Annotated in this window: 51 protein-coding genes (1 of these 51 cut by a window edge); 37 read left to right on the top strand and 14 right to left on the bottom strand. The window is 60.8% G+C overall.

From position 1 onward, the window contains the following. The 3 genes in view from WYH_RS03235 to WYH_RS03225 are tightly spaced (at most 11 nt apart) and all read left to right on the top strand, a layout consistent with a single transcriptional unit that may run on beyond the window. A protein-coding gene (locus WYH_RS03235; protein WP_046902693.1) for a TIGR03087 family PEP-CTERM/XrtA system glycosyltransferase crosses the window boundary here: on the top strand, positions 1-932 show its 3' portion. It extends 292 nt beyond the left edge of the window; 932 of the gene's 1,224 nt are visible here — the last part of the coding sequence; its start codon lies beyond the left edge, outside the window; it ends in the stop codon at positions 930-932. Next, a complete protein-coding gene (gene xrtA / locus WYH_RS03230) occupies positions 922-2,478 on the top strand; it encodes an exosortase A (protein WP_082347784.1) in 1,557 nt (518 codons plus the stop codon). Before WYH_RS03235 ends, xrtA begins: the two co-directional genes overlap by 11 nt. An 11-nt stretch (positions 2,479-2,489) precedes the next feature. Beyond that, positions 2,490-4,388, top strand: a complete 1,899-nt coding sequence (locus tag WYH_RS03225; protein WP_046902692.1) for an XrtA/PEP-CTERM system amidotransferase — start codon at positions 2,490-2,492, stop codon at positions 4,386-4,388. A 23-nt stretch (positions 4,389-4,411) separates the two neighbouring features. On the opposite strand, the gene zapE is transcribed toward WYH_RS03225, so the two are convergent. Both zapE and WYH_RS03215 read right to left on the bottom strand, forming a co-directional pair. Next, complete coding sequence (gene zapE, locus WYH_RS03220; RefSeq protein WP_046904759.1) at positions 4,412-5,530, bottom strand: cell division protein ZapE; 1,119 nt, start codon at positions 5,528-5,530, stop codon at positions 4,412-4,414. Next, complete coding sequence (locus WYH_RS03215) at positions 5,527-6,309, bottom strand: succinate dehydrogenase iron-sulfur subunit (RefSeq protein ID WP_046902691.1); 783 nt, start codon at positions 6,307-6,309, stop codon at positions 5,527-5,529. The genes zapE and WYH_RS03215 overlap by 4 nt, the downstream gene beginning before the upstream one ends. 180 nt (positions 6,310-6,489) lie before the next feature. Between WYH_RS03215 and WYH_RS03210 the strand changes: the two genes are divergently transcribed. Then, positions 6,490-7,221 (top strand): SDR family NAD(P)-dependent oxidoreductase, encoded by a 732-nt coding sequence (locus WYH_RS03210; RefSeq protein WP_046902690.1) that lies wholly within the window; start codon positions 6,490-6,492, stop codon positions 7,219-7,221. Between the two features lie 7 nt (positions 7,222-7,228). Here WYH_RS03210 and WYH_RS03205 read toward each other — a convergent pair whose 3' ends face one another. After that, positions 7,229-8,248 carry a D-alanine--D-alanine ligase family protein gene (locus tag WYH_RS03205; protein WP_082347783.1) on the bottom strand — a complete coding sequence of 340 codons (1,020 nt, stop codon included), beginning with the start codon at positions 8,246-8,248 and terminating at the stop codon, positions 7,229-7,231. A 91-nt stretch (positions 8,249-8,339) separates the two neighbouring features. Between WYH_RS03205 and WYH_RS03200 the strand changes: the two genes are divergently transcribed. Next, complete coding sequence (locus tag WYH_RS03200; RefSeq protein ID WP_046902689.1) at positions 8,340-9,782, top strand: PLP-dependent aminotransferase family protein; 1,443 nt, start codon at positions 8,340-8,342, stop codon at positions 9,780-9,782. Between the two features lie 62 nt (positions 9,783-9,844). Beyond that, a complete protein-coding gene (locus WYH_RS03195) occupies positions 9,845-10,480 on the top strand; it encodes a class I SAM-dependent methyltransferase (RefSeq protein ID WP_046902688.1) in 636 nt (211 codons plus the stop codon). A gap of 9 nt (positions 10,481-10,489) precedes the next feature. On the opposite strand, the gene WYH_RS03190 is transcribed toward WYH_RS03195, so the two are convergent. Further along, the gene (locus WYH_RS03190; RefSeq protein ID WP_046902687.1) at positions 10,490-11,326 is read right to left on the bottom strand and encodes an NTP transferase domain-containing protein; all 837 of its coding nucleotides are present in this window, start codon (positions 11,324-11,326) and stop codon (positions 10,490-10,492) included. A 25-nt stretch (positions 11,327-11,351) separates the two neighbouring features. Beyond that, positions 11,352-14,093 (bottom strand): Rne/Rng family ribonuclease, encoded by a 2,742-nt coding sequence (locus WYH_RS03185; RefSeq protein ID WP_046902686.1) that lies wholly within the window; start codon positions 14,091-14,093, stop codon positions 11,352-11,354. 444 nt (positions 14,094-14,537) lie between these two features. Between WYH_RS03185 and WYH_RS03180 the strand changes: the two genes are divergently transcribed. The 7 genes from WYH_RS03180 to WYH_RS03150 all read left to right on the top strand — a co-directional run bounded on the left by WYH_RS03180 (position 14,538) and on the right by WYH_RS03150 (position 22,575). Then, positions 14,538-15,407, top strand: a complete 870-nt coding sequence (locus tag WYH_RS03180) for an N-acetylmuramoyl-L-alanine amidase family protein (protein ID WP_046902685.1) — start codon at positions 14,538-14,540, stop codon at positions 15,405-15,407. A gap of 78 nt (positions 15,408-15,485) precedes the next feature. Beyond that, on the top strand, positions 15,486-17,996 hold the full coding sequence (locus tag WYH_RS03175; RefSeq protein ID WP_046902684.1) for a penicillin-binding protein 1A: 2,511 nt from the start codon (positions 15,486-15,488) through the stop codon (positions 17,994-17,996). Positions 17,997-17,998: 2 nt separating this feature from the next. Beyond that, a complete protein-coding gene (locus WYH_RS03170) occupies positions 17,999-18,586 on the top strand; it encodes a peroxiredoxin (protein ID WP_235979817.1) in 588 nt (195 codons plus the stop codon). Between the two features lie 91 nt (positions 18,587-18,677). Then, entirely contained in the window at positions 18,678-19,805 is a 1,128-nt protein-coding gene (gene prfB / locus WYH_RS03165; protein ID WP_046902683.1) for a peptide chain release factor 2, read from the top strand. A gap of 79 nt (positions 19,806-19,884) precedes the next feature. Continuing rightward, on the top strand, positions 19,885-20,601 hold the full coding sequence (locus tag WYH_RS03160; protein WP_425304760.1) for a class I SAM-dependent methyltransferase: 717 nt from the start codon (positions 19,885-19,887) through the stop codon (positions 20,599-20,601). A gap of 19 nt (positions 20,602-20,620) precedes the next feature. Next, positions 20,621-22,027: an NAD(P)H-dependent flavin oxidoreductase gene (locus tag WYH_RS03155; RefSeq protein ID WP_046902681.1), complete on the top strand. Its 1,407-nt coding sequence runs from the start codon at positions 20,621-20,623 to the stop codon at positions 22,025-22,027. 83 nt (positions 22,028-22,110) lie between these two features. Next, complete coding sequence (locus tag WYH_RS03150) at positions 22,111-22,575, top strand: SH3 domain-containing protein (protein WP_046902680.1); 465 nt, start codon at positions 22,111-22,113, stop codon at positions 22,573-22,575. A 52-nt stretch (positions 22,576-22,627) separates the two neighbouring features. Here WYH_RS03150 and WYH_RS03145 read toward each other — a convergent pair whose 3' ends face one another. Continuing rightward, positions 22,628-23,002 (bottom strand): hypothetical protein, encoded by a 375-nt coding sequence (locus tag WYH_RS03145; protein WP_053833370.1) that lies wholly within the window; start codon positions 23,000-23,002, stop codon positions 22,628-22,630. Positions 23,003-23,053: 51 nt separating this feature from the next. Further along, a complete protein-coding gene (locus WYH_RS03140) occupies positions 23,054-24,250 on the bottom strand; it encodes an acetyl-CoA C-acyltransferase (RefSeq protein ID WP_046902678.1) in 1,197 nt (398 codons plus the stop codon). A 169-nt stretch (positions 24,251-24,419) separates the two neighbouring features. Here WYH_RS03140 and ndhC point away from each other — a divergent pair, with 169 nt between their 5' ends. The 19 genes from ndhC to WYH_RS03045 are packed head-to-tail and all read left to right on the top strand — an operon-like array spanning position 24,420 to position 43,152. Beyond that, complete coding sequence (ndhC, locus tag WYH_RS03135) at positions 24,420-24,794, top strand: NADH-quinone oxidoreductase subunit A (RefSeq protein WP_046902677.1); 375 nt, start codon at positions 24,420-24,422, stop codon at positions 24,792-24,794. Then, on the top strand, positions 24,785-25,399 hold the full coding sequence (locus WYH_RS03130; RefSeq protein WP_235979814.1) for a NuoB/complex I 20 kDa subunit family protein: 615 nt from the start codon (positions 24,785-24,787) through the stop codon (positions 25,397-25,399). Before ndhC ends, WYH_RS03130 begins: the two co-directional genes overlap by 10 nt. Then, positions 25,399-26,256, top strand: coding sequence for an NADH-quinone oxidoreductase subunit C (locus tag WYH_RS03125; RefSeq protein ID WP_046902676.1), 858 nt, complete (start codon positions 25,399-25,401; stop codon positions 26,254-26,256). The genes WYH_RS03130 and WYH_RS03125 overlap by 1 nt, the downstream gene beginning before the upstream one ends. After that, positions 26,253-27,467, top strand: coding sequence for an NADH-quinone oxidoreductase subunit D (locus tag WYH_RS03120; RefSeq protein ID WP_046902675.1), 1,215 nt, complete (start codon positions 26,253-26,255; stop codon positions 27,465-27,467). The genes WYH_RS03125 and WYH_RS03120 overlap by 4 nt, the downstream gene beginning before the upstream one ends. Next, positions 27,467-28,135 (top strand): complex I 24 kDa subunit family protein, encoded by a 669-nt coding sequence (locus WYH_RS03115; protein WP_046902674.1) that lies wholly within the window; start codon positions 27,467-27,469, stop codon positions 28,133-28,135. The genes WYH_RS03120 and WYH_RS03115 overlap by 1 nt, the downstream gene beginning before the upstream one ends. Further along, complete coding sequence (nuoF, locus tag WYH_RS03110) at positions 28,135-29,442, top strand: NADH-quinone oxidoreductase subunit NuoF (RefSeq protein ID WP_046902673.1); 1,308 nt, start codon at positions 28,135-28,137, stop codon at positions 29,440-29,442. Before WYH_RS03115 ends, nuoF begins: the two co-directional genes overlap by 1 nt. Beyond that, positions 29,439-30,146, top strand: coding sequence for a hypothetical protein (locus tag WYH_RS03105; protein WP_156320055.1), 708 nt, complete (start codon positions 29,439-29,441; stop codon positions 30,144-30,146). The genes nuoF and WYH_RS03105 overlap by 4 nt, the downstream gene beginning before the upstream one ends. Further along, a complete protein-coding gene (gene nuoG, locus WYH_RS03100) occupies positions 30,146-32,152 on the top strand; it encodes an NADH-quinone oxidoreductase subunit NuoG (protein WP_046902671.1) in 2,007 nt (668 codons plus the stop codon). Before WYH_RS03105 ends, nuoG begins: the two co-directional genes overlap by 1 nt. Then, a complete protein-coding gene (gene nuoH / locus WYH_RS03095) occupies positions 32,149-33,195 on the top strand; it encodes an NADH-quinone oxidoreductase subunit NuoH (protein ID WP_046902670.1) in 1,047 nt (348 codons plus the stop codon). Before nuoG ends, nuoH begins: the two co-directional genes overlap by 4 nt. Further along, entirely contained in the window at positions 33,192-33,677 is a 486-nt protein-coding gene (gene nuoI / locus WYH_RS03090) for an NADH-quinone oxidoreductase subunit NuoI (RefSeq protein ID WP_046902669.1), read from the top strand. Before nuoH ends, nuoI begins: the two co-directional genes overlap by 4 nt. 27 nt (positions 33,678-33,704) lie before the next feature. After that, positions 33,705-34,325: an NADH-quinone oxidoreductase subunit J gene (locus WYH_RS03085; RefSeq protein WP_046902668.1), complete on the top strand. Its 621-nt coding sequence runs from the start codon at positions 33,705-33,707 to the stop codon at positions 34,323-34,325. Beyond that, a complete protein-coding gene (gene nuoK, locus WYH_RS03080; RefSeq protein WP_046902667.1) occupies positions 34,322-34,627 on the top strand; it encodes an NADH-quinone oxidoreductase subunit NuoK in 306 nt (101 codons plus the stop codon). The genes WYH_RS03085 and nuoK overlap by 4 nt, the downstream gene beginning before the upstream one ends. Before the next feature lie 3 nt (positions 34,628-34,630). Next, positions 34,631-36,694 (top strand): NADH-quinone oxidoreductase subunit L, encoded by a 2,064-nt coding sequence (gene nuoL, locus WYH_RS03075; RefSeq protein WP_046902666.1) that lies wholly within the window; start codon positions 34,631-34,633, stop codon positions 36,692-36,694. Then, a complete protein-coding gene (locus tag WYH_RS03070) occupies positions 36,694-38,226 on the top strand; it encodes an NADH-quinone oxidoreductase subunit M (RefSeq protein WP_046902665.1) in 1,533 nt (510 codons plus the stop codon). Before nuoL ends, WYH_RS03070 begins: the two co-directional genes overlap by 1 nt. Then, positions 38,226-39,689: an NADH-quinone oxidoreductase subunit NuoN gene (nuoN, locus tag WYH_RS03065; protein ID WP_046902664.1), complete on the top strand. Its 1,464-nt coding sequence runs from the start codon at positions 38,226-38,228 to the stop codon at positions 39,687-39,689. Before WYH_RS03070 ends, nuoN begins: the two co-directional genes overlap by 1 nt. A 1-nt stretch (position 39,690) precedes the next feature. Further along, positions 39,691-40,416 carry a biotin--[acetyl-CoA-carboxylase] ligase gene (locus tag WYH_RS03060; protein WP_046902663.1) on the top strand — a complete coding sequence of 242 codons (726 nt, stop codon included), beginning with the start codon at positions 39,691-39,693 and terminating at the stop codon, positions 40,414-40,416. Positions 40,417-40,419: 3 nt separating this feature from the next. Beyond that, entirely contained in the window at positions 40,420-41,199 is a 780-nt protein-coding gene (locus tag WYH_RS03055; protein ID WP_046902662.1) for a type III pantothenate kinase, read from the top strand. Then, positions 41,196-42,851, top strand: coding sequence for a ribonuclease J (locus WYH_RS03050; RefSeq protein ID WP_244877951.1), 1,656 nt, complete (start codon positions 41,196-41,198; stop codon positions 42,849-42,851). The genes WYH_RS03055 and WYH_RS03050 overlap by 4 nt, the downstream gene beginning before the upstream one ends. Before the next feature lie 4 nt (positions 42,852-42,855). Further along, entirely contained in the window at positions 42,856-43,152 is a 297-nt protein-coding gene (locus WYH_RS03045; protein WP_046902661.1) for a DUF1467 family protein, read from the top strand. A gap of 6 nt (positions 43,153-43,158) precedes the next feature. Here the strand turns inward: WYH_RS03045 and WYH_RS03040 are convergent, their stop codons facing one another. Further along, positions 43,159-45,900 carry a coiled-coil domain-containing protein gene (locus tag WYH_RS03040; RefSeq protein WP_046902660.1) on the bottom strand — a complete coding sequence of 914 codons (2,742 nt, stop codon included), beginning with the start codon at positions 45,898-45,900 and terminating at the stop codon, positions 43,159-43,161. A 69-nt stretch (positions 45,901-45,969) separates the two neighbouring features. On the opposite strand from WYH_RS03040, the gene WYH_RS03035 reads away from it, so the two are divergent. From WYH_RS03035 to WYH_RS03020, 4 genes are all read left to right on the top strand, one after another. Continuing rightward, positions 45,970-46,281 carry a hypothetical protein gene (locus WYH_RS03035; RefSeq protein ID WP_046902659.1) on the top strand — a complete coding sequence of 104 codons (312 nt, stop codon included), beginning with the start codon at positions 45,970-45,972 and terminating at the stop codon, positions 46,279-46,281. 68 nt (positions 46,282-46,349) lie between these two features. Then, entirely contained in the window at positions 46,350-47,528 is a 1,179-nt protein-coding gene (locus tag WYH_RS03030) for a hypothetical protein (RefSeq protein ID WP_053833369.1), read from the top strand. 34 nt (positions 47,529-47,562) lie between these two features. Further along, the gene (locus tag WYH_RS03025) at positions 47,563-48,528 is read left to right on the top strand and encodes a hypothetical protein (RefSeq protein WP_046902658.1); all 966 of its coding nucleotides are present in this window, start codon (positions 47,563-47,565) and stop codon (positions 48,526-48,528) included. Positions 48,529-48,531: 3 nt separating this feature from the next. Further along, positions 48,532-49,920 carry a sensor histidine kinase gene (locus WYH_RS03020; RefSeq protein WP_046902657.1) on the top strand — a complete coding sequence of 463 codons (1,389 nt, stop codon included), beginning with the start codon at positions 48,532-48,534 and terminating at the stop codon, positions 49,918-49,920. A 1-nt stretch (position 49,921) separates the two neighbouring features. On the opposite strand, the gene WYH_RS03015 is transcribed toward WYH_RS03020, so the two are convergent. Genes WYH_RS03015 through gltX form a run of 3 tightly spaced genes read right to left on the bottom strand, consistent with a single transcriptional unit; the run spans position 49,922 to position 52,886 of the window. Continuing rightward, positions 49,922-50,128 carry a hypothetical protein gene (locus WYH_RS03015; protein ID WP_046902656.1) on the bottom strand — a complete coding sequence of 69 codons (207 nt, stop codon included), beginning with the start codon at positions 50,126-50,128 and terminating at the stop codon, positions 49,922-49,924. Positions 50,129-50,131: 3 nt separating this feature from the next. Continuing rightward, on the bottom strand, positions 50,132-51,418 hold the full coding sequence (locus WYH_RS03010; RefSeq protein ID WP_179945426.1) for a citrate synthase: 1,287 nt from the start codon (positions 51,416-51,418) through the stop codon (positions 50,132-50,134). A 25-nt stretch (positions 51,419-51,443) separates the two neighbouring features. Beyond that, entirely contained in the window at positions 51,444-52,886 is a 1,443-nt protein-coding gene (gene gltX, locus WYH_RS03005; protein WP_046902655.1) for a glutamate--tRNA ligase, read from the bottom strand. A gap of 107 nt (positions 52,887-52,993) precedes the next feature. Here gltX and WYH_RS03000 point away from each other — a divergent pair, with 107 nt between their 5' ends. Beyond that, positions 52,994-55,096: a ComEC/Rec2 family competence protein gene (locus tag WYH_RS03000; RefSeq protein ID WP_244877950.1), complete on the top strand. Its 2,103-nt coding sequence runs from the start codon at positions 52,994-52,996 to the stop codon at positions 55,094-55,096. A 20-nt stretch (positions 55,097-55,116) separates the two neighbouring features. On the opposite strand, the gene lexA is transcribed toward WYH_RS03000, so the two are convergent. From lexA to moaC, 3 genes are all read right to left on the bottom strand, one after another. After that, positions 55,117-55,800, bottom strand: coding sequence for a transcriptional repressor LexA (gene lexA, locus WYH_RS02995; protein ID WP_046902653.1), 684 nt, complete (start codon positions 55,798-55,800; stop codon positions 55,117-55,119). 69 nt (positions 55,801-55,869) lie between these two features. After that, on the bottom strand, positions 55,870-57,075 hold the full coding sequence (locus WYH_RS02990) for a molybdopterin molybdotransferase MoeA (RefSeq protein WP_046902652.1): 1,206 nt from the start codon (positions 57,073-57,075) through the stop codon (positions 55,870-55,872). Beyond that, complete coding sequence (gene moaC / locus WYH_RS02985; protein WP_046904752.1) at positions 57,072-57,542, bottom strand: cyclic pyranopterin monophosphate synthase MoaC; 471 nt, start codon at positions 57,540-57,542, stop codon at positions 57,072-57,074. Before moaC ends, WYH_RS02990 begins: the two co-directional genes overlap by 4 nt. Between the last annotated feature and the right edge of the window lie 129 nt (positions 57,543-57,671).

Here is a 57,671-nt window from a genome sequence, read left to right as displayed (position 1 = left end):
TGCGCGATGTTTTGCGGCGGGAGGAGATCGACACGATCTACGTCTTTTCCGGGCAGATGGGACAATATGTTCCGCGCGACTGGGATGGGCAGCTCGTAGTCGATCTGGTCGATGTCGATTCCGCCAAGTTCGATGCCTATGCCAGGGCAAAGCCTGTGCCGATGCGGTGGGTGGATGCCCGCGAAGGCCGCCTGCTCCGGGTGGAGGAAGAGCGGCTTGCCGTCATGGCCGATCACACATTGCTGGTCAGCGAAGCGGAAGCGGAATTGATGCGTTCCCGCCTTACCCCCGGCGTGACCGCGGATATTCGCGCATTGGGCAACGGGATCGATGCGGATCATTTCGATCCGGCGGTGGTGCCGCCACAAGTCGACCTGGCGATTGCAGAGGGGCCGCAACTGGTCTTCACCGGGCAGATGGATTACGCGCCGAATGTCTCGGCGGCGTTACGGGTGATGGATCATGTCCTTCCCGAAATCCGCAGGGTCCATCCTCAGGCCCAGTTCCATGTCGTCGGCCGCGCGCCGGTTCATGAATTGCGGGCGCGGGATGGAAAGGGCGGTTGCCGTGTCTGGGGGGAAGTGCCCGATGTGCGGCCATTCCTGGCTGCGGCCGATCTGGTGATCGCGCCATTGCAGATTGCCCGCGGGGTGCAGAACAAGGTGCTGGAAGCAATGGCCATGGCCCGGCCGGTCCTGCTGACCAGTGATGCCGCCACCGGCATACCGGCATCAGATGGGCTCCACTTCGCAGTCGAAGATGAAGACGCGCATCTTGTCTTCCGCGCTCTCGGCCTGATTGCCGACACGGAAACGGCCGCAGCAATGGGGTCGGCTGCGAGGAAGTTCGTAGTCGAACGCATGAGTTGGCCGGCAATGCTTGCCGCGCTGCCGGATCTCGTCGAAAACAGGAAGATCCGCGATGCCGCGTGACCTTGCCATGCCCCGCACATTTGCACCGCTGGAACATGTGCCATCCGCATGGCGCGTGCCCCTGTTGCATCTGGCATTCGCCTGGCTGGGTTCGATCCTGCTGTTTCTTCAGGATTGGGCGGACATGGCCCATCAATGGTGGGATTCTTCGACCTATAACCACATCCTGCTGATACCTTTCGTGCTGGCATGGCTGGTGAAATTGCGCGCGCCGGAACTGGCCTTGCTGAAGCCGCAGGCGTGGTGGCCGGGGCTATTGCCGGTCGCTTGCGCCCTGTTCCTCTGGCTGCTCGGCCGCGTCTCCGGCCTCAACTTCGCCAGCCAGCTTGGCGCGGTCGCATTCCTGCCCGCAAGCCTGCTGGCCCTGATGGGACCACGCATTGTCGCAGCGCTGCTTTTCCCGCTTTTCTACAGCCTTCTTCTGGTGCCGTTCGGAGATGTGCTGGTTCCATCGCTGCAGATGATCACGGCGGAGCTGACCATCGCGCTCACGCATTGGAGCGGGATTCCGGCTCGTATCGAAGGTGTCTTCATCGATACACCCGCCGGATTGTTCGAGGTTGCGGAAGCCTGTTCCGGAGTGAAATTCCTCATCGCGATGATCGCGCTGGGCGCGCTGGTGGCCCATGTCTGTTTCCGCAGCTGGTGGCGCAGGCTTGCGTTCATGACAGCCGCGGTGGCGTTGCCGATCCTTGCCAATGGCGTTCGGGCCTGGGGGACAATCTATATCGCCCAGTCACAGGGGATCGAATTCGCAGCAGGTTTCGATCACATATTCTATGGTTGGGTGTTCTTCGCACTGGTCATGCTGACACTGCTGGCCGCGGGCTGGCCGTTTTTCGATCGTGCCCCGGAAGAACCCTTCGTTGATGTTCCCGCGATCCAGCATTCGCCGCTGCTCAGGACCCTGGATCGTTTCTCTTTCAGTGGATGGCAGGCGCTGGCGGCGATTGGCCTCCTGGCCCTGGCCATCACGGGGTGGAGCGCCGCTGCGCAGCGTCTCGAAGCCGAACTGCCCGCGCAAATCGCACTGCCCGATGTGGGCGGATGGCAACGCATGGAATATCGCCCCACCGTCCGCTGGGAACCGCGGGCTGCCGGCGCGGATCATCGCTTGCTCGGGCGGTTCGAGGATGAAGCGGGTCACCGCGTCGATGTCTTCTACGCACTCTATCGCGCACAGGATGAAGGGCGGGATGCAGGGGGCTTCGGTGAAGGTGCGCTGATGCCCGACACTGCCTGGCGCTGGCTGGAGGACGGGGCACCGATCTCCGCCGGAAAGGCCGAATGGTTGCAGGCCCATGGCAACCATAAACGCCTTGCCGTCACCTGGTATCGCACGGGCGATCTGCTCACCGGGGAGGTCGTGCGGCTGAAACTGGCCAATATGGCAGACCGCATTACCATGCGCCCGAATGCGACGGCCACCCTGATCCTCTCCGCCGAGCAGGTGAATGGGCAGGACCCGGAAGAGGCGATCCGCGCATTTCTTTCTTCCGTGGGCGATCCGGGACGATGGATGGACCGCGTGGGGCAAAGGCCCTAACGGCACCAAATATGTGCGGCATCGCTGGCATCTTTCATTGCGGCACGATCAAGCCCGTCGATCCCCAGCGGGTCGAACGCATGTGCGATGCGCTGGTCCATCGCGGGCCGGATGGCGCGGGCGTGTGGACGGCGCCCGGCGTGGGGCTGGGGCATAGGCGGCTGTCGATCATCGACGTCGAAGGCTCGCCGCAGCCCATGCATTCCACCGATGGCCGCGCCGTCATCGTGTTCAATGGCGAAATCTACAATTTCCGGGAGCTACGGCGGGAATTGGAAGGGGAGGGCGCCCGCTTCCATACGGATGGCGATACAGAGGTCATCCTTGCCGCATGGCAGCGCTGGGGGCCGGATTGCCTGCAACGGCTGAACGGCATGTTTGCTTTCGCCCTGTATGATCGCACAGAACGGACATTGTTCCTGGCCCGCGACCGTTTCGGGGTGAAGCCGCTCTTCATGGCGCATCTCAGCGATGGCAGCGTGGCTTTTGCGTCTGAATTGAAAGGCTTGCTGGCACATCCCCTGCTGCGGCGCGAAGCCGATCCGCTGGCGGTCGAAGACTATCTCACCTGGGGCTATGTTCCCGATCACCGCTCCATATTGAAAGGCGTCGAAAAGCTTCCGGCCGGGCATTTCCGCGTGTTGAAGCATGATACGCCGCCTGCCGCGCCGCGCCGCTGGTGGGAGATTTCCTTCGCTGATCGGCGCAAGGGATCGGAACGCGATCTGGAAGCGGAATTGCTGCATCACCTGCGGGAAGCGGTGACGAGCCGCATGGTCGCCGATGTGCCGCTGGGCGCTTTCCTTTCCGGCGGTGTCGATTCCTCAAGCGTTGTCGCGCTGATGTCGGAAGCGAGCCGCGATCCCGTGCGCACCTGTTCGATCGGCTTCGATGTCGCTTCACTGGACGAGACATCCTACGCCTCCCAGGTCGCAGAGCTGTTCGGCACCGATCACGAGGCGCGGCAAGTCAGCGCGGACCAGTTCGATTCCATCGATAGTCTGGCAGCCATGTTCGACGAACCATTCGCCGATGCATCCGCCCTGCCGACCTGGCGGGTTTGCCAGCTCGCGCGTGAAAGCGTGACAGTCGCCCTGTCAGGCGATGGCGCGGATGAAGCCATGGCCGGTTATCGGCGCCAGGTATTCTTCGCGCATGAGGAGCGCGTGCGCCGCCTCCTGCCTGAATCCTTCAGGCGGAATGTTCTGGGGCCGCTCGGCCGGATCTATCCCAAGGCGGACTGGGCGCCGCGCCCGCTACGCGCCAAAAGCACATTGCTCGCCCTGGCCGAGAATGGCGCGAAGGGTTATGCGCGCGGCCTTTCGGTGGTTCCGCCGGAACTGCGCGAATTGCTCTATTCATCGGCCATGCGGCGGAAAATCGGGGATTATCGCGCAGAAGATCCGCTGGTCGAAGCGATGATGAAGGCGCCGGCGCGTTCAGGGCTGGACCGGGCGCAATATGCGGATCTGACGTTCTGGCTGCCCGGGGACATTCTGACCAAGGTGGACCGCACCAGCATGGCTGTGAGTCTTGAGGCGCGCGAACCGCTGCTCGATCACAGGCTGGTGGAATTCGCCGCCACCTTGCCGGAACGGATGCGCGTGCGCGGAACGCAGGGCAAATATCTGCTGAAACATGCCATGCGGCGCTATCTTCCCGATGACATTTTGTATCGGCCGAAACAGGGTTTCGTCACACCGATCGCGGATTGGCTGCGCGGTCCGCTGGCGCAGCAGGCGCGGGGCATAGCCGGCAGTGCCGCCCTTGCGCGCACAGGCTGGTTCGATACGGTGCGGATCAGCCATATGGCCGATGCCCATATCTCCGGCCGCGCCGATAATTCGCGCATATTATGGCAATTGCTGATGCTTGACCGTACGCTGGCCAAACTCGGTATCTCGGCCTGAGATCGGCCCCCGGTCAGGCTGGTTCAGGCGTCCTCACCATGGCCTGCGGCCATGTAATCATCGCTCTGCATCTCGTTCAGCCTGCTGGCCGTCCGTTCGAATTCGAAACTGCCGTCCCCCGCACGATATAGCTCGTCCGGCACGGCATCGGCGGCGGCGAACAGCTTCACCTTGTTTTCGTAAAGCGCATCCACCAGCGTGACGAAACGCGCCGCTTCATTGCGCATGTCCGGCCCCATTACCGGAATGCCGACGATGATGACCGTGTGATATGTGCGGGCGATGGCCAGATAATCCGCCGCGCCGCGCGGTTCGCCGCACAGCCTTTTGAAACTGAAGACGGCCACGCCTTTCAGGCTCTTGGGAACATGCAGCCTGCGGTTGCCGCTGACTTCGATTTCTGCGGTCGGGACATGGGCTGCATCTTCCACCGGATAGTCGGTCAGGCGGAAGAAGACTTCGCGCAATGCCTCGGTCGCCACCTCCCCGTTGGGAACATACCAGCTGTCCATCCCGCCAATGCGGTCGAGCCGGTAATCGGTCGGGCCGTTCAGCTCCACCACGTCAAGCTCGGCGCGGATCAGGTCGATGAAGGGCAGGAAATGTTCGCGGTTCAGCCCATCCTTGTAGAGATCATGGGGAGGGCGGTTGGAAGTGGTGACCACCGTCACCCCTTCATCGCAGATCAGGGCGCGGAACAGCCGGCTCATGATCATCGCATCGGCAGAATTATTGACCACCATCTCGTCAAAAGCGAGGCATCGCAAATCCTGTGCGATTGCGGATGCGACCCGCGGAATCGGGTCACCGCTTTCGGATTTGCGGGCTTCCCGCAGCCGGGCATGCACTTCCTGCATGAAGGCATGGAAGTGGACCCGGCGCTTTTGCGGAATGGCAAGCGTATCGTGGAACAGGTCCATCAGCATGGATTTGCCGCGACCCACGCCGCCCCACATATACACGCCCTGGACGCGGCGCGGCCCGGCCTTGCCGAACAGGCGCGCCAAGAACCCGCCCCCCTGTTCCCGCTCCAGCTCCGCCTGAAGCCGGGAAAGCCGCTGGGCGGCTTCTTCCTGTTGGGGGTCGGGCTTTAATTCACCGGCACTGACAAGCGCGCGGTAACGATCGAGCAGTCCGCTCAGACCTGACGCTCCGCCTGCATCTTCTTGATCTCGGCAATGGCCCGGGCCGGGCTGAGCCCCTTGGGGCAGACATTGGCGCAATTCATGATCGTGTGGCAGCGATAGAGGCGGAAGGGATCTTCCAGATCGTCCAGCCGTTCGCCGGTCATTTCGTCACGGCTGTCCGCCAGCCAGCGATAAGCCTGCAACAGGATCGCCGGGCCAAGGAACTTGTCGGAATTCCACCAGTATGACGGGCAGGCGGTGGAACAGCAGGCGCAGAGAATGCACTCATACAAGCCATCCAGCTTGTCCCGCTGTTCAGGGCTCTGCAGCCTTTCCTTACCGCTGGGCGTGGTGGAAACGGTCTGCAACCAGGGGCGGATCGAGGCATATTGCGCGTAGAAATGGGTGAAGTCCGGCACCAGGTCCTTGACCACTTCCATATGCGGCAATGGCGTGATGCGGATCTCACCCTTCAAATCTTCCATCGCGGTCGTGCAGGCCAGGCCGTTCGCGCCATTCATGTTCATGGCGCATGATCCGCAGATCCCTTCGCGGCAGGAACGGCGGAAGGTCAGCGTCGGATCGACTTCGTTCTTGATCTTGATCAGCGCGTCCAGAACCATCGGGCCGCAATCGTCGAGATCGATCTCGAACGTGTCATAGCGCGGATTCTCCCCGCTATCCGGGTCCCAGCGATAGATCTTGAACTTCTGCAACCGGCTCGCGCCTTCGGCCTTGTGGGTCCGGCCTGGCGCGTTGATCTTGCTGTTCTTCGGAAGGGTGAAGGTGGCCATGAAAAATCCTCGCTGGTCTGCGGGCCTATCTAGCGATTGTAGCTGTATGAGCAAGCTGGTGGAGACGTTTGCGGGCCGATCTGTTGGAAAAGCGCCAAATTCCAGCGTGAATGTGGCAGAACCGGCGCATCTCAGGCGGTTTGATCGGACAAATACGGCCGGCAGAAGGAGGCAGGCATCATGGCGGATCATGGCACATGGCCACAGCGGGCCGCGATCTTCGGCGCGAGCGGCGGAATTGGCGGCGCCTTGTGTCGCCTGCTGGCGCAGGACGGGTGCCGGGTCGCCGCCGGAAGCCGATCGGGGGCAGCTCCGGAACATGCCAATATCGTGCCCTTCCGGTTTGATCTGCTGGACGAGCAATCAATCCGTGAAGCCGGGCGGAATCTGGCCGATGATCCACCAGAGCTGGTGGTGGTGGCGACTGGCTTGCTGACCCATCCGGACGGCACCGGGCCGGAAAAGACCTATAAGGCACTTGAAGGAGATGCCATGGCCGAAGCATTCGCCATCAATACGATCGGCCCGGCATTGATCGCGAAACATGTGCTGCCGCTTTTCCGGCGGGAGCGGCGCTGCGTCTTCGCCGCGCTTTCCGCCCGTGTCGGGTCTATCGCCGATAATGGCCGGGGCGGCTGGCATTCCTATCGGGCCAGCAAGGCGGCGTTGAACATGCTGCTGCGCAATTTCGCGATCGAAATGCGCAGAACGCACGATCAGGCGATTATCGCGGGCCTCCATCCGGGAACGGTGGATACCAGCCTGTCAGCACCCTTTCAGAAAAATCTGCCGGAAGGACAGCTCAAGACTGCGGAGGAGTCCGCCGCGCACCTGCTGGAGGTGATCGGCGGACTGACCCCGGATGATAGCGGCCATGTGTATGACTGGCGCGGAGAGCGCCTGCCGGAATAGGCCGATTTCAGGCCATCAGCCCGTTGCGGCGCAGACTGTCCGCCAGGATCGTTTCGATAAGCTGTTCCTGGGTCATCCCCGCCAGCAGGGCGGCGCGCCCGAAGACCTTCTCCGACCAGAGATTGCAGTTGAGATTGACTTCGAGGAAGTTCACCTCACCTGTTTCCTCGTTCACGCGGAATTCGAACCGGCCGTAATCGAAGGGGCGATATTCTTCCCACAATTTGCGGGTGTAGCCCGAAATCTTCTCGGAGATCGCGGCGTCCTCATAGGCGTCGAGCGAGTATTTCGCGCTCCGGTCCACCAGATCGCGCTTTTCATAGTAAGTGCGCAGATGGGCCGGATCCGCCTGACGGAAGATCATCTTGGGCATGATCACCGGATCGCCCTTGGTAATCACCGGCACTTCAACGTCGCTGCCGACGATGAAGGGCTCTACGATCGCATCATGACCTTCGGCATGGATATGTTCCACGCCTTCGCGAATGCCGTTCCAGTCCGTCGCGTCGCGCACACCCCAACTGGCGGAAGAGGCATTGGGCTTGATGACATAGCGTTCGGCCTTCGGATGCTTGTCCGGCGTAACAGGCGCACCGCGGCGATAGATCGCCCAGGGGGCGGTGGGGACACCGGCAACCACTGCCGCACGTTTTGCCAGGTGCTTGTCGTCCGACAAGCCGCGCAGAATCGGGCTGGCGCCGAGAAAGGGAATGCCATGGCGCGTGCAGAGCAGCGGACCGAGCATTTCGGAATTGAAGAATCCGGCCCTGTTGAGCAAGGGAAAGACGAAATCGACATCCGGCTTTTCCCACAGCGCGTCAAAGCTGTTGGCCAGCGTCAGGTTAAGGCCCAGACCTTCCAGGATAGTACGCACTTCGTGGTGATAGACGGCGTGATTGCCGTCTTCCGGGTGCAGGCTTCCACCCCAAAGAGCATGTTTCGCAATGAACATGATCCGGGTTTCCTGGCGGGTCTTATCGTCAATGGTGAGGGGGGTGATGATATCGGACAAGCGGAAAACCTTCATTTTGAGATGGTCGCGCCCTTAGTTCCGCTCTAACAGGGTTCCAAGGAAATTCGGGATGGACGTTATTCGGGTCGTGTCATTTTCTGATTGTATGAGCAGCCTGGAGCTGGACGAAAATGCACGCGAAACCATCGCCTTGCTGGCGAGTGGTGGGGATGCGCGCATCACGCTTGACCCGGAAACCGGGCTCAATCGCTACATGTCCGCGCCCTATCCGCGCGACCTGATCGCCTATGCCTCTTCGACGGCGAACGACATTTCCGCACCTGCATTCGATCACGTTGCAAAGCTCGTGCAGGGCGAACGGGGCAGTTATGCCGAACGGCTCGAATCGCTGAGGGCGCGCATTCGTTCCGCTTATGCGATTCCCGGCGATACCGAAGTGGTCTTCGCACCGTCAGGAACGGATCTGGAATATGTGGCGCTGGCCGCAGTTCTCGGCAAGGCGGGCGAGGGGATCCATAACGTACTGCTCGGCGCGGATGAAGTGGGCAGCGGTTGCATTCATTCTGCCCATGGCCGGTTCTTCGCCGGCGAAACAGCTCGCGGCATAGCGACGGAATCTGGCGTCCCGGTGCGCGGAATCGGCCCGGTCAGCCTGGCGGACATTGCCGTGCGCTGCGACCGCGGGCTTGCACGGGACAGCCAGGATATCGCCGCCGCGGTTGATGCGGAACTGGCACAGGCTGCGTCGCTTGGTCGCCACGCCCTTATCCATGTCGTGCATGGATCGAAGACCGGGCTGATCCTTCCCGAATTGAAAGAAATCGACGATCTGATCGCTCGCTATGGTGACAGCATTTCCTTCGTCGTCGATGCCTGCCAGGCGCGGATCACGACAGAGGCGATCAACGCCTATCTCTCGCGCGGTGCGATTGTCTTCCTGACCGGCTCGAAATTCATGGGCGGCCCGCCTTTCAGTGGTTTTGCCCTGCTTCCAGCGCGGTGGAAACGGGCTGCGGCACAATTGCCGTCGGGCTTTGTCGATATCTTTCGCCGCGCCGAATGGCCGGAAGGCTGGGCAGGGCGCGAAACACTTGCCGATGAAGACAATCCCGGCCTGTGGCTGCGGCTGGAAGCATCGGTATTCGAGCTTGAACGGTTTCAAAGCCTGCCTTTCCCGCAAGTGCGGCGGATCATTCGCGCATTCAACGATGCGTTGCAGTCCGAGATAGTCGGGCCGCTCGGCCTCGATCTGGTAAAGCCGCATGCCCCGGAAGAAGCGGGGGAAGCGCGCGAACATCCAATCGAAATGCGTACGCTGGCGACGCTGGATGTCAGTTCATTACCTTGTGCGCGAACATTCGACGATGCGCGCAAGCTGCATAGCGACCTGGCAGATGGCGGCTTGCGGCTTGGCCAGCCTGTGCGGGCAGTGCGTAGAGATGGCGAATGGGGCGGAACATTGCGGATCGGGCTGTCCATGCCGCAATTTTCCCGCTGGGCGCCTCTGACGGATGGAGATCTGGCGATGCAGATCAAGTCGGACATGAACAGGATCGCGACCCGCCTGCGCGAAGCCTGCCGGGGGTGAAAGCCTGTTCCCCATTCGTAAATTTCGGATAAGCTGCCGAAAAACGAGGGGGAGAGACAGCCATGGGTATTCGCAACTGGTACGATGAAAAGATCCTGCCGCGGGTGATTACCTCGGCATGCGGCCAGGAAGAAGTATCGGAACTGCGCGCGAAGGTCGTCCCGCTCGCCGAAGGCAGAGTGTTTGAACTTGGCTGTGGCGGCGGACTCAACCAGATACATTACGACAGGGAACGGGTGACGGGTTTCTCCGGCATCGATCCCAATGCATCCCTGCTGGAAGGCGCGCGTGCCCGCGCCCGGGAGCAGGGTTGGGAAGCCGATATAAGACACGGTTTTGGCGAGAATATCCCGTTCGAAGATGGCGCTTTCGATACGGTGGTCTGCACCTATACATTATGTTCGGTGGAAGATCCGGGCCAGGTGATGGCGGAAATGCGCCGTATATTGAAGCCCGGCGGCAGGCTTCTGTTTTTGGAACACGGCAAGGCACCGGATCCCGGCCCGGCGAGGTGGCAGAAACGGATAGAGCCGGTTTGGAAACGGGTGATGGGCAATTGCCACCTGACCCGCGAAATCGGTTCTGCCTTCAGAGGAGCCGGCTTCGACGTAGAGCCGATCGGCCAGGAATATTTCCCGAAAATGCCGCGCTGGGCGGGCTGGATGGAATGGGGCTCCGCCCGCCGATCCGGTGTCTGACTGGATTCTTCAGCTGTTCGGCACGATTTCGTCAGGCTTGCGCTTGCGAAGCAATTCCTCGCACACATTGTAGGTCCGCTCATTATCGACATCGATTGCAAGCGCGCCGTCTTCAAATATCACCGCGTGCACGGCAAGGCCGAAACGCTTGCCCAGCCTGCGCATCGCGCCGTGAATGCCGATCAGCTTGAAGCGCATGAGCAGGATATTGACGAGGCCGACAGCGCGAACGAGACGGCCCGGATTCTTCATGAACTGGCCGCCTTCGCGGAAGAACTCCGCCGCGGTAAAGGCCTTGCGATTAGCCAGCCCATAGAGATTGCAGTTGGCGTAACCATTATCCTTGAATTCGTAGAAGCCGCGCTGTCCTTCCGGATGGGCCGCCCGCACGCGGTCCTTGCCGGCGAGGCAGATGACCGCATCTGCATCCTGCATTGCCGCGATGACTTCAGCCACCGCTTCCCGCGTGAGGAGGACATTGTCCGCAGTGGTCACGATGAACGGGCCATCGCCTTCTCCTGCCGCGTCGGCAACGCTGTCGACGATATTCGGCTTGTTCGCGACGAGGTCGATCGGGATGCCCCGATTGGCGAAATCCGCGACAATATCCTGCACGTCCCCATGCGCATCCGGTTCCAGCGAAACGCGGATGCGGGAAACTTCCGGGATCCGCGTCGCGGTTTCCAGAACGTAGGAAATCAGTGGTTTACCACAGATGGGCACCAGGCATTTATGTGAAACTCCCGCCCGTTTGGCGAGAGGGTTCATCACGCCAAAGCGCTGTCCGGCGAGAATGATAAGGGTAACCGGCGCCTGATCGGCGCCGGTCGTTGTTCCCTGCGGCATTGTATGTCTTCCTAACGAGCAGGTTTTACTGGCCGAAAGTCCGCTGCCACCATCCGCGCCGCGGCGGTTCGGAAGATGCGCTCTCTTCGGTGGAGGCGCCTTCCGGGGCAGGTGCTTCAGCCTCGGCTTCGGCGTTCTGCGCAGGAGCAGCTTCCGGAGCATTGCCGGTGGCTTCCTCCACAGGGGCTTCGACCTTTTTCCGGCGCGTGCGCTTCGGCTTGGCGGGCTTGGCTTCCGCCTCTTCCGAATCCGGTTTGGCGGTTTCGGTTTCGGCTGCCGGTTCCACGGCCTTCTTGCGGCGCGTGCGCGGCTTGGGCTTGGGCTTTTCTTCCGCTTCGGCTTCTTCCACCGCTTCTTCGCTCTTCACTTCAGCGGCGGGGGCGGCGGCGGGAGCCTCCTCAGCCTTCTTCTTGCGACGTGTGCGCTTGGGCTTCGGAGCTTCTTCCTCGCTCGGCGCTTCAGCCTCGGCCGGGGCTTCGGTCGGCGCTTCGCTTACGGCCTCGGTAGTCGCGGGAACTTCCGGCTCCGCCTCGTCCGACTGGGAGGTTTCGCTCGAATCCTCTTCGCCGGCAGTTTCCTCGCTTACTTCCTCGCCCTCATCCCGACGGCGCCTGCGGCGACCACCACGGCGGCGACGCTTGCGGGGAGCTTCCCCTTCGTCATCGTCCTTCGCTTCAGCGTCCCTGTCCGTATCCGCAGACTGATCGTCTTCCTCGCTATCATCCGAGGAGGAATCGGAACCATCATCCTGCTGCGAATCTTCGCCGCGCTGCTTGTTACGGCCACGGCCTCCACGGCGCCGGCGCCGGCGCTTCTTGCGCGGCTCGCCGTCCTGATCCTCGTCATTATCCTCCGAGCTTTCGGACATATCGTCCTCATCCTCGTCCTCATCGACGATCGGCTCGAATTTAGGGGTATCGGTCGGACGCGGGCCGGAACTGGTAACGCGCATCTTCGCGCCTTCATCCTCACCTTCAGGCACGACTTCCACCGTCACGCCATAGCGATGCTCGATCTCGGCAAGGTCGGCACGCTTGGCATTCAGCAGATAAATAGCCGCTTCGGTCGAAGCATACAGGGTGATCGTGGTTCCCTTGCCCTTGGCAGCTTCATCCTCGATCAGGCGCAGCGCTGAAAGCCCGGCGCTGGAGGCGGTGCGGACGAGGCCGGTGCCATCGCAATGCGGACATTCGCGCGTCGTGGCTTCCAGCACGCCGGTGCGCAGGCGCTGGCGGCTCATTTCCATCAGGCCGAAACCGGAAATCCTGCCAACCTGGATCCGGGCGCGGTCGTGCTTCAGCGCGTCCTTCATCGCGCGCTCGACTTTCCGGACGTTGGAATTGTTCTCCATGTCGATGAAGTCGATCACGACCAGCCCGGCCATGTCGCGCAGCCGCAGCTGGCGCGAGATCTCCTTCGCTGCTTCCAGATTGGTGTGCAGCGCGGTCTGTTCGATTCCGTGTTCCTTGGTCGAACGGCCGGAGTTGATGTCGATGGAAACCAGCGCTTCCGTCGGGTTGATCACCAGATAACCGCCCGATTTCAGCTGCACGACAGGTTCGTACATGGCCGAAAGCTGGTCCTCCGCGCCGAAACGCTGGAACAATGGCACCGGATCGGAATAGGCTTTCACGCGCCGTGCATGGCTGGGCATCAGCAGCTTCATGAACTGCTTGGCCGCCTTGTAGCCTTCTGCGCCTTCGACGATCACTTCTTCGATTTCGCGATTATATATGTCGCGAATGGCGCGCTTGATCAGGTCCGAATCGGAATGGATCATGGCTGGCGCACTGGACGACAGGGTGCCTTCGCGTATCTCGTCCCACAACCGGGCGAGATAGTCGAAATCGCGCTTGATCTCTGTCTTGGTGCGCTGAAGCCCGGCGGTGCGGACGATCAGGCCCATGGAGCGCGGCAGGCTTAGTTCGTTGACGATCTGCTTCAGGCGCTTGCGATCACCGGCGGAGCTGATCTTGCGGCTGATGCCGCCGCCATGGCTCGAATTCGGCATCAGGACGCAATAACGGCCGGCCAGGCTCAGATAGGTGGTAAGGGCAGCACCCTTGTTGCCACGCTCTTCCTTGACGACCTGCACCAGCAGCACCTGACGGCGCTGGATGACATCCTGGATCTTGTAGCGACGGCGAAGAGCCTGACGCTTGGCGCGCAGCTCGTCCATTTCCTTGGCGCGCGCGCGTTCACCGCCGCGACCCTGGCGGTTTCCACGGCCCCGGCGCCCCCGGCGGCCGCGTGACTGGTCTTCGCCGGAAGACTGGTTGTCATCACCGTCCTCGTCGGAATTCTCGTCCTCGCCATTGTCGACAAGGCCATCCTCGATCGTGGCTACGTCGTCTTTTTCGCTGGTGTCGATTTCCTCGACCCCGGCATCGTCGTCGCCATCCTCGTCATCGGATTCATCGAAGCCTTCGGCGCCTTCATCCTCTTCCTCAGCGGCTCGCAATGCGGCTTCTTCTTCCGCATGGGCCTGTTCCTCAGCCAGCAGAGCCTCTCGGTCTTCCTGGGGGATCTGATAATAGTCGGGATGAATTTCGCTGAAAGCGAGAAAACCGTGCCGGTTGCCGCCGAAATCGACGAAGGCCGCCTGCAGCGAGGGTTCTACACGAGTAACCTTGGCGAGATATATATTGCCTTTGATCTGCTTGTGTTCGGCAGATTCAAAGTCGAACTCCTCAATCCTGTTTCCCTTGAGCACCGCCACCCGCGTTTCTTCCGGGTGGCGCGCATCGATCAACATGCGCGTTGCCATTAAATAGTCTCCGGGCGCGGGCGGTGCCCATGGTTGTTCCATGGTCCGAAGCGCGCCGATTTGTGTGTGAAATTCCACCGCGCGTCACCGGGGATCGGTGAAAGCGCGAAAACTGATTGTTCCGTCCTGACGCATATGGGCTGCAGGCGGTACGGAATGTGTCTGTCGCAAAGGGAAGGCGCAGGATTTCGCTCTGCGCGCGAGCACTTGCCGCCGTGGCGCAACCCGTTGGTTGCGGATTGGCGGTCTGGCTCTTGCTTCTCATTACGGCATCAACCTGTATGCATGTTCCGGGTTTGCGGAAAGCAGGCCCGGAAGGGTCGGGTTCCCAATTACCCGAACGCCGATTTGCTAGCATCAGGGACAAGTCTCGGCAACCTTATTGCGCGACACTGTAAATTTCCCTTGGTTCACGGCCGAACAGAAAGCTAACCGGGGCAGGCGATGCCACTTCGCTTTCATATTACCTTGGCCGTGTTGCTGCCGATCATCCTTGTCATGGGTATGGTTACTGCGGGGTTAAAGCTGCCCTTGCCGCATCTGGGGCGGGCCTATGTCGTCCGCATCGAATTGCCGGAAGCAGGTGCGCCCGTGGACCTGCCGACAATACAGGGGCCGCAGGATAGCTCTCGCCCGCTGGTGGTGATCGATGCCGGCCATGGCGGGCACGATCCCGGCGCCAGCGGCGCGGATTTCAAGGAAAAATCCATTGTTCTGGGCCTGGCGCGTGCCTTGCGGAACCAATTGCTGGATGAAGGCGGCATTCGCGTGGCCATGACGCGGGACGAGGACCGGTTCCTAGTCCTTGATGAAAGGGCCGAAATCGCTCGCAAGCTGGGGGCTGACCTGTTCCTGTCGATCCATGCGGATTCAGCGGGCGAGCTGTCGGGCGTCAGCGGGGCGAGTGTATACACTCTGTCCGGCAAGGCATCGAGCCAGGCGGCCGAACGCTATGCCGCGAGGGAAAACAGCGCGGACCTTCTCAACGGACAATTGCTGACCGACCGGAGCGACGATGTCAGCGCGATCCTGGTGGAATTGTCTCAGCGCCGCACGCAGGAGAAATCCGCCGAATTTGCGTCCTTGATCCTGCGGGAAGGGGAAGGGCAGCTGGTCTTCCATCCCCAGCCAAAGCGATCCGCTTCGCTGGTGGTACTGCGCGCCCCGGATGTGCCATCGGTCCTCTATGAATCGGGTTTCGTCACCAACCCCGAAGATGCGCAACGGCTCGCATCACCAGAAGGGCAGGCGTGTTTCGCCGATGTGATGGCGCGGGCAATCCGTATCTATTTCGCCCGCCAGAACGGCGTTTGACGGAGCGCGTGCTTCTCCACGGCGGGTGCCGTTGGTTCTGGTGCTAGTCAGTTTCTGCGTGCTAAGGGCGGCGGCGAAATGTCCGAAACAGATCAGACTGCCGAAGGCTTCCGCTATCGTATCCGCCGCGAAGCGAGCGGCGCCCTTGCCTGGCTGCGCGAGGCGTGGAGCGACAAGCGCTGGTTTCGCTGGCTCTCCATCGCCGTGCTTGCCGTCCTCGTCGCGTTTTTCGTGGGCTGGACAGTGCTGACCCGGAATCTTCCGGATGCCGAAACACTGCTCGATTACGAACCGCCATTGCCTTCCATGGTGCGGGGCATCGATGGCGAGATTGTCCATTCCTATGCGCGTGAAAGGCGTGTCCAGCTGCAGTTCAAGGATTTGCCGACCCAGCTGATCAATGCCTACACCTCGGCCGAGGACAAGACATTCTGGACTCATGGCGGCATCGACCTGGGCGGTTTTGCCAGTGCCGTGATCGATTACGCCAGCAAGCTGGGCACGGGCGAACGCGCCGTGGGTGGATCCACCATCACGCAGCAGGTGGCAAAGAACATCCTCGTCGGGAACGAATATTCCGTGACCCGCAAGCTGAAGGAAATGGTGCTCGCCCGGCGCATCGAGGATGTTCTGAGCAAGCGCGAGATCATAACGCTCTATCTGAACGAAATCCCGCTCGGTCGTCGCAGCTTTGGCGTGCAAGCTGCGGCCCGCGCCTATTTCGACAAGGATGTGGGTGATCTGAACCTGCCGGAAATGGCCTATCTGGCGATTCTGCCGAAGGCGCCGGAAACCTACAGCCGGTCGCAGCATTTCGATCTCGCCTTGCAACGCCGCAATTTCGTGCTCGATCAGATGGCGGATAATGGCCACATCACCGCGGCCGAGGCTGCGCAGGCGAAATCCGCACCGCTCGGCATTGTCGACCAGCGACCGGAAACGCGCTCTGCCGATGCCGGCTATTTCCTCGAGGAAGTGCGGCGGGAACTCATGTCCCGCTATGGCGAAAATGCCGAGGATGGGCCGGATAGTGTCTATGCCGGCGGCCTGTGGGTTCGGACGTCGCTCGACACTGATATGCAGACCGCGGCGCAGAATTCGCTGCGGGCCGGGCTTATGCGTTATCACGGCAATCGTGGCTGGACCGGCCCCGTGGCGACGATCGACCCGTCCAAGGGCGATCTGAAGCGCCAGCTCGCCAGTTCCTATCTCTCGATCAATTATCAGGACTGGAAAATCGGTGTCGTGACGCAGCGGAACGGAAATTCCGCGCAGATCGGCTTTTCGGACGGCAAGGAAGCGCCCTTATCGAACCTGCCGGACCGTCTGAAAGTGGGTGACGTGATCGCCGCATCGCCCTCCGGCAATGGCTGGCGCGTGCGCACCGTGCCGGAAGTATCCGGAGGTTTCCTGGCCCAGGATCCAAACACCGGCCGTATCCTTGCCATGCAGGGCGGATTCGATCCGCGGCTCGACAGTTTCAACCGCGCGACGCAGGCCAATCGCCAGCCCGGTTCGACCATCAAGCCATTCGTTTATGCAACGGGCCTGGACAGCGGCATGACCCCGGCGACCATGGTGCCGGACAAGACCTATTGCTATTATCAGGGCGCCAATCTGGGCGAGAAATGCTTCCGCAATTTCAGCGGCCAGGGTGGCGGCGAACACACGATGCGCTGGGGGCTGGAACAGTCGCGCAACCTGATGACTGTCCATATCGCCATGGATTCGGGCATGGAGAATGTGGTCAAGACATTCGACCGCGCGGGTATAGGCAAATATGATCCCTTTCCCGCTTTCGCGCTGGGCGCTGGGGAAACCACCGTCGAAAAGATGGTTGCGGCCTATTCCGGCCTGTTCAACCATGGCCTGAAACATGAACCGACAGTAATCGACTATGTGCAGGACCGGAATGGCAAGGTCATCTGGCGCGCCGACGATCGCGATTGCAGCGGCTGCAATATGGATGAATGGGACGGCCGCCCCATGCCGCGCCTGCCCGAACGCGGGAACCAGATACTCGATCCCCGCACGGCCTATCAGGTAGTGCATATGATGGAAGGTGTGGTCCAGCGTGGCACTGCCGTGGCGCTGCGTGATCTCGGCATGCCGCTTGCCGGCAAGACGGGTACGACCAGCGGCCCCACCAATGTCTGGTTCATCGGCGGATCGCCGGATATTGTCGCAGGCGTCTATATGGGCTTCGACCGGCCCCGCAACATGGGTGGTTACGCCCAGGGCGGCACCCTGGCGGCGCCGATCTTCAAGCAATTCGTCAGGGAAACGCGCAGCAAGTGGAGCGAGCGGCCATTCCTGGCACCTGAAGGTGTCCGGATGGTGCGGATCGACCGCCGGACGGGCCGCCGCGTGTTCGACGCCTGGCCCAGCGGGGAACCACTGGCCGGCGTGATCTGGGAAGCGTTCAAGCCGGACACGGAACCGACCCGCAAGGGCCGCAGGGACGAGATCGACGAAATGCGCGAACTGGTCCTGGCGCAATTGCGACGGAGGGAAGCCGCCGCTGCCGCCGCCGCGAATGCGGAGCGTGAGCCTGCGGACTTCGTGGAAGAGCAAGGCGGGCTCTATTGATCATGCGTGTGGACTTTGCCGCCGTGCAGGTTCATTATTCGCGCATGATCAAACGCGCAGTCACGCTCGCTGCGGCCATGTCGGCCGTTCTGGTAACTTCGCCCCTGATGGCCGCGCTGCCCAAGGGCGCGAAAGCGCCGGCCATCACCACCAGCGGGGCTCTGGCGGGCAAGACCTTCACCTTCACTCTCGGTAAAGCGCTGGAGAAGGGGCCGGTCGTGCTCTATTTCTTCCCCAAGGCCTTTACCCAGGGCTGCACGCTGGAGGCGCGGGCCTTTGCCGAAGCCATGCCCGAATTCAGGGCCGCCGGCGCGCAGGTGGTCGGCCTTTCGGCGGATGACATGGAAACGCTGAAGAAATTCTCGACCGAGGAATGCCGCGATGCTTTCCCTGTCGCCATGGCCGATTCCCGAACGATCGAAGCCTATGACGTGGCATTCGAACGGGACGGCAAGGACACTGGCATGTCCGACCGGACATCCTATGTCATTGCGCCGGACGGAACGATCACCATGGTCCATTCCGAACTGGATTGGCGCAATCACGTCAGGATGACGCTCGACGCGGTGAAAGCGCTCAAGAAGTCCTGATGCGGCAGCCGGGGCCATTGGCTCCGTTCCCTGAACCACTTTCCGATTCCGGCGGCCTGCGCTAGGGGGCCGCTCCCAAGGAGATTTTGCCATGCGTGCCGAAGGGCAGGCCCATATTGACCGGATCGAAGCCGCGCTGGCGCTGGTGCGCAAGTCGCTCGACTGGGAGCGCGCATTGCGCAGGCTGGACGAGCTGAATGCGCGGGTGGAAGACCCGACCCTGTGGGATGATCCCAAGGGCGCGGAACAGGTCATGCGCGAAAGGCGGCGGCTTGAAAGCGCGATTGGCACCGTGCGCGAGATCGAAAGCGAAATGGGCGATGCGATCGAATTCGTCGAACTGGGCGAGGCCGAGGGTGACGATGCCGTGGTCGAAGAAGGCATTGCCTCGCTTGAACGGCTGAGCGCTCGCGCCGATGCCGACAAGGTGCATGCGCTGCTTTCAGGCGAAGCCGACAGCAACGACACCTATCTGGAAATTCACGCGGGTGCTGGCGGCACGGAAAGCCAGGACTGGGCTGAAATGCTGCTGCGCATGTATTCCCGCTGGGCCGAACGCCGGGGTTTCAAGGTGGAAACCGTGGAATATCAGACGGGCGAACAGGCCGGCATCAAATCCGCCACGCTCTTGATCAAGGGCGAAAATGCTTATGGCTATGCCAAGACGGAAAGCGGTGTGCACCGCCTGGTGCGGATCAGCCCCTATGACAGTTCCGCCCGGCGCCATACGAGCTTTTCCAGCGTGTGGGTCTATCCGGTGATCGATGACGATATCGATATCGAGATCAACGAAGGCGATCTGAAGATCGATACCTATCGCGCCAGCGGGGCGGGGGGCCAGCACGTGAACACGACGGATTCCGCCGTCCGCATCACGCACCAACCCACCGGCATCGTGGTGGCAAGCCAGAACGACCGCAGCCAGCACAAGAACCGCGCCACGGCGATGAGCATGCTGAAGGCACGGCTTTACGAAGCCGAACTGGCCAAGCGCGAAGCTGTGGCTGCCGGCGAGTATCAGGAAAAGACCGAGATTGGCTGGGGACACCAGATCCGTTCCTATGTGCTGCAGCCCTACCAGCTGGTGAAGGATCTTCGCACGGGCACCACTTCCACCAGCCCGGATGACGTTCTCGACGGGGCGATAGATGATTTCATTGCCGCCGCCCTGGCGCAGCGGGTGACGGGCGAGACGGTTGAGGTGGAGGATGTCGAGTAGGGATGCCGCGTGCGGCTTTGCCGCCGTCCCCCTCAGACGCTAATACCGGCCCGTGCAACGCTTATTCTGCATAGGATTCTTGGCTGCTTCTGCATCTCTGATGGGGTGCCAGCCTGCGGCTGATGACGATCGTCCGCCCACGGCGCGGGAATTTCCGCGCGCTTATCGGGGCTATTCGCAGCCTTCGGGGAATTCCTTCAGCTCGGAACAGGTCCGTGACGATCGGCGCGAGGCGGAAACGGTGATGGATCTGGCCGATATCCGGCCCGGGATGACCGTGGCGGATATCGGTTCCGGCGAAGGTTATTATACGGTTCGCCTGGCTGAGCGCGTTGGCGAGAATGGGCGCGTGCTGGCCGAGGATATCGACGAAGCAGCCCTGCGCCAGCTGGGGGACCGGGTCGAACGTGAACGGTTGGCCAATGTATCCATCAAGCTCGGCACTGAAGACGATCCGAAACTGCCGGAAGACAGCTTCGATCGAATATTCATGGTTCACATGTATCACGAAGTGTCCGAACCATACGCATTCCTGTGGCGATTACGTCCGGCGCTGCGTGAAGGCGGTCAGGTAATCGTGGTAGATGTTGACCGGCCTGTCGCCCGCCATGGTATTGCGCCAAAATTGTTGTTTTGCGAATTCGATCATGTGGGCTTCCGCCTGGTCGAATTTGTTCGTAAGCCCGAACTCGCAGGTTATTACGCCGAGTTCGTGGCTGACGGGGAGCGGCCCGAGCCGCACGAGATTGAGCCATGCAGTCAGCCGGGCGAAGAAACTGAAGCGGCGCCGCAATAGGCGCCTTATGAGGTTGTAGATGAATTTCAAAGGGTTGAAGCCCATTAATTATGGCGGACGCGAAGTCTGGCCGCTGATCGAAGGCGGCAAGGGTGTCTCCGCGACCAATCATATGAGTTCCGGTGCATGGGCTGCCGCTGGTGGAATCGGTACTGTCAGTGCTGTCAATGCGGATAGCTATGATGCGGAAGGCAAGATCATTCCGCAGGTCTATGACCAGCTGACCCGCAAGGAACGGCATGAACAACTGGTGCGGTATGCCATCGATGGCGCGGTGGAACAGGTGCGCCGTGCCTATGACATCGCCAATGGGCAGGGCGCGATCAATATCAACGTGCTGTGGGAAATGGGCGGGGCGCAGGCCGTGCTCGAAGGCGTGCTGGAAAAGACCCGCGGCCTTGTGACGGGCGTCACCTGCGGTGCGGGCATGCCCTACAAGCTGGCCGAAATCGCCGCTCGCTTCAATGTCAGCTATTTGCCGATCATCAGTTCGGCTCGTGCCTTTCGCGCATTGTGGAAGCGGTCCTATCACAAGGTGTCGGACCTGATGGCGGCCGTGGTCTATGAAGATCCGTGGCTGGCCGGCGGCCATAACGGCCTGTCCAATGCCGAAGATCCGAAAAAGCCGGAAGATCCCTATCCGCGCGTCAAGGCCGTCCGCGATGTCATGCGCAAGGAAGGCATTTCGGATGACGTGCCGATCGTAATGGCCGGCGGTGTGTGGTTCCTGCGCGAATGGAACGACTGGATCGACAATCCGGAACTCGGCACGATCGCATTCCAGTTCGGCACCAGGCCGCTGCTGACGCATGAAAGCCCGATTCCGCAGGGCTGGAAAGATCGCCTGCGCACGCTCGAACCGGGCGATGTCCTGCTTCACCGTTTCAGCCCCACGGGTTTTTACAGCTCGGCCGTGCGCAATCCCTTCCTCCGCGATCTTGAAGCGCGCAGCGAACGGCAGATTCCCTATTCGCGGGTCGAGGCGGGCGAACATACCGTCCAGCTCGATGTCGGCGTGAAGGGCAAGAATTTCTGGGTCGCGCCCAAGGATCTGGAACGGGCGCGGGGCTGGGTGGCCGAAGGCTATACCGAAGCACTGAAAACGCCGGACGATACGGTCGTGTTCGTCACGCCCGAATCCCGCAAGGTGATCCGCGAAGACCAGGCCGCCTGCATGGGCTGCCTGTCGCATTGCGGGTTCTCCTCTTGGAAGGATCACGATGATTACACCACCGGGCGCCTGGCCGACCCGCGCAGTTTCTGCATCCAGAAGACTTTGCAGGACATTGCCCATGGTGACGATGTCGAACAGAACCTGATGTTTGCCGGCCATGCGGCTTTCCGCTTCAAGCAGGACCCGTTCTATTCGAACAATTTCACTCCGACGGTGAAGCAATTGGTCGACAGAATCCTGACCGGCGACTGATCCCGCCATATTTTCCAGGGCGATTGCGTGCTTTCGTCATCGATATCTTGAAGCGACTCTTCGCGACGCTCTAGGAAAGCTTCATGATGCGCATCGCCCTGTTCTTTTTCCTTATGCTCGGCATCGCCATGCCGGCTGCGGCGCAGGATCGTGAAGTACCCTATTGGGCCACGGTCCGCGCGGAAGAGGTGAACATGCGGGTGGGGCCCAGCATCAATTACCCGATTGACTGGGTCTATCGCCGCAAGGGCCTGCCCGTGAAAGTGGTGCGCCTCTATCAGGGGTGGCGTCTGGTACAGGATCCCGACGGCACGCAAGGCTGGATTGTCGCGCGGCTTCTCAGCCCGCAGCGCGGGGCGATCGTCATTGGCGATGGATTGGCTGAAATGCGCGGATCTCCGGAAACGGGTGCGCAATTGCTGTGGAATGTCGAACCCGGCGTGGTCGGCACGCTGGGCGATTGCCGCGATGGCTGGTGCGAATTCCGGGTAAAAGCCCAGGAAGGCTGGGTCCGCGAAGACCGGCTCTGGGGCGCGGGCGAACCCTGATATTTTTATCTCCGCGGCTGCCCGCACAAAATCAGCGGGGGCGGCATTGCGCTCAATCGACTTTCTTCACCGTGATCGGATCGCCTTCATCCGGTGTCGCAGTGAAAGTGCCATCATCGCCGATATCACCTATAGTATAGCACATTGGCGGCTCGTCGGTCGTTGGGTCAAAACAGGTCTTGCCGCCTTCCTCGCGCCATGAACCCATAGAGACGATGTCCCCATCCATGCTTTCGATATAGCTGCCATCCTCGGCCAGAAAGCTTGAGATGGTGCCGTCGTCGGTCACGATCTCATAGGATCCGGCCATGGCGCTCACTGCGGACGGGGCGGCGGATGCATCGCCCTCCGCGTCCGCATCATTCGATTCGGGACTGGAACAGGCCGCCAGGACAGCCAATCCGCATAAAACGGTGATCTTCTTCATCAATGCCTCCCCTGCAATTGCGAACAGGGGAGGCATAGCATGATTTGGCCGTCAGGCGATCTCGACCGCGATCGCGGTTGCTTCGCCGCCGCCAATGCAGAGGCTGGCAATACCCTTCTTGCCACCGCGTGCCTTCAATGCCGCGATGAGTGTTACCAGGATGCGCGCACCGCTGGCGCCGATGGGATGGCCCAGCGCCGTGGCGCCGCCATTCACATTGATCTTTTCATGCGGGATGCCGAGATCGCGCATGGCGAACATGGCAACGCAGGCGAAGGCTTCGTTGATCTCGAACAGGTCGACCTCATCCATGCTCCAGCCCGTCTTCTCCAGCAGGGTATGGATCGCGCCGACAGGTGCGGTGGTGAAGGCCTTCGGTTCCTGCGCATGGGCCGCCGTGCCCACAATCGTGGCGACAGGCGCAAAGCCCTTATCCTTGGCGACACTGGAACGCGTCAGCACCAGTGCGGCGGCACCATCGGAAATAGACGATGAGGTGGCTGCGGTGATCGTGCCATCCTTTGCAAAGGCGGCACGCAATTGCGGGATCTTGTCCGGGCGTCCGCGTCCGGGCTGTTCATCCGTATCCACCGTAACTTCGCCCTTGCGGGTGGAATAGGTGACCGGAACGATCTCGTCCTTGAAGGCGCCGCTTTCGATCGCCGCATTTGCGCGGGAAAGCGATTCGATGGAAAATTCGTCCATCTCCTCGCGCGTCAGCTTGTACTCGTTCGCCGTTTCCTGCGCGAAGGAACCCATTGCGGCCCCCGCATCGTAAGCATCTTCCAGCCCGTCCAGGAACATGTGATCGTAAGCCGTGTCATGGCCAAGCCGCGCGCCTGAACGATGCTTCTTGAGCAGATAGGGCGCATTCGTCATGCTCTCCATACCGCCGGCGACGATGAAATCGGCGGCGCCGGATGCCAGCGCTTCGGCCCCCATAATGACCGTTTGCATGCCGCTGCCGCAGACCTTGTTCACAGTCGTCGCCTGGACGGATTTTGGCAGGCCCGCCTTGACACCGGCCTGGCGCGCGGGTGCCTGTCCAAGGCCTGCGGGCAGCACGCAGCCCATATAGATGCGGTCGAATTCATCACCGGAAATTCCGGCCCGTTCGACCGCGCCCTTCACGGCGGTGGCGCCCAGGTCGGTCGCGCTCACCTCTGCAAGCGCGCCCTGCATGGCGCCCATCGGCGTGCGGGCGTAGGACAGGATGACGATAGGATCGGATTCGTTGAAAATGGCCATTTAGCGAGCTCTCCTGCGTCGCGGACTGTGTCACGCAATTGATCTAGTAAGCGCGTGTGACAAACGCAATCACGGTGCAGGAGGCGGGAAAAGGGGTCATGCCTCTTGAATGCCGCATTGCGGGAAGATAGGGGCCTTGAAAGCCCAGCATTCCTAGCGAGTCAGACCTTTGGTCGATCTAACCCAATATCTACCCATCCTGATCTTCCTCTTCATCGCGCTCGGCCTGTCCGTGTTGTTCGTGTTTTTGCCGATGGGCGTTTCCCGCCTGACCGGCAGCCACAACCCATCGGCGGAAAAGCTTAGCGAGTATGAATGCGGATTCCCCGCTTTCGAAGATCCCCGCAGCCAGTTCGACGTCCGGTTCTATCTGGTGGCCATATTGTTCATCGTCTTCGACCTGGAAGCAGCGTTCCTGTTTCCCTGGGCGGTCAGCCTTGATCTGACGGGATGGACCGGTTGGGCGACCATGATGGTCTTCCTGTTCGAACTTGCGGTCGGGCTCGCCTATGCCTGGAAGAAGGGAGCACTGGAATGGGAGTGAGTAACGACATTCCGGGCGCGCATCTCGCTGCGAGTTCGACGCGCGACCCCGCCCATAACAGGGCGATTCATCAGCAGCCGACGGCGCTGGGCGGCGAAACGCGCCTGCCCGATGCCGATTATTTTCATGCGCTGCAGACCGAAGTGAATGACAAGGGCTTCCTTGTCACCAGCACGGAAGAGCTGTTCCAGTGGGCCCGTACGGGTTCGCTGTGGTGGATGACCTTCGGCCTGGCCTGCTGTGCGGTCGAAATGATCCATGTGAACATGCCGCGTTACGACATGGAGCGGTTCGGAGCTGCCCCGCGTGCATCGCCGCGCCAGAGCGACGTGATGATCGTTGCCGGCACGCTGTGCAACAAGATGGCTCCGGCGCTGCGCAAGGTCTATGACCAGATGTCGGATCCGAAATATGTGATCTCGATGGGCAGCTGCGCCAATGGCGGCGGCTATTACCATTACAGCTATTCCGTCGTGCGTGGCTGCGATCGCATCGTGCCGGTCGATATATATGTGCCGGGTTGCCCGCCCACTGCCGAAGCGCTGCTTTATGGCGTGATGCAGTTGCAGCGGAAGATCCGCCGTGAAGGGACGATCGAGCGATAATGGCCAGTGTTCTGCATTCCGCGCCCCGGATCGCCGAGATCGAAGGGATTGCCGATAGCTTCGCCGCGGCGCTGGGCGACATGCTGCTCAGCAGCAAATCCGAACATGGCGAGCTGGTTCTCACCGTCGCACGTGACCGGATCGAAGATGCGCTGCGCCTGCTGCGCGATGATTTCGAATATCAGCAATTGATGGAAATCGCCGGGGTTGACTATCCCCAGCGTCCCGAACGGTTCGAAATTGTCTACATGCTTCTGTCAGTAACCAGGAACCATCGTATCCTGGTGAAATGCAGCGCCGCCGAAGATACTCCGGTGCCGACCGTCACGACGCTGTGGCCCGTTGCCGGATGGCTCGAACGCGAAGTCTACGACATGTATGGCGTGCTGTTCGAAGGAAATACGGACCTCCGTCGCATCCTGACCGATTACGGTTTCGAAGGGCATCCTTTCCGCAAGGACTTCCCGCTCACCGGCTATCAGGAACTGCGCTATTCCGAAGAGGACAAGCGCGTCGTCTATGAGCCTGTAGAACTGGCCCAGGATTTCCGCAGCTTCGATTTCATGAGCCCGTGGGAAGGCGCGGATTACGTCCTTCCCGGGGATGAAAAGGCTGAAGCCCCTGCGGTCGATACGCCCGCGACGACTGAAAGCACCAAGGATACGGGTGCTGGTAAGAAGGCTGATGCCAAGGCTGCGGACCGGGAAAGTTCCGGCGCGCCGGCGACCGAGGGCAAGGGCGGCAAGGACACCGATGCCCCCGAACCGACCGAGGATCGCCCGGATGAGCCGGTTCGCAAGGGCAAAAGTCCGCAGACCAAGGGCGCAACCGAAGTGGACAAGGAGGAGGGCGAATGAGCGGCCTCCAGCTCGAAGAATCGCCGACCACCGGCGATGACGTAATCACGAATTACACGATCAATTTCGGCCCCCAGCATCCCGCCGCGCATGGCGTGCTTCGCATGGTGATGGAGCTGGACGGCGAGATTATCGAGCGGATCGATCCGCATGTCGGCCTGCTGCATCGCGGCACCGAAAAGCTGATCGAGCACAAGACCTATCTTCAGGCTCTGCCCTATTTCGACCGGCTCGATTATTGCAGCCCGCTCTGCATGGAGCACTCCTATGTGCTCGCGATCGAGAAGATGCTGAATGTGGAAGTGCCGCTGCGCGCGCAATATCTGCGTGTGCTGTTCGCGGAACTGACGCGCATCTGCAACCACATGTTGAATATCGGCTCGCACGTCATGGACGTGGGCGCGATGACGCCAAACCTGTGGCTTTTCGAAGTTCGTGAGGATTGTCTCAATTTCTTCGAGCGGGCTTCGGGTGCGCGCATGCACAGTGCATGGTTTCGTCCCGGCGGCGTGCATCAGGACGTGCCGCTGAAGCTGCTGACCGACATCGCCGACTGGCTCGATACTCGCCTGCCGACCCTGTTCGAAGATGCCATGTCCCTCGTCATGGACAATCGCATCTTCAAGCAGCGCAATGTCGATATTGCCGTGGTGAGCAAGGATGATGCGCTGGCATGGGGCTTTTCCGGCCCGATGATCCGCGCGGCCGGTATTCCCTGGGATATCCGCAAGTCGCAGCCATATGACGTGTATGACCGCATGGATTTTGAAATCCCGGTCGGCACGAATTCCGATTGCTATGACCGTTTCATGGTCCGTGTCGAGGAAGTGCGCCAGTCGGCGAAGATCATGAAGCAGTGCCTGGCCGAAATGCCGGAAGGGCCGATCTGCTCCGATGACCGCAAGGTTTCCCCGCCGAAGCGCGGCGAGATGAAGCAGTCGATGGAAGCGCTGATCCACCACTTCAAGCTTTACACGGAAGGCTTCCACGTGCCGGCGGGCGAAGTCTATGTGGCGACCGAAAGCCCCAAGGGCGAATTCGGCGTCTATCTCGTCAGCGATGGCAGCAACAAGCCATATCGCTGCAAGATCCGCCCGACGGCCTTCAGTCACCTGCAGGCGATGGATTTCATGAGTAAGGGCCACATGCTGCCCGACGCGACCGCCATTCTCGGCGCGATCGACGTGGTGTTCGGGGAGTGCGACCGCTAATGGCCGACCGTCATCTTGAACCAGATACGCCGGAACTGCGCGAGCGGTGGGGCAACTGGGCCTTCAATGACGAGAATCTCGTCAAGGCGAAGCAGATCGTCGCACGCTATCCCGAAGGGCGCCAGCGTTCGGCAGTGATGCCGCTGCTCGATCTTGCCCAGCGGCAAGTCGGTGCGGAAACCAATACGCAGGGCTGGTTGCCGATCCCGGTGATGGAATATATCGCCGATTATCTCGACATGCCGATTATCCGCGTGGTCGAGGTCGCGACCTTCTACACCATGTATAATCTCGTGCCGGTCGGCCGTTTCCACGTGCAGGTCTGCGGCACAACGCCCTGCATGTTGCGTGGTTCGGACGATATTCTCGCCGCCTGTGCGAAGCGCGGAATGAAGAAGGGCCACACCACCGGTGACGGTATGTGGACGCTTACCGAGGTCGAATGCATGGGCAATTGCGCCACGGCGCCGATGGTCCAGATCAATGATGGCAATTACGAAGATCTGACGGTCGAACGTTTCGATGCCGTACTTGATGCACTGGCCAGAGGCGAGACGCCCAAGGAAGGCACTCAGGAACCGGGCCGCCATACCTCCGAACCGAGCGGTGGGCCGACCACGCTCAAGGAAATGGTTACCGAAAACCACGATTACCGGAGTGAGTGGTAATGCTCGCCGACAAGGATCGCATCTTCACCAATCTCTATGGCTTCCAGGACTGGGGGCTGAAAGCCGCACAGGCTCGCGGGGATTGGGATAATACCAAGGACATGATCGCCAAGGGGCAGGATGCCATCATCGAAGAGGTGAAGGCGTCTGGTCTGCGCGGGCGGGGCGGGGCAGGTTTCCCCACCGGCATGAAGTGGAGCTTCATGCCCAAGGAAGCGCCAAAGGATCATAACGGTAATCCGCGGCCCAGCTTCCTCGTCATCAATGCGGACGAATCCGAACCGGGTTCCTGCAAGGATCGCGAGATTATCCGTCACGATCCGCACAAGCTGATCGAAGGCGCGCTGGTCGCCGGTTTCGCTATGCGGGCGCGGGCGGCCTATATCTATATTCGCGGCGAATATATCCGTGAGGCGGAAACGCTGTTTGCCGCCGTGGCCGAGGCTTATGACGCGGGCCTGCTGGGCAAGAACGCAGCCGGTTCGGGTTATGATTTCGACGTCTTCGTCCATCGGGGCGCGGGCGCCTATATCTGCGGTGAAGAAACCGCGATGATCGAAAGCCTCGAAGGCAAGAAGGGCCAGCCACGGCTCAAGCCGCCTTTCCCGGCCGGCGCGGGCCTCTATGGCTGCCCGACCACCGTCAACAATGTGGAATCGATCGCTGTCGTGCCCACGATCATGCGGCGCGGCGCCACGTGGTTCTCCAGATTCGGGCGGGAGAACAACAAGGGCACCAAGCTGTTCCAGATCAGCGGCCATGTGGAAAAGCCCTGCGTCGTCGAAGAGGCGATGAGCATTCCTTTCCGTGAGCTGATCGAAAAGCATTGCGGCGGCATCACGGGTGGCTGGGACAATCTGCTGGCCGTTATTCCCGGCGGTTCCTCTGTTCCGCTGGTTCCGGCGGAGCAGATCATGGACTGCCCGATGGATTTTGACGGTCTGAAGGAAGTCGGCTCCGGTCTCGGTACGGCAGCTGTGATCGTCATGGACAAATCGACCGACATCGTACGGGCGATCAGCCGGATCAGCCATTTCTACAAGCATGAAAGCTGCGGCCAGTGCACGCCCTGCCGCGAAGGCACAGGCTGGATGTGGCGCGTGATGGAACGCCTGCGCACCGGCGATGCCGATGTGGAAGAGATCGACCTGCTGTTCAACGTGACCAAGCAGGTGGAAGGCCACACGATCTGCGCCCTGGGCGATGCGGCCGCCTGGCCGATCCAGGGCTTGATCCGCCACTTCCGTCCGGAAATCGAACGGCGGATTGCTGCGAACCAGGGCGCATTGCAGGAGGCTGCGGAGTGAAGCTTCGCGACGCCCTGATCCTGCTGGCAGGCTGCAGCCTGTTCTGCGGCAGTGGCCCTGCGGCGGCACAGGACGCGGCGCCTACGGGATCGCGCATTTCGCGGCCGACGGCGAATAATCATGCTAATAACCAGACCATTTCTGAAGAAGATCGAGCATTACGGGCGACACAGGACTTTAGCCGTTGCGCTATTTATAGTGACAGAGCTGTAGTGATTGAATTTCTTGCCTCCTATTCGCAGAAACTCGACAAAAAAGTTGCACGGACCATCATGAATGATGGATGCTTGTCGCACGGTCAGCTCATGATGCCGGCTGAAACATTGCGTGGGGGGCTGTTCCGGCAATTGTTGATCGACGACTTTGCCGATCAGGAACTGGTGCCGGCGGATACAGCGGTGCAATACGCTCGGTATTTTCCTGAATTGGAAAGCTCCAAATCCCGAACTGCTTATCTCATGCTGGATTTTGCCAGTTGCGTAGTCCGTACCGATCCGGAAAACAGCCGTGCATTTGTCACGGCAATTCCCGGTGAGCCGCAAGAGGAAGAAGCGCTGAAATCGCTGATTCCGCAACTCGGCCCGTGTATGCCGGATGGCCTGCAGGTGGAATTCAGCAAGTCCATGCTGACGAGCTATTTTGCCGAAGCTCTGTATCGCGAATTCGAGGCGGCTGCGGTCGCCCAGCAAGCGAAAGCCGAATAATGCCTAAAGTAACCGTAGACGGACAGGAAATCGAGGTCCCGGCAGGCGCCACCGTGCTGCAGGCCTGCGAGCTGGCCGGCAAGGAAATCCCGCGTTTCTGCTATCATGAACGGCTGTCCATCGCCGGCAATTGCCGCATGTGTCTGGTCGAAGTGAAGCCCGGACCGCCGAAGCCGCAGGCGAGTTGCGCGCTGCCTGCCACCGAAGGCCAGGAAATCCGCACCGATAGCGAGATGGTCAAGAAGGCTCGCGAAGGCGTGATGGAGTTCCTGCTGATCAACCACCCGCTCGATTGCCCGATCTGTGACCAGGGCGGCGAATGCGATCTGCAGGACCAAAGCCTGGCCTATGGCCGTGGCGGCACGCGCTATCACGAGAACAAGCGCGCGGTGACTGAGAAATATATGGGTCCGCTGATCAAGACGGTGATGACCCGCTGCATTCACTGCACACGCTGCGTCCGCTTCTCCGAAGAAGTGGCCGGTGTTGACGAAATCGGCGCGCTCTATCGCGGCGAAGACATGCAGATCACGACCTATCTGGAACATGCCGCGAAGCACGAGCTTTCCGCGAATGTGATCGATCTGTGCCCTGTCGGCGCGCTGACGAGCCGGCCCTACGCCTATGAGGCGCGTCCATGGGAGCTTAAGAAGACGCTTTCGATCGACGTTTCGGATGCGATGGGGGCGAATATCCGGATCGATAGCCGAGGCCGCGAAGTATTGCGCGCGCTCCCCCGCATCAATGACGATGTGAATGAGGAGTGGATCAGCGACAAGGCGCGGTACCAGGTTGACGGGCTTGTCCGCCGGCGTCTCGACAAGGTCTGGATCCGCAAACGTGGCAAGTTGCAGCAGGCCAGCTGGGACGAGGCATTCAAGGCGATCGCCAAGGTCAAGCCAGGCAAGGATGTGGCCGCTATCGCCGGCGACATGCTCGATTGCGAAACCATGTTTGCCGCGAAGAAGCTGATCGGTGCGCTCGGTTCCAGCCTGATCGAAAGCCGGCAGACCGGGATGGCCTATCCGACCGAAAATCTCGCGGCCGTTAATTTCAACTCGACCTTTGCCGGGATCGAGGAAGCCGATGCCATTCTGGTGGTCGGCAGCCATATTCGCTGGGAAGCGCCGCTGCTCAATGTGCGCCTGCGCAAGGCGGCAAAAAGAGGGGCGAAGATTTTCCTGATCGGGCCGGAATGGGAAACCACCTATCCGGCACAGTTCATCGGCGATGATGCGGCCTTTCTCAACGATCTGCCTGCGCAGGTGACCGAGGCGTTCCAGGGAGCAGAAAAGCCGGCAATCATCCTTGGCGGCGCTGGACTTGCTGCTGGAGCGCTCGATCCGGCTCTGGCTTTCGCGGAGAAGTTCAAGCTCGTCCGCGACGGGTGGAACGGGTTCAATGTCCTGCATTTCTCTGCCGCGCGGATGGGTGCGCTCATGCTCGGCTATGCACAGAAGGGCGGCATCGCCGATCTGGTGGACGCACAGCCCAAGCTGCTCCTGGCGCTTGGCGCGGATGAAGTGGACTTCACCAGGTTCGAGAATGCGCTGAAGGTCTATATCGGCCATCACGGCGACAAGGGCGCCCATGCTGCCGACATCATCCTTCCGGCGAGTGCTTTCACCGAAAAGCCAGGCACTTATGTGAATACTGAAGGTCGCGTACAATTCGCCGACAAGGCCGTGTTCGCACCCGGTGATGCCCGCGAAGACTGGACGATCCTGCGCGCCCTCGCCGATGCTCTGGGTGTGGAAGTAGGCTTCAACAGCTTCGACGAATTGCGCACAGCGATGATTGCGGAAGTTCCGGCTCTTGGCATTGAAGGCCTGGCGGATTACGGGGCGCTTCCGGAAGCCGATGCGTCCGCAAAGGCAGAAGGGCTGATCGCCTATCCGATCAAGGACTTCTACATGACCAACCCGATCAGCCGGGCAAGCCCGACCATGCAGCGATGCTCCGCAGAGCTGCTCCAGGCTGAAGAACTGGCGGAGGCTGCGGAATGACCGCATTCTTCCAAGAACTCGGCATGACTTACGACTGGGCGTGGTTTGTTGCCACGATCTGCGGAATCCTGCTGATCGCGCTGCCGCTCATGCTTGCGGTCGCGATGGTTATCTACGCCGAACGCCGTTTCTGGGGCGCCTTCGCTCTTCGCCGGGGCCCGAACGTGGTCGGCCCCTTCGGCGTGTTGCAGAGCTTCGCGGATGGTCTGAAGGTCTTTTTGCAGGAAACGATCGTCCCTGCGGCGGCGAATAAGGGCCTGTTCCTGATCGCTCCGATCATCACCTTCACCGTCGCGTTGATGGCCTGGGCGGTGATCCCGTTCAATTCGGGCGCGGTGCTCGCGGATATCAATGTCGGCCTTCTCTATGTCCTCGCGATAAGTTCCCTCGGAACATATGGCGTGGTGATCGCAGGCTGGGCATCAAACTCGAAATATCCCTTCTTCTCAGCCATGCGCGCCGCGGCGCAGATGATCTCCTATGAAGTTTCTATCGGCTTCATCCTGATCTGCGTCGTACTGTGGGCCGGCACGTTCAACATGAACGGCATCATCGAAGCGCAACAGGGTCATATATTCGGATTTATCAACGCCTTCGCGTTTAATCCGTTGCTGTTCCCGATGTGGGTCGTGTTCCTGATCTCGGCCATGGCGGAAACCGCCCGCGCACCGTTCGACCTGACCGAAGCGGAAAGCGAACTCGTGGCCGGTTACCAGACCGAATATTCGTCCATGGCCTTCGCGCTCTACTGGCTCGGCGAATATGCCAATGTGCTGCTGATGTGCACGCTGAACGCGGTGTTGTTCTTCGGTGGCTGGCTGCCACCGGTCGATTGGGCTCCGCTCTATTACGTGCCGGGAATCGTATGGCTGCTGCTGAAGACGTTCTTCTTCTTCTTCGTGTTCAGCTGGGTAAAGGCTACGGTGCCGCGCTATCGCTATGACCAGCTGATGCGGCTTGGCTGGAAAGTGTTTCTGCCGATGAGCCTGCTCTTCGTGGTTCTGGTCTCCGGCTATCTGATGTTAACGAGGTATGGCGCATGAGTGTCGCTCAACTCGTCAAATCCTTCACGCTGTGGGAATTTCTCAAGGCCCACTCGCTGACCTTGAAGTATTTCTTCAAGCCGAAGGCGACGATCAACTATCCCTATGAAAAGAACCCGCTGAGCCCTCGCTTCCGTGGAGAGCACGCGCTGCGCCGCTATCCCAATGGCGAGGAACGCTGCATCGCATGCAAATTGTGCGAAGCAGTCTGCCCGGCGCAGGCCATCACGATCGAGGCCGAACCGCGTGAGGACGGCAGCCGCCGCACGACGCGCTACGATATCGACATGACGAAATGCATCTATTGCGGTTTCTGCCAGGAAGCTTGCCCGGTGGATGCCATCGTCGAGGGCCCGAATTTCGAATATTCCACAGAAACGCGCGAGGAATTGCTGTACGACAAGGCGAAACTGCTGGCGAACGGGGACAAGTGGGAGCGTGCAATCGCCGCGAACCTTGAAGCCGATGCGCCCTATCGCTAACCGGCGCGCGGTACCGTTCGGGGCATCATGATTCACACCTTCGCCTTTTATCTATTCGCCGTGCTGGTCATTGCCAGCGGAGCCTTGACGATCATGGCTCGCAACCCCGTGCATTCGGTGTTGTGGCTGATCCTGGCCTTCTTCAACGCCGCCGGCCTAATGGTCCTGGTCGGTGCCGAATTCATCGCCATGCTGCTGGTGATTGTATATGTCGGCGCCGTCGCGGTTCTGTTCCTGTTTGTCGTCATGATGCTCGACATCGATTTTGCTGAACTGCGGGCCGGGTTCGTCAAGAACTTCCCGCTGGGCATCGCGATAGCGATCATCCTGCTGGCGGAACTGGTGCTTGGTGTGGGCGCATATCGCGCCGGCGCGATGGAACTGGGCACTCCGATGGGCGACGCTGCGCCGATTATCGGTGAAAGCAATATCGAGAATATCGGTGCTCTGCTTTACGGCAAATATCTGTTCCTGTTCGAAAGCGCAGGTATCATCCTGCTCGTTGCGATGGTCGGCGCCATTGTGTTGACGCATCGCGAAGCACGCGCCGTGCGCGGTCACCAGAATATCGCGAAACAGGTTTCGCGCCGTCCGGAAGATGCGATCGTGAAGACGCGTCCGGAAATCGGAAAGGGGGTCGAGCTGTGATCGGCATCGAACACTATGTCGTGGTGAGCTCGATCCTGTTCGTGCTCGGCGTTCTCGGGATCTTCCTCAATCGGAAGAACATCATCGTCATCCTGATGGCGATCGAGTTGATCCTGCTTGCCGTGAACATCAATCTTGTCGCTTTCAGCGCATTTCTGGGCGATCTGACTGGTCAGATATTCGCGATGTTCGTACTCACTGTTGCTGCCGGAGAGGCGGCGATCGGTCTCGCCATCCTGGTGATCTATTTCCGTAGTCGCGGCACAATTGCGGTCGACGACGCCAACCGGATGAAGGGATAAGTCGTGTCCTCGGTTCTGGTAATCGTCTTCCTGCCGCTGCTCGCGGCGATCATCGCCGGTTTCGGTAACCGTGCCATCGGCAATGTTGCCGCCAAGGTCGTCACGACCGGCGCGCTGCTCATTGCCTGTGCACTCAGCTGGCCTATCTTCATCACCTTCCTTGCAGGCGATGTTCCCACCACGGTGGTGCCCGTCCTCAAATGGGTTCAATCCGGCGCGCTGACCTTCGACTGGGCGTTGCGCGTGGATACGCTCACCGCGATCATGCTGGTGGTTGTCACCAGTGTTTCCGCGCTGGTCCATCTCTATAGCTGGGGATACATGTCGGAGGATCCCGACCAGCCCCGCTTCTTCGCCTATCTTTCGCTGTTCACCTTCGCGATGCTGATGCTGGTGACCGCGGATAATCTGGTGCAGATGTTCTTCGGTTGGGAAGGCGTGGGCCTCGCGAGCTATCTGCTCATCGGTTTCTGGTTCAGGAAGCCCAGCGCCAGCGCAGCCGCGATCAAGGCCTTTGTAGTCAATCGCGTAGGCGACCTTGGCTTCATGCTGGGAATTTTCGGTACATTCCTGGTGTTCCAGACGACCTCCATTGCCGAGATCCTGGAAGCGGCGCCAGCTATGAAGGGTGCCTCTACCATCGGCTTCCTCGGCATGCAGCTCGACACGATGACGATCATCTGCCTGCTGCTGTTCGTGGGCGCCATGGGTAAATCGGCGCAGCTTGGCCTACACACCTGGTTGCCGGACGCGATGGAAGGCCCGACGCCGGTTTCCGCGCTGATCCATGCGGCAACCATGGTGACTGCAGGCGTGTTCATGGTTTGCCGCCTGTCACCGATGTTTGAAGCGGCTCCGGCGGCGCTGACCTTCGTCACTTTTGTCGGCGGCGCCACCTGTTTCTTCGCCGCGACGGTTGGCACGACCCAGTGGGATATCAAGCGCGTCATCGCTTATTCCACCTGTTCGCAGCTCGGCTACATGTTCTTCGCCGCAGGCGTAGGCGCGTATGGCGCGGCCATGTTCCATCTCTTCACGCACGCCTTTTTCAAGGCATTGCTGTTCCTCGGTGCCGGCTCGGTCATTCATGCCATGCATCACGAACAGGATATGCGGTACTATGGCGGCCTGCGTAAGCACATCCCGATTACCTTCTGGGCGATGATGGCCGGGACGCTGGCGATTACCGGCGTCGGTATCTACTGGCTCCATGCCGGCTTCGCGGGCTTCCATTCCAAGGACGCCATTCTCGAAGCAGCATTCGCCAGCGGTACCGAAATGGGCCGTACGGCTTTCTGGCTGGGCGCGTTTGCCGCATTGCTGACCAGTTTCTATTCCTGGCGCCTGATGTTCCTCACGTTCTGGGGCAAACCGCGTTGGGCAGAAAGCGAGCATATCCAGCACGCCGTTCATCACGGACATGCTGAACCGAACGATGCTAATCCGCCTTCACAGGAAGACGCCGGGCATGACGTCGCTCATCACGTGCCCTCGAACGATCATGAAGATGGCACTGCCGGCTATCATCCGCATGAAAGCCCGTGGGTAATGCTCGTGCCGCTCATCGTGCTGTCGTTCGGTGCCGTGTTTGCCGGTTACATATTCAGCCCGAGCTTTATCGAAAGCGAGGCCTTCTGGAACGGCTCGATCGCGTTCAATGAGCATTTGATCCATTCGATGCATGAAGTGCCGCTCTGGGTGAAGCTGTCGGCCAGTATCGTGATGCTGATCGGGCTGGCGATCGCCTGGTATGCCTATATCCGCAACACCTCGGTGCCACAGAAGGCGGCAGCGCAGCTGGGGCCGATCTACCGCTTCTTGTTTAACAAGTGGTATTTCGACGAGCTCTACAATTTCATTTTCGTGAAACCCGCCTTCTGGCTCGGCCGCCAGTTCTGGCAGCGCGGCGATGTCGGCCTGATCGATCGCTTCGGCCCCAATGGTGCGGCCTGGGTGGTCGAGAAAGGTTCCGTTCTCGCCCACAAGATCCAGTCGGGTTATCTCTATAGTTATGCATTGGTGATGCTGATCGGCCTTGTCGCGGCAATCAGCTGGGTGCTCGTCTGATGGAAGGCTTCCCCATTCTCTCCTTGATGTTGCTCGTCCCGCTGGTCGGTGCGATTGCCTGCCTGTTCTCCGAAGCAAAGACGGCACGCGCCATCGCGCTAGCGGCCACGCTGATCGATCTCGCTCTGGGCATAGTGCTCTGGGCCAATTTCGACATTGGCGGCGCGCAGTGGCAATTTGTCGAACGCGCGCCGATCTTCGCCGGTTTCGAATGGGCGCTGGGCATTGATGGCATTGCCCTTATGCTGATCGTACTCAGCGTGTTCCTGATGCCGATCTGCATCGGTGCGAGCTGGAATTCCATCACCAGGCGTGTCGGCGAATACATGTCCGCCTTCCTGATGATGGAAGTGCTGATGATCGGCGTCTTCGCCGCGCAGGACCTGTTCCTGTTCTACATCTTCTTCGAAGCAGGCCTGATCCCGATGTATCTGATCATCGGTATCTGGGGCGGCGATAACCGGATCTACGCCAGCTACAAATTCTTCCTCTACACGCTTCTCGGATCGGTTCTGATGCTGATCGCGATGCTGTGGATGGTGAATGAAGCCGGCACGACGGATATTCCGACCCTGATGGCCTATGATTTCCCGGTACAGGCGCAAATCTGGCTGTTCCTCGCTTTCTTTGCCAGCTTCGCGGTCAAGATGCCGATGTGGCCTGTGCACACATGGTTGCCCGATGCGCACGTTCAGGCGCCGACAGCTGGGTCGATCATACTTGCCGGCGTCCTGCTCAAGATGGGTGGATATGGCTTCATCCGTTTCTCGCTGCCCATGTTCCCCGATGCCAGCGCCGAACTGGCCTGGCTGGTCTGGGGGCTGTCCATGGCTGCGGTGGTGATCACCAGCCTCATTGCGCTCGTGCAGCACGATATGAAAAAGCTGATCGCCTATAGCTCGGTTGCCCATATGGCGATCGTGACGGTCGGCCTCTTCGCCTTCAACACGCAGGGTCTGGAAGGCGCCATGATCATGATGCTGAGCCACGGGCTCGTATCCGGTGCACTTTTCCTCTGTGTCGGCGTAATCTACGATCGGCTGCATACACGCGAGATCAGTCGCTATGGCGGGTTGTCGATCAACATGCCGCGTTACGCGACCTTCTTCATGCTGTTCACGATGGCCAGCATCGGCCTTCCGGGCACGAGTGGCTTTGTCGCGGAATTTCTCAGCCTTGCCGGTATCTACCAGGTTTCAAGCTGGGCGGCTTTCGTGTGCACCACCGGCATTATTCTTGGCGCTGCATATATGCTTTATCTCTATCGCCGCGTGGCTTTCGGAGAGCAGAAGAACGCTGATGCCGCGGCCATGCCGGATCTCGACAAGCGTGAATGGCTGATGCTCGGTTCGCTGGCAGCAGCCGTGATGTGGATGGGTATCTATCCGGAAAGTTTCCTCGCTCCCATGCGGCAGGATATCCAGGCACTCGACGCCCGCCTGGCCCCTTCTGCGCCTGAGAGCGATGCACATTTGACAATTGGCGAGCCGCAGGCCGCCGAAGAAGACGAAGCGCACGGGGAGGCGCACTGATGGAATTCAAGGCCTCCCTTGCGCTGATTGCGCCGGAGATCCTGCTGTCGTTGAGCGGTCTCGCGTTGTTGCTTGTTGCTGCATGGTCGGGCGACAAGGCGTCGCGCACCATCAGCGTGCTCGCCTGTGTCGCGCTCGGCGCGTGTTTCTTCCTTGTAGCTCCGGCAGTTTGCGCGGGCGCTGCAGGGCCGGATACCATGGCATTTGGCGGGCAGTTCCGTGCCGACGCCTTTGCCGGTTTTGCCAAGCTGATGATCTTTGCGGCATCGGGTGCGGTGCTGATCGTGGCTCCGTCCTTCCTGGAGCGCACTGGATCGATGCGCGCCGAATTCCCGGTCCTCGTGCTCTTCGCCACGCTTGGCATGAGCATCATGGTTTCGGCGACGGACTTGCTGACCCTCTATATCGGTCTCGAACTGAACAGCCTTTCCGCCTACGTACTCGCAGCGTTCCTGCGGAGCGATAACCGTTCGGCAGAAGCTGGTCTCAAATATTTCGTTCTCGGTGCATTGGCGAGCGGCATCCTGCTGTTCGGCATGAGCCTGACCTATGGTTTTACCGGCACGACGAGTTTTGAAGGTATTCGCGTTGCACTGGATGGTGAACTTGCCACCGGTGCTCTGTTCGGCCTGATCTTCGTGCTGGCGGGTCTGGCCTTCAAGATGAGCGCCGTCCCCTTCCACATGTGGACGCCCGATGTTTACGAAGGCGCACCCACGCCGGTTACCGCCTTCTTTGCCACTGCGCCCAAGGTCGCAGCGGTCGCGCTGACAGCCCGTGTCGCTCTGGATCCGTTCGGGATGCAGGCCGATGCGTGGCAGCAAATTGTGGTATTTGCCGCCCTGGCTTCGATCGTGGTCGGCGCATTGGGCGCCATCGGGCAGTCTAATGTCAAACGACTGCTGGCCTATTCGTCGATCAACAATATCGGCTTCATCCTCATCGGCCTGGCAACGGGTACGCTCGCAGGCGCCAGCGCCATGCTCGTTTACCTCGCGATCTATGTGGCGATGACTGTCGGCAGCTTCGTCGCCGTGCTCATGCTGCGCGATGCGGATGGCAATCCGGTGGAGGCAATTTCCGATCTGGCCGGTCTTTCGACCACCCGTCCTGCTCTGGCATGGTGCCTCATGGCGCTGATGTTCAGCACGGCCGGCATCCCGCCCCTGTTTGGGTTCTGGGGCAAGTTTGTGGTGTTCCGTGCTGCGGTCGAGGCCGATCTTATCGTGCTGGCGGCGCTGGGTATCGCTGCTTCGGTGATTGGCGCGTTCTATTACATCAAGATCGTCAAGATCATGTTCTTTGACGAACCGGCCAACAAGGTCGTCGGCAAGAGTGACTGGTCGCATTGGGCGCTGCTGGCCATCAGTACGGTGTTCATTTCTCCGCTCGGTTATCTGTTGACGGGTTGGTTGGGCGACCTGGCTGACAGCGCTGCCGCGTCGCTGCTATTGCTGGCCTGATTTGTCGGCGCGCTTCGAGACTGTTCGCGAAACCGGATCGACGAATGCTGATCTGATCGCGCGTCTGGAAGCGGGCGAGAACATTGCCGAAGGAACATGGCTTGTCGCCGACCGGCAGACATCCGGTCGGGGCAGGCAAGGGCGGAGATGGCTGGACGCGCGCGGCAATTTCATGGGGTCGACAGTGGTTCATTTGTCGCCCCAGGATCCGCCGGCACCCAGCCTCTCCTTCGTCACGTCCCTGGCGGTGTACGAAGCCGTGTTCGCCACCCTTGCGCGTCCATTAGGTGTTTTCCTCAAATGGCCGAATGACGTGCTGATCGCGGGATCGAAATTTTGCGGCATCCTGCTTGAACGCCGGGGCGACTACGCCGTTATCGGTGTCGGGGTAAATCTCGCTGCCGCACCCCGACTTGCCGATCGGGAAACACGTAGCCTGGCCGATTCCGGCCCTGTTCCCGGTCGCGATGCCTTTGCGCGTGAATTGGCGCACCAGTTCGATCGCGAACTCGGGCGCTGGCGCCAGTTCGGCCTTGGTCCGCTGTTGACGCGTTGGTTATCAGCGGCACATCCAATCGGCTCCGCCCTTTCGGTTCATGACGGCAAAGGGCAGAAAACCTCCGGCAAGTTCGAAGGGCTTGCGCCGGATGGAGCGCTGCAACTGCGCTTGGATGACGGGACAATGCATGTCATCCATGCCGGTGACGTGGAGCTGGAAGGAAACTGAGCAATGCTGCTCGCTGTCGATGTCGGCAACACCAATGTCGTATTCGCCTTGTTCGATGGACGGGATATTCGCGCGCGTTGGCGGATCGCCACTGATCCGCGGCGGACGGCGGATGAATATGCCGTCTGGTTGTTGCAGTTGCTGGCCATTGAAGGCGTGGATCGCTCTGCTATTTCCCAGATGATCGTTTCCACTGTGGTGCCCCGCGCGCGCCATAATCTTGAAGTTCTGGGCGAAAAATATTTTGGCCTGTCGGCGCTTTTTGCGGGGGAAGGGCAGGCTGCCTGGGATTTCCCCATCGATGTAGGAGAACCACGCTCACTGGGCGCAGACAGGGCAGTGAATGCCCTTGCCGCTCACGCAAAATATTCGGGCGATCTGATCGTCATAGATTTCGGCACCGCGACCACATTCGACGTGGTCGATTTCAACGGTGCCTATAAGGGGGGCATTATCGCACCAGGGATAAATCTGTCCCTGGATGCGCTGGTCAACCAGACTGCGAAACTGCCACGCATCGCCATAAGGAGCCCGGCGACAGATTCCGTCATCGGCACCAATACCGAGGATCAGATGCTGATTGGTGTCTTCTGGGGTTATGTCGCGATGATGGAAGGCCTGATCGCGCGGCTTCGGGGGGAGATCGGGCGCCCGGCCAAGGTAGTGGCAACCGGGGGGCTTGCCCTCCTGTTCGATGAACATACGGAGATATTTGACGCGGTGGATACCGATTTGACGCTGGAAGGCCTCGCATTGCTCGCTCGAAAGGCCGGCGCACAGTGAAAAAGAACTACACACCCGAGGACGAATTGCTGTTACTTGCGCTTGGCGGCTCGGGGGAGATTGGCATGAACGTCAATCTCTATGGCTGTCAGGGCAAATGGCTGATGGTCGATCTCGGCATGAGTTTCGGTGCCAATGAATATCCCGGGACTGAACTGCTGTTTGCCGATCCTGAATTCATAGAGGAACGGGCCAAGGACCTTCTTGGCATCGTGCTGACCCATGCGCATGAAGATCACATCGGCGCAGTTCCCTATTTCGCGGCCGAACTGGGCGTGCCGGTATATGCCACGCCGTTCACGGCTGATCTCGTCCTGCGCAAGCTGGAGGAGGCCGGCATTGCCAAGGATGTCGATCTCTATGTGATCGAAGAGGATCACGGCAGCATCGAGCTCGGCCCGTTCGAGATAACCTATATCCCGCTCGCCCATTCGATTGCAGAGGGGAATGCGCTGCTGATCGAAACGCCTTTCGGCCGGATATTTCACACGGGCGACTGGAAACTGGACGAGGAACCGTTGGTGGGTGAACCCGCCACGGAAGAGGAATTGGTCGCAATCGGGGATGAAGGCGTGCTGGCGCTGGTCTGCGATTCCACAAATGTGTTCAATCCTGTTCCCTCCGGCTCGGAAGGTGCGGTGTACCGCGGGCTGCTGGAGGAAGTTCAGCGTCATGGCGGCAAGCGGGTGCTCGTCACCACTTTCGCTTCCAATGTCGCGCGCCTGCAAACCCTGGGCCATGTCGCGCAGGAGACGGGGCGAAAATTATGCGTCGCCGGACGCTCCCTGGAACGGATAATCGAAGTCGCGCAGAATAACGGTTATCTCCAGCATTTCCCCGAACCTGTCGATTTCGACACGGCCATGGCGCTCCCGCGCGGAGAAGTGTTGATCATGGCCACGGGCGGGCAGGGCGAACCGCGTGCGGCATTATCGCGCATTGCGGAGGATAACCACCCGATCAGCCTGACCAGCGGGGATGTCGTGCTGTTCTCAAGCCGTCAGATCCCCGGCAATGAAATCGCCATCGGCCGCGTGCAGAACCGCCTGGCGGAACGCGGTATTCAGATGGTGACTGACCGGCAAAGCGAAATTCACGTTTCAGGCCACCCGGGAAGGCCGGAGCTGGAAGCGCTTTATGGCTGGCTCCGCCCCGATATTCTCGTGCCCGTTCATGGCGAAATGCGCCACATGCAGGAACAGGCGCGGCTCGGCCTCGACCACGGTATTGCCAATGCCGTGGTACAGAAAAACGGCGATATCGTCCGCATTGCGCCCGGTGCGCCAGGCAAGATCGCGGAGGTTCACAGCGGCCGGCTTGTCCTGGACGGTGACATTATCGTACCCGCCGATGGCGAAGCGATTACCATGCGCCGCCGCCTCGCGCGGGATGGCATGTTGATCGTGATCCTCGATCGGCAGGGGAAGGCGCGGATCGAAGGCATCGGCTTGCCGCTGGATGAAGATTATGCCGCCTTCATCGAAGAGGCGCAGGACGACGTTGCCAGTGCAATCGCAAAGCTGAAGGGCGCGGCCCGGCGAGATCGGGATACGGTCCGCGAAGCCGCGCGGCTTGCCGCTCGCCGTGCGGCGCAGCGCTGGTCGGGCAAAAAGCCCCAAACGCGCGTGATCCTGCCGGAAGGGACGGAATAGAACCATGGCGTGGACTTCCGTACTGGCAATCTATTTTCTCTGCTGGGTCTTCAGCGCGCTGGTGATGCTGCCCTTCGGGGTGCGAACACATGATGAAATGGGCATCGAGAAGATACCCGGCCAGGCCGACAGCGCCCCTGCCAATTTCCGGCCGGGCCGCGTGATCCTGCGCGCGACGATCATGGCCACGATAGTTTGCGGCCTTTACGTCTCAAATTACATCTATGGCTGGATCACGCTGGAAGATATCGACTTCTTCGGCGCGGGGCCGCCCGGATATAGCGACCCCGAAAATTATTGAGCCGCATCAGTTGCGCAGGCGATCGATCGCCTGCGCCAGCGCCACATAGAGCTTGCCGATTTCGGAAGAGAGGACGGTGACGGCCAACGCATTGCCGTCCCGGGTCGACAGGACCGATCGCAGCATCGCTTCGAAATCATGGATATAGCGGTTCACCGTCTCGCGGAACTGCTGTTCTTCGCCATACAGTTCGGCAACAGCCTTGGCATCCTGATTGTCGAGCAGGCGCACGGCACGCCGGGTAAAGATGCCCCGGTCGCCCTTCAGGTAACTGGACCAGGCGGTGTCGGTCACTTCGGTGTCGAAAGCCTTGGCGATATCGATCGCATTGGAATTCAGGCTTTCCGTGATCAGCGCCATCCGCCGGCTGAAATCATTGTCCACCTGTTCTTCCGCACGGGCCCGCGCATGGGCAACCCGCCGTTCCAGATTGCCGGCCAGTTCGTTCACCATGGACAATTGATCGCGTAGCTGGATCGCGGTTTCGCGTCCGGCTTCGCTGGCCCGGGAGGCACTGCTCTGCAGCAGTTCCAGGGCTTTCTCGGCATGTTCGCTCACCGCGCTGCCAATGGCTTCGTGACTGTCCGCGGCAATCCGTTCGGCAATATTGCGGATCGCTGCTGCCTGTTCCTCGCTCAACTGACCAAGCGCGCCATTGGCCTTTTCCTCGAGCAGGGCAATCGCGGAACTCAGTTCTTCGCGGGCGTGTTCCGCCAGGTTCCGGGACCGGTTGGCCAGTTCGCCAAGCCGCGCTTCCATCTGGGTAATCTGTTCCAAAGCATCTGTGCCGCCGCTCTGCGCATTCTCGACATTGCTGGCAAGCTGGGCACTCTTGGATCCGGCATCGGCGATCACGTCGCGCAATTCGCTGGCCTGCTTGCGGAAGGCAACCAATCGTTCCTCGGCATCGCCGATTGCGCGGGGCAGTTCCTCCCCGCTATGTTTCGCGCCCGCACGGATGATTTCCAGCAGACGCACACTGTGATCCGTAAGAGCCGAAACTTTCTCGGTATTTTCGTTCAGGACATTGCGGCTTTCGGTCAGCTTGGCAGCCAGTTCGCCGGCGGCATTGGTCAGCCCGTCCTGCGCCTTGCGGCCGAGATAGGAAATCCGCTCGATCTCCGATCCCAGTTCGGTCAGCCTGTCGGCGAGAGCGTCTCCTCTCTCGGCCAGACCGGCCACATGGGCGAGTTGTTCCTCCTGCCTTTCAGTGATCCGCGCATCGAAGGCAGCGAACCGCTCCTCGATCTCGGCAAGCGAACTGGTTTCCCGCTCTTCCGCCAGCTTGTTCCGTTCGGCAAGCTGAGCCTCGAACGCTTCAAACCGTTCGACTATCATCGCATCGACGCGGGCAGCTTCGCTGCTCAGGGCATCAAGCCGTTTGCGCGCATTGTCGAGTACCTGCTGATCGACTTCGGAAATCTTGCGGATGGCATCGAACATACGCTCTTCGAGGCCGGAAACCGCCGCAGACCAGGCCTCCGCTGCATCGCTTTCGCTCTCGCGAAGCGACCGGCCGATGCGGCCGCCTTCCTCGCGCAATTGGGCAAGCCGGCTGCGCAGCACGTCCAGTGCCGATTCCTCGGCAGCCTGAATTGCCTGCCGCTTCCCTTCCAGCTCTTCTTCCAGGGCGCTGGCACGCAGGCGCATTGCATCCACTGCCGCCTTCTCGCTCAGCGTCAATTCCTGACGCAGCGCCGTCGACCGGCTGCGAAGTGTTTCGAATGCTTCGTCCTCGCTGCCCTTGATCTCCGCGCGGCGGGATTCGAGTTCCTCTTCCAACGCGGCCGCACGGCGGCGCAGGGCTTCGACCGCTTCGGTCTCGTGACCATCCAGCTCTTCGCGGAAGGCGATGCTCTGTTCCTTGAGCGCTTCAAACCGATCATCCGCCAGTCCGCCAAGGGCACGGGCCTGCTCTTCAAAAGCAGAGATCGCCGCATCGACCTTGGACCGAAGCGTTTCGACCTGGTGTTCGCTTGCTTCGCCGAATTCATTGAGCCGCTTCATGCCTGAAATCAGCTCGTCCAGCTGAACCCGCGCCACCTGGCCGACATTGCCGATCTGGTTGCTGACATCGCGCGCCGAATTGGAGATCACCGGCAATTCGCTGCGCAATTGGCCCATATTCTCCAGCGCAGTGTCGCTGACCCGCGCAATGGCTTCCACCTGTTCGCCATTATCCGTGATAAGGCTCTGCAATTCCTGCGCATTCCTGGATAGGCGCTCGCTCGCAATCCGGCCAAGAGCTTCAAGATCGCGGGACTGGGCAGCGATGAATTCCCGGGCCAGGCTGAGTTCGCGATTGACGACGGTAAGCCGGCTTTCCAGCAGCGCGGATTCGCGCGAAAGCAGATGTGCCGTGGCGCCGAAGCGAGCCGCTTCACGCCTGCTGTTGCGCATGGACAGCAGCCACAGGCCGATCACGAGCAGGACCGGAACCGACCAGTCGACTATCCATTCCACCCAGCGGGTGGGCGGGGCACCATCCAGTATCTCCGCCTGATAAACCCAACCGAAAAACACTGACCACACGACTATGGCCAGCGCTGCAAACGCGGGCGCCAGCCAAGCAGGAGTGGTAGACCCATCCTCTTCGGGCTCTTCTATCCATTCCTCTTCGACCTCGTCGGCCGGTTCGGGCAGAACCTCCATATTGTCAGCTGCGTCACGTTCTTCCGACGCGACATTTGCAGCATCGGTGCTGCGCGATTCCGGGCCAATGGCCACCAGGTTTTTCCTGCCAGACATGAACTTTCAATATCACAGGTCCGTGCGCGATAAACCCCAGCTTAACACCTCATCCACTATCGAACCGAAATGGCCAATGAATCGGGCAATTTCGACGCACATCTCGCCGCTGCAGCCGGTGAGGATCCGGGTCTTGTATCTGAACTGCGGGCATGTTTTCTGGAAAGCATGGCCCAGCAGATCGATCTGCTGCAACGCGCCCGTTGCGATGGCAACTGGATCACCGCAGCCCAGAGACTGAAGGGGCTGGGTGCCAGCTTCCATTCGCAGACCCTGATCGGTCTGGCCGACGAAGCGCTGGATGGGGCACCGGGAGACCCCGTGATCATCCGCAGACTGGCAGAGTTTTCTGCGAGTTTCCTTCCATCTGCGACAAACTGATTCCGCTCCCGCTTGGCAGGTGCTTCACAAGCGCCTAGTCACACCCGCCTAGCAGACAGGAGCCGGGCGTGCGTGCCGCCCTTATTTCAATTTCACGGCAGCCGAGACACGGCGAAACAGGACAAACGCTGGCGATTGCCGGGCGCAGCCTTGCGGAACGTCAACTCGGCTTCGCGCTGGCCGCCGGGTGCCGGAAGATAATCGGGCTGGGCGAGGGCGCCTCGCCCGAAGCAATCGCCCTGCGCCATGCGGCGGAGGGCGCAGGTGCCCGCTTCCAGACAATCAGGGGCAGTCATGGCCTGCTTGGGGCGGTGCGCGCAGCGGATGAATTGCTGGTGCTTTCGCCCGGACTTCTTGCTGAAGAGCCAGAGGCTTTGACCGCTTTCGAAAAGGGCGGCACGGTGCTGACGCTTTCTTCCGGGCCCGGCGTGGCGGCGGGGTTTGAACGGATCGATCTTGAACGGGCCTGGGCAGGCGCGCTGATCCTTCCCGGCGGCCTGGTCGAACGGCTTGCCGATCTGCCGGACGATAGCGATCCTCACGCTGCTCTGCTGCGTATCGCGCTGCAGGCGCGCGTCCCGGAAAAGCGCCTCTCCGACGCCCTGCTCGGGGAAGCGAGCTGGGCACTGATCGACGATGACGACGATGCACAAGCGCTGGAGGAGAGCTGGTTGAAAAGCCACCTCCCGGTAGAAAAGCGTTTCGCCGCGACGGGTAGGCTTGCCGGCATCATCCTAAGACACTCTGCGGCAAAATTATTATCGTTTTCCAACGCCTTACCAGCCATACTCGGCACGGTGCCATTGCTCTTGCTGGCCGCTTTGGCCATCGCTTGGCAAATTTCGCCTGCCGCCGGCCTCCCTCTTGTGGCCATTGCCGCTTTCCTTTCATCCTTCGCACGCGGGCTGGCCCATCTGAAGGCTGCACCATTCGTGTTTGAACGAGCCCGTTTTGACCTGCTGGGTGTGTTGCCATGGTTGGTGGACCTGGCGCTGGTCGGCTGCGGCGCGCTTGCGATCGGGGGCACCTGGCAGAATGCGCTTTTCCCGCCGCTCATGCTGGTCGGCGCCCTGCGTGCCACGCGGATTGCCAGGAGGCGCGATTGGCCGGCCTTGCTCGGCGATCGAGCGCTGCTGGCGCTGGCATTTTCGCTCGCGGCCGCTTTCGGCCTCGCCGAAGCGGGTGTAATGCTGGCGGGCCTGCTGATTGTGGCGATGGGCGCCATCGCCGCGCAAAGGCAGGCATAACGCCCATTTAACCCTATTCGGCTAATGCGGGCCGATGAACGAGGCTCCGGTGGCGAAGCAGGCCGAGACATCTGTGGAAGAAGCGCTGCGTGAAGAGCTGCGGCGCGGCGACACCGTGCTTGCCGGCACGGGTCCGGTCCTGCGTCATTTTCTGAGTTGCGAGGATTCCGCGCTGTTCACCGATGAAGTGATCGCGCGGGTCCGGGGTATGCTGTTCGACATTGCCGATCAGTTGCTGTTCGCCGTTGCCCAGGCGGAAGGTACGGCAGATCGCACCGCCTTTCTGGAAGAACATATCGAACGCCTGGTGCACCGTTTGGGCCTGGATGACGAATTGCTTGCCCACGCACATGCAATGGCGCTGGAAGGGCGCCTGACGGAAGATCTGGCCGAACGCTGCGCCATCGATCCGGTGCTGCCTCCGCTGGTGCAGGAACTTACGGCATCGGGTGACGAGACAATTGCCGATCTTGCCATGCGCTTTCTGGCCGCGCAGGCCCGTTTCATGCAGCATCAGCGGCGTATGGAACTGCCGCTGGGCGAACTTCCGGGTGACTTGTTTCACAAGGCCTTGCTTGCCCTTAAGGCTGCGCAAATGACTGAGCAGGACAATTTTCGCTCAGCCCGCAAGAGTTTGCGCAAGACATTTGACGAAGCGCTTGGACGGCGCGGGCTCGTCACACGTCTCGCCACCAGCCTGCGGAAGCACGATGGGGCAGCAATGCGTGTGGAAATGTCCGGGCTGGCGCTGTTCGCAACCACTCTGGCAGTGGCGTCGGATCAGGATCGCGACAGGACTGTCATCGCCCTGCGCTCGGCATCGCCGGTACGAACCGCCCTGGCCATGCGGATGGCCGGGCTGGAAGCCAATGAAATTCGCGCGCAATTGGCAACCATTCGCCCCAATCTGGCCTTGCCGGATATGCCGGATGAAATTTCTCCTGAACTTGCTACTGACATGCTGGCGCAGGCCAGGCCGGTTGAAGCTGGTGAGGGTTAGGGCGTGAGCGGTTCGGGCGCACATATATGCCGCGGCAAGAGCGACGGGCGGGATCGGCTGATCGAAGCTGACGAGCCGCTTGCCAGCCTGCAATTGCGCATTGGCGGTGAATTACCGGGCTTGATCGCAATACCTGCACTGCTGGAGCTGGTTCGCAAATCGCGCCTCTACGGCTTGCGTCTGGCGCGGGCGATCCGCGCCCAGGACGACGTTGAACGGATCACCGCCTGGGCCGAAATTGCACCCGATCCTGATGGAGAAGGATGCAGTATCAGCATTTCGAACTGGCAGAGCGATCAGTTCCGCAAAACGGAAACCATCGGCGAGATCGAGCGTCGCTGGGACATTGCGCGGCACTTGGCCGGCTTGTCTGCCCGGCTTGGACCGAAGCAGCAAATTCTCTCCATCGAATGCAACACCCCCGATCTGATGGAGATCGCCGGCAATATGCGCCAGGGGGCAGGGCAGCCCTGGACCGATTTCGTCGCCTTATCCGGCAAGGATCACAAGCAACCCCTGCATTGGCGCCTGCTGGATGGATCGACGGCCATGCTGCCCGGATCGGACCGTCACTGGACGGTCTATCTGATCCCGCTTGGCAGGCCGGAACCCGGCAGTGCCGGTTTTGAACTTCACCTTGTGGCGCAGGAGCCGATGAAGGAACCCGCCCCGCCGCCGACCGAAGAGGATCGGCGCGAAACCGGGTTTACGCTCCCGCTCGGCCGGGAACTGGCGCCTGTGCTGCGCCAGCCCGTGGCGAGAATCATCGCCAATGCAGAGACAATTCGCACCCAGCTGGCTGGACCGCTGGCTGAAGAATACAGCAATTATGCCGCTGACATTGCATCTGCCGGAGAACACCTCCTCTCCCTGATCGACGATCTGACCGATCTCGAAGTGGTGGAACGCGAAGATTTCCAGACGGCGCCGGACCGGATCGACCTGACCGATCTGGCGCGCCGGGCAGCCGGTATTCTCAGCATGCGCGCGCAGGAGCGCGGTATCGAAGTCGACGCACCAAAACCCGATGAGACAGCCCCCGCCATTGGCGAATTCCGGCGTGTTCTGCAGATCCTGCTGAATCTGCTGGGGAATGCGATCCGCTATTCTCCGGAGAATTCTCAGATCTGGCTGCGCGCGGAACGCGATGGCACAGTGGCCCGGATTATCGTGGCCGATCAGGGCGCAGGACTGGAAGAAGAACAGCGCGAGCTGGTGTTTCGCAAGTTCGAACGGCTTGGCCGGAAGGGCGATGGCGGATCAGGTCTCGGCCTGTATATTTCGCGCAGGCTCGCCCGGGCCATGGGCGGGGAGCTTTCCGTCGATAGCGCACCGGGGCAGGGCGCCCGTTTCGTGCTGGAACTACCCGCCGATATCGAAACGCCTGATTAAGTCAGCGCCGCCGCAAGCGGGCTGAAACGCGGATCAGCAATATCCCGGCAACCACAGTCATCCCGCCACGGATGGCCCATGAACGGTCCGTCAGCATAAAGCTTTCCGCAGGCCACATGATCAGGCCGAGCCCCTGCAATGTCCACAGGAGCCCGGCCAGAATCAGCAATATGCCAAGCGTCCGGAGAATGATCCCGAACGCCCGCATGGATCAGCGCTTGTCGACCGGAATGTAATCGCGCTGCGTCGGCCCGGTATAGAGCTGGCGCGGGCGACCGATGACCTGGCCGGGATCGGAAATCATTTCGTTCCACTGGGCAACCCAGCCAACCGTGCGGGCCAGGGCGAACAAGGCCGTGAACATGGTGGTGGGGAAACCGATCGCGGAAAGGATCACGCCGGAATAGAAGTCCACATTGGGGAACAGCTTCTTCTCGACGAAATAATCGTCCTTCAGCGCCAGTTCCTCAAGCCGCAGGGCCGTTTCGAACACGGGATCGGACACGTTCAGCGCCTCGAACACTTCACGCACGGTCTTCTGCATGACCGTCGCCCGCGGGTCGTAGTTCTTGTAGACGCGGTGGCCGAAGCCCATCAGCCGGAACGGATCGTTCTTGTCCTTTGCCCGCTCGATATAATGCGGAATCCTGTCCGGCGTGCCGATTTCGCGGAGCATGTTCAGCGCCGCTTCGTTCGCGCCGCCATGGGCAGGGCCCCACAGGCAGGCAATGCCCGCCGCGATGCAGGCAAACGGGTTCGCACCCGACGATCCGGCCAGGCGCACCGTAGAAGTCGACGCATTCTGTTCGTGGTCGGCATGGAGGATGAAGATCCGGTCCATGGCTTTCTCAACCGCCGGAACCACCTCATATTCTTCGGCCGGAACGCCAAAGGTCATACGCAGGAAATTGCCGGTATAGCTGAGCGAATTGTCGGGCTGCAGGAAAGGCTGACCGATCGCATATTTATACGCCATCGCGGCAATGGTCGGCATCTTTGCGATCAGCCGGTGGCTGGAAATGCGGCGATGTTCCGGATCCGAAATATCGGTGCTGTCGTGATAGAAAGCACTCAGCGCGCCAACAACACCGCACATGATCGCCATGGGATGCGCATCGCGGCGGAAGCCCTGGTAGAACTGGCGCAGCTGCTCGTGCAGCATGGTGTGGCGTGTGATCGTCCAGGTGAAGCTGTCCAGTTCCTCACCGCTCGGCAGTTCGCCATTCAGCAGCAGATAGGCCACTTCCATGAAGGAAGAATGTTCCGCCAACTGGCCGATCGGATAACCGCGATGGAGCAGGACGCCTTCTTCACCGTCGATGAAAGTCAGCGCGCTTTCACAGGATGCGGTGGATTTGTAACCGGGATCAAAGGTGAACATCCCGGTCTGGCCGTAGAGCTTGCGAATATCCATCACGTTCGGGCCGCATGTGCCCTCCATGACGGGGAATTCGTAATCCTGCCCGCCGGCTTTCAGTTGCGCCTGCTTGTCAGACAAAGTGCGTCTCCTTGCGAACGAAAGTCTAGTTACCTGCCCCGGTGGCTTGCGCGTCGATCCGCGCGAGGCTTTCCTCCTTGCCGAGGAGCACCAGCACATCGAAGATTCCCGGGGATGTGGTTTGCCCCGTCAATGCCGCACGAAGCGGCTGCGCAAGTTTCCCGAGCCCAAGCCCGAGTTCCTCCGCATGCGATTTCAGATTGGCTTCCAGGGCGGAACTTGTCCAGTCCTGTTCACTGTGCAAACGCGCAGAAATCTGAGCCAAAATGCTACATGCCTCCTCTGTCAGGAGAGCCTGGGCCTTCTCGGTCATCTGCAGCGGCCGGGTCTTGAACAGGAAAGCGGCGCCATCGGCCAGTTCGTTCACGTCCCGCGCCCTGGTCTTGAGCACGGGCATGGCCCGGGTGAGCAGTTCAAGATCGGCATTGGCGCCAATCTTGGGTGCGATCAGTCCGGCAAGTCGCGCATCGTCGGCAGCGCGAATATAATCGCCGTTCATGTTGAGCAGCTTCTTCATGTCGAAGCGAGACGGACTGCGACCGACACCGTCCAAAGTGAAAAATTCGATCGCCTCTTCGCGGGTAAAAACTTCCTGATCGCCATGGCCCCAGCCAAGGCGCAGCAGATAGTTGAACAGAGCTTCCGGCAGGATACCCAATTCGTCGCGATAGGCATCGACGCCCATGGCGCCATGGCGCTTGGACAGTTTTGCCCCGTCATTGCCATGGATCAGCGGAATATGGGCATAGACCGGATCGGGCCACCCGCCTTCGATTCCGTCCATCGCGCGGATAATTGGCAATTGGCGGAAGGCGTTGTTCAGGTGATCGTCGCCGCGAATGATATGGGTGACGCCCATGTCGTGATCGTCAACCACCACGGCCAGCATATAGGTGGGCGAACCATCGGCCCGCAGCAGGATGTAATCGTCCAGTTCCGAATTCCGGACAGTGACGCGGCCCTGCACGGCATCTTCGATGACGGTTTCCCCCTCATTCGGGGTCTTCAACCGGATGACGAAAGGGGCACCGAGCGGTGCGTCGGCAGGATCGCGATCGCGCCAGCGGCCATCATAGCGCAGCGGCTGTTTGGCCGCGCGCTGGGCCGCGCGCATTTCCTCCAGCTCCTCGCTGGTGGCGTAGCACTTATAGGCATGGCCTGCTTCGAGCAGCTTTTCGGCAACCTCGACATGGCGTGAGCCGCGTTCCGACTGGAAGACTGTTTCCTCGTCCCAGTCCAGGTTCAGCCAGGAAAGGCCATCAAGGATCGCGTCGATCGCCTCGCGAGTCGAACGCTTCCGGTCCGTGTCTTCGATCCGCAGCAAGGCCTTGCCCCCGAAATGGCGGGCGAAGAGCCAGTTGAACAATGCCGTGCGGGCACCGCCGATATGAAGGAAACCCGTCGGCGAGGGTGCAAAGCGGGTCACGACCGGCTTGTCCGCCGCCGCATTCACGCTATTGCTTGCCATCTCGACCCACTTTCTATCCAGTACCAAACATGGCGACGCGCCAATCACCGCTCATTCCGTTGGGGGAAGATACGGGCCATGCTGCGTCGCAGCAGTCGCCTTGGCGAATGCGCGCGCTCTTGTCCAGCGCGGGCAATAAAATCGAAGCATTCCTTGCAGATGCCGGGCTTGCGCGCGGGCCGTGGCTGGCGGTGTTCTTCGCGGCGGGAATCGCTGCCTGGTTCGTACTTGGCACTTCCACGGAATGGGTATTGGCCATCGCGTGCGGATTGCTTGTCCCACTGGCAGCCACTGCCGCATTGCGCGGCGCGGATGGCCGCTCCCACATATTGGCCGTTCTTGTCGGCTGCGGACTGGTCTTTGCGGCCGGTGTCGGGATCGTCTGGGCCAGATCGGAAATGGTCGGAGCACAGCCAATCGAACGGCCGCTGGCGGCGGAGTTCACAGGCCGAATTCTCGAACGGATCGAACAACCGGCGGAACAGCGCATTCGCCTTGTTCTCGCCGCAAGAGAACCGGACACGCAGCGGGCAATCAAATTGCGGATCAATGTCCCGCTTGACGCAGACCGGCCAGACCTCACGGAAGGAGCGCTGATCCGCTTTGGCGCGCGGTTGATGCCGCCGGCACCGCCAATGCTGCCCGGCGCATATGATTTCTCGCAAGCCGCCTGGTTTGCTGGGTTGGCCGCGACGGGGAGCGTCAACGGCGAAATCCAGGTAATCGAAGCTGGCGAGGGCGGCGCCTTCATTGCGAATCTGCAGCGGCGGCTGTCCGCCCATGTTCGGGCCGAATTGCCCGGCTCTTCCGGCGCGATTGCTGCCGCTTTTGCCAGCGGAGATCGCGGCGCGATTTCGCCCATGGATGAAGAGGCAATGCGCGATGCCGGGCTAACCCATCTGCTTTCGATCAGCGGCCTGCATGTCAGTGCAGTCATCGCAGCTGCATATTTCATCGCGTTGAAGCTGTTGGCGCTATGGCCATGGCTGGCCTTGCGGCTGCGTTTGCCGGTTATGGCGGCAGCCATCGCAGCCTTGGCCGGGATCGGATATACTTTGCTGACAGGTGCCGAGGTTCCGACCGTGCGCAGTTGCGCTGGCGCCTTGCTGGTTCTCGGCGCGCTTGCACTCGGGCGGGAGCCGCTCAGCCTGCGCATGGTCGCCGTGGCGGCGATGTTCGTGCTGCTGCTGTGGCCGGAATCGCTTGTCGGGCCGAGTTTCCAGATGAGCTTCGCCGCCGTTATCGCCATTGTCGCCCTGCACGAAGCGGCGCCGGTCCGCGCCTTCCTGAGGCCGCGTGATGAAGGCTGGCTTGCCGTAACATCAAGACGTGCGGCGATGCTGCTGCTTACCGGCCTGGTCATCGAGATCGCATTGATGCCGATTGTGCTGTTCCATTTCCACCGTGCAGGGGTTTACGGAGCATTGGCCAATGTAATTGCGATTCCACTGGTGACATTCGTTTCCATGCCTCTGATCGCAATCGCCCTGTTGCTGGATGTTGCGGGGCTGGGGGCGCCGGGCTGGTGGCTTGTCGGCCATTCTCTCGACATGCTTCTGGCGATTGCGCATTTCACCGCCAGCCAGACAGGGGCGGTGAAGCTGATGCCGCAAATGGGGCAGGGCACATTCGCGCTCTTCATCGCCGGTGGATTATGGCTCGCACTCTGGCGGGGGAAAGTGCGGCTGTGGGGATTGGCGCCCTCAGCGCTGGCAACGGTTCTGCTGTTGATGACGCCGACTCCGGACATCCTGATTTCAGGCGACGGGCGCCATGTAGGCATTACCGGAGAGGATGAACGGCTGCTGGTGCTAAGGGAAAGCCGGAGCGATTATGCGAAGGACAACCTCCTGCAAATGGCCGGCAGCGAGGAAGAACCTGTCGCACTGGCCAATTGGGCAGGAGCCGATTGCAGCCGCGATTTCTGTACCGTCACACTCCGACGAGGGGAACGCGACTGGATCCTGCTGATGAGCCGAAGCAGGGAAATGGTGGCGGAACGGGCCCTGGCCGCAGCCTGCGAACGATCGGACATCGTGATTGCCGATCGCTGGCTGCCATCAAGCTGCCGGCCGCGCTGGCTGAAGGCCGACCGGCGAATGCTTAGCGAAACGGGCGGACTTTCCATCGTATTGGACGGCCCGAAACTGACCAGCGTTGCCGAGGGGCAGGGAAATCATGGCTGGTGGCAAGCGGCGCAAGGCCGCTGACCATCCAGCCCCGAACAATATCAGTGATAGCGCCGGAGAAGCCCGGCCAGCTTGCCCTGGACCTGAACTTCTTCGGGCAGATAGACCTGGGCATCATAGGCTGGATTGGCCGGATCGAGCCGCACCTTGCCGCCTTCATGATGCAGATATTTCAGCGTCGCTTCCTCATTGCGGACCAGAGCCACGACGATTTCCCCGTCGCGCGCAGTATTGGTGCGCCGGACCAGGGCATAATCCCCATCGAAGATTCCGGCTTCGATCATGGAATCGCCAGACACTTCCAGCGCGTAATGTTCACCTGCGCCGAGCAAGGCAGCCGGAACCGGCAACGTCCGGCTATCCTCCAGCGCTTCGATCGGCACACCGGCGGCGATCCGGCCGTGAAGCGGAATCTCGATCACATCATTGGCGGGCTCCGGCGCCGAAGGGGGCGGAGTAGTGAGCTTGGCCACCGTGTCATTCACGGCGGGCCTGGCCGAATGCGACTGATTTTCCGGCTGACGCAACACTTCCAGCGCGCGGGCGCGATTTGGCAGGCGCCGAATGAAACCGCGTTCTTCCAGTGCGGAAATAAGGCGATGGACGCCCGATTTGCTCTTCAGATCGAGCGCTTCCTTCATCTCCTCGAAAGAAGGAGAAATCCCCGATTCCTCAAGCCTGCGCTGGATAAACAGCAGGAGTTCGTGCTGCTTTGCGGTCAACATTGAGCCACTCTCCTTATTTGTTCCAGATTGGAACGAACGCGGAACAATTAGGCAACCCAAAAAGACTCGTCAAGCAATTCCGCCATTCTGGAGCAGATAGGCAGTGACCATCTCGCCAGCATGCGCCGGTGGAGAATTCACCTCTCGCCGGATCAGCGCATTGGCCCGTGAAAGAGCGGCCAGCGCGCTGCTGTCCTGTTCGCTCACCGCGCCGATTGTTTCGCCATCGGTGAAGCCACGCACAAATTCCAGCCTGCTGCCAGTCGGGGGCAGATCGCCCGCGAGCCAAAGCCGGAAAGGCGCGGGCACGGGATCTGCGGCACCGGCCAGTTTACGCAGGAGTGGCAGCAGGAAGAGATATGCGGTCACGAAACTCGAAACCGGATTACCGGGCAAGCCCAGCACGAACTGGCGACCGCGCCGGGCAACCAGCAGCGGCTTGCCGGGCTTCATCGCGACACGCCAGAAGTGAATATCTGCCCCCCATGCCTCCAGAGCCGGCCGCACCAGATCGTGATCGCCGACCGATGCACCGCCACTGGTGACCAGCACATCGGCATGATCCGCTTCTGCAAGTGCCGCGGAAAGCGCCGCCATATTGTCCGCCACCGGACCGATACGGTCGATCGCGCAGGCAAACGGTGCGGCCATGGCCGCAATCATCGCGCCATTGCTTGCGGGGATCTGGTGGATCGCACAATCGCGTGGATCTGCCGACAATTCATCGCCGCTATCCAGCACCGCGACGCGCGGCAGACGGGAAACCGGAATATTCGCGTGGCCACCCGAGATTGCGAGAGCCAGTTGGGCAGGCCCGATCCGGATGCCTGCCCGGAAAAGCTCCGCACCCTGACGAAAATCAAAACCCGCGCGGCGGATATGGCGCGGCGTCGCCTCACCATTGGGGGCGAGGGCAAGCCCGTTGCCCTGACGTTCCGCCTCTTCCTGCAGCAATATGGCACCGCCATTTTCCGGCATCAGCGCTCCGGTCGAAATGCGGATAGCCTGGCCGTGTTCCAAAGGCGCGCCAAAGGGGTGGCCGGCTGCGCTTTCCCCCACCACGGTCCAGGGTCCGGCCAGATCATCTGCCCGCATCGCATATCCATCCATTGCGGACAGGTTCGATGCCGGCTGTTGCCGCAACGCGACCAGAGGTTCCGCCAGATATCGGCCCAGAGCATCGGACACGGGCAGCGTTTCGCCGGGAAGCGGCTCGACACCGGCAAGCAATCGCTGCTGCGCCTCTTCCAGCGGGATAGGCTGGGGCAGGGTCATTCGGCGCGCCAGTCGCCGCTTTTGCCGCCGGTCTTTTCGAGCAGGCGGATCTCTTCGATCACCATGCCTTTTTCGATTGCCTTGCCCATGTCGTAAATGGTGAGCAGGGCGAGGGAAACAGCGGTCAGCGCTTCCATCTCCACTCCGGTCCTGCCGGTCAGGCTGGCACGTGCGTTTGCGCGCACGGCATCATCCTCGAAGGTGAAATCCACTGTCACGGCATCCAGCGCGAGCGGGTGACAGAGGGGGATCAGATCGCCCGTCCGTTTCGCCGCCATGATCCCCGCAATTCGCGCAGCGGCCAGAACATCCCCTTTCGGGCCGCTTCCGTCCCGGATTGCGTTCAGCGCCTCCGCTGACATGCGGATACGCCCCGTGGCCGTGGCACTGCGCCCGGTTTCGGGCTTCCCGCCCACATCGACCATGCGCGCCGCGCCCTTGTCATCCAGATGAGTTAGACTGGTCATATCTTCCTGCATTTCCCTGTTCGGCATGATGGCCTGGAACACTTGGAACACTGTCCTACGGGCCGAAAATCCATCCCCGCGCAGCGCCCGATCCAGTCCGGAAACTGGCAGATTTCAGCTGCGTAGGAC

It is taken from the genome of Croceibacterium atlanticum (assembly GCF_001008165.2).
Classification (GTDB): Bacteria; Pseudomonadota; Alphaproteobacteria; order Sphingomonadales; family Sphingomonadaceae; genus Croceibacterium_C; species Croceibacterium_C atlanticum.
Note: the sequence above shows the minus strand (reverse complement) of the source record. Positions and strands in the feature narration are given on the sequence as shown.

Coding starts and splice junctions, on each gene's coding strand:
- xrtA (WP_082347784.1), top strand. CDS start 922: ATGCCGCGTGACCTTGCCATGCCCCGCACATTTGCACCGCTGGAACAT.
- WYH_RS03225 (WP_046902692.1), top strand. CDS start 2,490: ATGTGCGGCATCGCTGGCATCTTTCATTGCGGCACGATCAAGCCCGTC.
- WYH_RS03215 (WP_046902691.1), bottom strand. CDS start 6,309: ATGGCCACCTTCACCCTTCCGAAGAACAGCAAGATCAACGCGCCAGGC.
- WYH_RS03210 (WP_046902690.1), top strand. CDS start 6,490: ATGGCGGATCATGGCACATGGCCACAGCGGGCCGCGATCTTCGGCGCG.
- WYH_RS03205 (WP_082347783.1), bottom strand. CDS start 8,248: ATGAAGGTTTTCCGCTTGTCCGATATCATCACCCCCCTCACCATTGAC.
- WYH_RS03200 (WP_046902689.1), top strand. CDS start 8,340: ATGAGCAGCCTGGAGCTGGACGAAAATGCACGCGAAACCATCGCCTTG.
- WYH_RS03195 (WP_046902688.1), top strand. CDS start 9,845: ATGGGTATTCGCAACTGGTACGATGAAAAGATCCTGCCGCGGGTGATT.
- WYH_RS03190 (WP_046902687.1), bottom strand. CDS start 11,326: ATGCCGCAGGGAACAACGACCGGCGCCGATCAGGCGCCGGTTACCCTT.
- WYH_RS03185 (WP_046902686.1), bottom strand. CDS start 14,093: ATGGCAACGCGCATGTTGATCGATGCGCGCCACCCGGAAGAAACGCGG.
- WYH_RS03180 (WP_046902685.1), top strand. CDS start 14,538: ATGCCACTTCGCTTTCATATTACCTTGGCCGTGTTGCTGCCGATCATC.
- WYH_RS03175 (WP_046902684.1), top strand. CDS start 15,486: ATGTCCGAAACAGATCAGACTGCCGAAGGCTTCCGCTATCGTATCCGC.
- WYH_RS03170 (WP_235979817.1), top strand. CDS start 17,999: ATGCGTGTGGACTTTGCCGCCGTGCAGGTTCATTATTCGCGCATGATC.
- prfB (WP_046902683.1), top strand. CDS start 18,678: ATGCGTGCCGAAGGGCAGGCCCATATTGACCGGATCGAAGCCGCGCTG.
- WYH_RS03155 (WP_046902681.1), top strand. CDS start 20,621: ATGAATTTCAAAGGGTTGAAGCCCATTAATTATGGCGGACGCGAAGTC.
- WYH_RS03150 (WP_046902680.1), top strand. CDS start 22,111: ATGATGCGCATCGCCCTGTTCTTTTTCCTTATGCTCGGCATCGCCATG.
- WYH_RS03145 (WP_053833370.1), bottom strand. CDS start 23,002: ATGAAGAAGATCACCGTTTTATGCGGATTGGCTGTCCTGGCGGCCTGT.
- WYH_RS03140 (WP_046902678.1), bottom strand. CDS start 24,250: ATGGCCATTTTCAACGAATCCGATCCTATCGTCATCCTGTCCTACGCC.
- WYH_RS03130 (WP_235979814.1), top strand. CDS start 24,785: ATGGGAGTGAGTAACGACATTCCGGGCGCGCATCTCGCTGCGAGTTCG.
- WYH_RS03125 (WP_046902676.1), top strand. CDS start 25,399: ATGGCCAGTGTTCTGCATTCCGCGCCCCGGATCGCCGAGATCGAAGGG.
- WYH_RS03120 (WP_046902675.1), top strand. CDS start 26,253: ATGAGCGGCCTCCAGCTCGAAGAATCGCCGACCACCGGCGATGACGTA.
- WYH_RS03115 (WP_046902674.1), top strand. CDS start 27,467: ATGGCCGACCGTCATCTTGAACCAGATACGCCGGAACTGCGCGAGCGG.
- nuoF (WP_046902673.1), top strand. CDS start 28,135: ATGCTCGCCGACAAGGATCGCATCTTCACCAATCTCTATGGCTTCCAG.
- nuoG (WP_046902671.1), top strand. CDS start 30,146: ATGCCTAAAGTAACCGTAGACGGACAGGAAATCGAGGTCCCGGCAGGC.
- nuoH (WP_046902670.1), top strand. CDS start 32,149: ATGACCGCATTCTTCCAAGAACTCGGCATGACTTACGACTGGGCGTGG.
- nuoI (WP_046902669.1), top strand. CDS start 33,192: ATGAGTGTCGCTCAACTCGTCAAATCCTTCACGCTGTGGGAATTTCTC.
- WYH_RS03085 (WP_046902668.1), top strand. CDS start 33,705: ATGATTCACACCTTCGCCTTTTATCTATTCGCCGTGCTGGTCATTGCC.
- WYH_RS03070 (WP_046902665.1), top strand. CDS start 36,694: ATGGAAGGCTTCCCCATTCTCTCCTTGATGTTGCTCGTCCCGCTGGTC.
- nuoN (WP_046902664.1), top strand. CDS start 38,226: ATGGAATTCAAGGCCTCCCTTGCGCTGATTGCGCCGGAGATCCTGCTG.
- WYH_RS03055 (WP_046902662.1), top strand. CDS start 40,420: ATGCTGCTCGCTGTCGATGTCGGCAACACCAATGTCGTATTCGCCTTG.
- WYH_RS03045 (WP_046902661.1), top strand. CDS start 42,856: ATGGCGTGGACTTCCGTACTGGCAATCTATTTTCTCTGCTGGGTCTTC.
- WYH_RS03040 (WP_046902660.1), bottom strand. CDS start 45,900: ATGTCTGGCAGGAAAAACCTGGTGGCCATTGGCCCGGAATCGCGCAGC.
- WYH_RS03035 (WP_046902659.1), top strand. CDS start 45,970: ATGGCCAATGAATCGGGCAATTTCGACGCACATCTCGCCGCTGCAGCC.
- WYH_RS03025 (WP_046902658.1), top strand. CDS start 47,563: ATGAACGAGGCTCCGGTGGCGAAGCAGGCCGAGACATCTGTGGAAGAA.
- WYH_RS03015 (WP_046902656.1), bottom strand. CDS start 50,128: ATGCGGGCGTTCGGGATCATTCTCCGGACGCTTGGCATATTGCTGATT.
- gltX (WP_046902655.1), bottom strand. CDS start 52,886: ATGGCAAGCAATAGCGTGAATGCGGCGGCGGACAAGCCGGTCGTGACC.
- WYH_RS03000 (WP_244877950.1), top strand. CDS start 52,994: ATGCGCGCGCTCTTGTCCAGCGCGGGCAATAAAATCGAAGCATTCCTT.
- lexA (WP_046902653.1), bottom strand. CDS start 55,800: ATGTTGACCGCAAAGCAGCACGAACTCCTGCTGTTTATCCAGCGCAGG.
- WYH_RS02990 (WP_046902652.1), bottom strand. CDS start 57,075: ATGACCCTGCCCCAGCCTATCCCGCTGGAAGAGGCGCAGCAGCGATTG.
- moaC (WP_046904752.1), bottom strand. CDS start 57,542: ATGACCAGTCTAACTCATCTGGATGACAAGGGCGCGGCGCGCATGGTC.